The sequence below is a fragment of the Herbidospora yilanensis genome, assembly GCF_001570565.1.
GTDB lineage: Bacteria > Actinomycetota > Actinomycetes > Streptosporangiales > Streptosporangiaceae > Herbidospora > Herbidospora yilanensis.
In genome coordinates this window covers 120,278-177,948 of the sequence record NZ_BBXE01000024.1, presented here as the reverse complement: position 1 = coordinate 177,948, position 57,671 = coordinate 120,278, and the positions used below count along the sequence as shown (strand labels likewise).

The window sequence follows — 57,671 nt, the reverse complement described above, 5'->3', positions numbered from 1 at the left end:
ATCGGTGGCTTCGAGTGTTCGGTGGCTTCAGGTCGTCTCGGACGGGCGCAGCAGCGCCGGATGGAGCTGGGTCGCGCCGCCCCACCGGTAGAGCCGGGCGCGGGGGCCCCCACGTTCTCCCCCGCGCTCGGTGGTGCGGCCGGTCTCCTCGACGTAGCCGTCGACCGACATCACCTTCCGGTGGAAGTTGCCGGGGTGGAGCTGCTCGCCCCACACGACCTCGTAGACGTTGCGCAGTTCGGAGATGGTGAACTCCGGCCCGACGAACGAGGTGGCGAGCGAGCTGTACTCCAGCTTGTTGCGGGCCCGTTCGACGCCCTCGGCCAGGATCGCGGCGTGGTCGAAGGCGAGCTTCATGTTCCTGGTGGCAGCCAGGGACATCCACGCGGCGTTCTCGGCGTCGGTTCCGGCGACGGGCTCGGGCACCTGGGGCGCGAAGGCCAGGTAGGCCACGGTGAACACGCGCAGGGGGCGCGGGTCGCGGCCGGGCTTGCCGAAGGTCTTCAACTGCTCCAGGTAGACGCGGTCGAGGTCGGTCTGCCGAAGGCCTGTCTCCTCCTTCAGCTCGCGGGCGGCGGCCTCGTGCAGGTCCTCGTCAGGCTGGACGAACCCGCCCGGGAGCGCCCACTCGCCCTTGAACGGCGGCTCGCCGCGTTCGACGAGCAGGACGTGGAGCTCCTTGTCGCGGATCGTCAGGATGACGAGGTCGACCGTCACACCCACAGGCGGGTAGTCACGCGGCTCATAGGTGTTCAGCCATTCCGCCTCTTCCATCGCACCGTCTTTCTCAAACTGAGTATTTCTAATGTTGAGCATAACCCTGTGTCCCGGTGCGCACAAGCCGTGTTCCTGAACGTTTCACCACACTCCGTACGCCGCCCCACGTCGGCAGACCCCGCCTCGTCACGTTCCCGAAACACTCTGTACGCCGGGCGGAAACGCGCCCACATTGAGAGCCGCCCACCCCCCCGCCCTGGAGACGACCTGCTCATGAGACCCCCACCCAGACCCCGGCCGCGGTCGTGGCGGTTCCGCGCCACGGCCGTGTTCGCCGCAGTGGCGGCGGCCGTCGCGCTCGCCACGTTCCCCACCCTCCCCGCCAACGCCGCCATCGCGTGCCAGGTGACCTACGCCAAGCAGTGGGACAACGGCTCCGGCTTCGGCGCCAACATCTCGATCCAGAACCTCGGCGACCCGGTCAGCCCGTGGCGGCTGACCTACACGTGGCCGGGCAACCAGACCGTGCAGCAGGGCTGGAACGGCACCTGGTCGCAGTCGGGCGCGAACGTGACCGTCGTCGCGCCGTCGTGGGCGCAGAACCTGGCCTCCGGTGCGAACGTCGGCATCGGCTTCAACGGCCAGTACAGCGGCACCAACACCAACCCGACCTCGTTCTCGCTGAACGGGACGGTCTGCAACGGCCCGAACCCGTCGCCGTCCCCCTCCCCCTCGCCCACCCCGCAGGCGCTCCTGGTGACGCCGACCACGGTGAGCGTGCCCGAGGGCGGCACCGCCACCTACTCGGTCCGGCTCCAGGCGCAGCCCACCTCGAACGTCACGGTGACCTCGACGGCCGGTTCGGGTGACACCAACCTCACCGTGAGCTCGGGCGCCAGCCTGACGTTCACCTCGTCGAACTGGGCCACCCCGCAGAACGTGACGCTGGCCGCCGCGCAGGACGCCGACAGCGTCAACGGCTCGCGCACGATCACGGTCGCCTCCAGCGGCCTGGCCGGCGTGAACGTCACCGCGAACGAGGCCGACGACGACCCGGGCACCACCCAGTCGCTGGTCGTCTCGCCGACCGCGCTGACGGTCCCCGAGGGCAACACCGCCATCTTCGGCGTACGGCTGGCCATCGCGCCGACCTCGAACGTCACCGTGACCACCTCGGCCGGATCGGGTGACGGCGACCTGACCGTGACCGGCGGCGCGTCGCTGACGTTCACCCCGTCGAACTACGCGACCGTCCAGAACGTGACGCTGAGCGCGGCGCAGGACGCCGACAGCGCCAACGGCTCGCGCACCTTCACCGTGGCGTCCACCGGCCTGACCTCGGTGGCGGTCACGGCGACCGAGGCCGACGACGAGAGCACGACCAACGCGTACATCACCGAGTTCCAGACGCAGTACAACAAGCTCAAGGCGAGCGCCTCGGGCTACCTGTCGCCCGAGGGCATCCCCTACCACTCGGTGGAGACGCTGCTCGTCGAGGCGCCCGACCACGGGCACGAGACCACGTCGGAGGCGTTCTCCTACCTGATCTGGCTGGAGGCGCAGTACGGCCGCATCACCGGCAACTGGGCGCCGTTCAACGCCTCGTGGGCGCTGATGGAGCAGTACATCATCCCGTCGGCGGCCGGGCAGCCGGGCGGGCAGACGGCGTACAACCCCAGCGACCCGGCCGACTACGCGCCCGAGTTCAACCAGCCGAACCAGTACCCGTCGCCGCTCTCGACGAGCGTCGTCGCGGGTCAGGACCCGCTGGCCGCCGAGCTCCAGTCGACCTACGGCAACCGCACCATGTACGCCATGCACTGGCTGATCGACGTCGACGACGTCTACGGCTACGGCACCGGCCGCGGCAGCAGCCTGAGCGAGTGCGGCGACAACACCAAGCGCGTCACCTACATCAACACCTACCAGCGCGGCCCGCAGGAGTCGGTCTGGGAGACCATCCCGCACCCCTCGTGCGAGACCCAGCGCTACGGCCAGACCGGCGGCGGCTACCAGCCGCTGTTCATCCAGGGCACCGCGGCTCCGCAGTGGCGCTACACCAACGCGCCCGACGCCGACGCCCGCGCCGTCCAGGCCGCCTACTGGGCGCTCCAGTGGGCGACCGAGCAGGGCAACCAGTCGCAGATCGCGGCCACCATCACCAAGGCCGCCAAGCTCGGCGACTACCTGCGCTACGCGATGTACGACAAGTACTTCAAGAACCCCGGCTGCGCGTCCCCGACGTGCACCGCCGGCTCCGGCAAGAGCAGCTCGGCCTACCTGCTGAGCTGGTACTTCGCCTGGGGCGGCGCCATGGACGGCACGTGGGCGTGGCGGATCGGCTCCAGCCACAACCACGGCGGCTACCAGAACCCGCTGGCGGCCTGGGTGCTCAGCCCGTCGGGCCCGACCGCGCTGCGCCCGCAGTCGCCGACGGCCGCGACCGACTGGAACACCTCGCTCACCCGCCAGGTGCAGTTCTACAAGTGGCTCCAGTCGGCCGAGGGCGGCATCGCCGGTGGCGCGACCAACTCGTGGGACGGCGCCTACGCCTCCCGGCCGAGCAACCTGCCGCAGTTCTTCGGCCAGACCTACGACGTCGACCCCGTCTACCACGACCCGCCCTCCAACCAGTGGTTCGGCTTCCAGGCCTGGGGCATGCAGCGCCTGGCGGAGCTCTACTACGTGACCGGCAACACCACGGCCAAGTCGGTGCTCGACAAGTGGGTGCCGTGGGCCATCTCCAACACCACCCTGGGCAGCGGCGCGACCTTCGCCATCCCGAACGAGATGGACTGGTCGGGCGCCCCGTCGGCCAGCTTCAACTGCTCGACCTGCACGCCGGCCGACAACCCCGGCCTGCACGTCACGATCCGCAACACCGGCACCGACGTCGGCGTCGCGGCCTCGCTGGCCAGAACGCTGATCTGGTACGCGGCCAAGGAGAACGGCTCGACCCTGGGCAACCAGGCCAAGGCCACGGCCAAGGGCCTGATCGACCGCCTCGCGCTGTCGAAGACCAGCAAGGGCATCGCGATCCCCGAGCCGCGCGCCGACTACAACCGCTTCGACGACGTCTACAACGCCTCGACCGGCCAGGGGGTCTACATCCCCTCGGGCTACAGCGGCGTGATGCCCAACGGCGACACGATCGTCCCGGGCAAGTCGTTCCTCGGCATCCGGTCCTTCTACCTGCAGGACCCCGAATGGCCCAAGGTCCAGGCCTACCTGGACGGCGGCGCCGTGCCGACCTTCACCTACCACCGGTTCTGGGCCCAGGCGGACATCGCCATGGCCTTCGCCGACTACGGCACGCTGTTCCCGGCGGGCTGACGATCTGAAGTGAGTCCCCGGTGCGTGTTCGGCCAGAACACGCACCGGGGCTTTGGAGTACTCCGTGACAGTTATCGCCGAATTCGCCGGAGCCCGGTCGGGGCGGGCGCGGCTGGCCTGGGGGCAGCGCGCCATCTGGGACGCGATCCAGCAGGCCGGGCCGGCCAACGCCCACTTCTTCAACATCGCCCGGCTGATCGCCTTCGCCCGAGGGCGCGGCCCCTTCCCGCTGGAGGACGTGGTCGCCGCCGTGGCCGCGCTGATCCTCCGGCACGAGGCCCTCAGGGCCAGGACCCACGTCGACGAGGACGGCGAGCCCTACCAGGTCGTGCACGGCGAGGGCACGCTGCCGATCCGGCTGGCCGAGTGTGCCGACGACGAGGCCGACGAGGTCGCCGAGGTGCTGCTGGCCGAGCTGGCCCGCACGGCGTTCGCGCCCGGCGACGAGTGGCCGGCCCGGTTCGGCCTGGTCGTCGTCGGGGGCCGGGTCCGGCACGTGGTGTTCGTGTTGTGCCATCTGGCCGCCGACGACTACGCCGCCGACCTGGTGGCCCGCGAGCTGCGCCACCTGCTGCTGCGCGGCGCCTTCCCCGTGCAGCCGTCGCAGCAGTTGCTCGACCTGGTCACCGAGGAGGAGTCGGGCGTCGGCCGCTACCGCTCGGAGGCGGCGCTGGCCCACTGGGAGAAGGGCTACCGGCGCATCCCGCCCACGATGTTCCCCACCGTGGTCGGCCCGCCGGCCGAGCCGCGCTGGAGCCGGGCCGTCCTGGAGTCGCACGCCCTGGAGGACGCGGTCGCGGTCGTGGCCGCCCGCCACCACGTCAGCACCGCGACGGTGCTGATGACCGCGGTGACCGTGCTGCTGGGCCCGCTGCTCGGGCACGACGTCTGCGCGATCACCCCGATCGTGCACAACCGCTACCGGCCCGCCACCCGCAACCTGGTCGCCACGCTCACCCAGCTCGGCCTGTTCACGCTGCGGAACGACCCCCTCGCGCCGCTGGCCAAGACGCTGGAGCAGTCCCACTCCGACGCGATGCGCTCCTACCGCCACGCCCAGTACGACCAGCGGGCCTGGGACGCGATGGTGGAGAAGGTGAGCGCCGACCGGAACGTGCGGGTCTACCCGTCGTGCTGCTTCAACGACGTCCGGCCGGTCGAGCAGCGGACGGCCACGCAGGTGGCGCCCGACGGCCCGTGCCCGGCCGACGTGGAGTGGCTGCCCGGCGTGGAGCACTTCAACTGCGACTTCTGCTTCGTGGTCACCCGGCAGGCCGGGACGCTCGCGATCGGCCTGACGGCCGACACGTGCCGGTTCCCGCGCGACCGGATGGTGACGCTGATGCGCGGGGTCGAGGAACTCGTCGTCGAGTCGTCCTACCGGGACACCCGGCCGGTGGATCTGCGGGTGTTGCGGTGACTTCACGGCGGACGGGCGGTGAACTGGGGTTTATGTCCGCCTTGTCCCCAGCGCGTCTCCACGAAGAGGGGTGCCGCCGGTAGTCAAAGCATGATATTTCAGGATTTTGTCAGCGATGTGAGAGTCAGCCTTGACAAGGTTCACAACCTCTCAAGGAGCCCCCCGTGCGGCGTGCCCTCTCCTTAGGCGTGGCCTCGATCGCCACCCTCGCCCTGCTCGCCACCCCCGCCTCCGCCACCCCTCCCGGCATCCCCTCCTACTCCACCGCCGTCAGCCAGCTCAACGCGCTGACCGTGGCCGCCGAGGCCAACTCCGGGTCGTACAACCGCGACCTGTTCCCGCACTGGAGCACCGTCTCCGGGGCGTGCAACACCCGGGAGGAGGTGCTCAAGCGCGACGGCACCGGCGTCGTGGTCAACTCCTCCTGCGCCGCGACCTCCGGTAGCTGGTATTCGCCCTACGACGGCGCCACCTGGACCGCCGCATCCGACGTCGACATCGACCACATGGTGCCGCTCTCGGAGGCGTGGAAGTCGGGCGCGCACGCCTGGACCACCAGCCGCCGCGAGCAGTTCGCCAACGACCTGTCGAGCCCGCAGCTCTGGGCCGTGACCGACAACGTCAACCAGTCGAAGGGCGACAAGGACCCGGCGGCGTGGAAGCCGTCCAGGACCGCCTTCTACTGCACCTACGCCAAGTCGTGGATCGCCGTGAAGTACAAGTACTCCCTGAAGCTCCAGTCGGCGGAGAAGACGGCCCTGAACTCGATGCTCGGCTACTGCTGACCGCTGGCCGCGAGGGGGCCGGTCCGTCCGGCCCCCTTCAGCATCTCCTGGCCGATGAGGTCGTCGGGGAGCGCGTCGGGGACCCGGTCGTCGAAGTACCAGAGCCCTCTGATGAACCGGGCCACCAGGACGGCCGTCGCCATGACGAGCGCGAACAGCACGTACATGAGCGCGATCCCGCGCCCCTCCCCGGTGCCGATGACGAGCCCGGCCGATCCGGCCAGCAGGCCGCCCTCGACCATGAGCGGCTCGAAGAGGGCGGTGCCGTAGGGGGCGACCAGGCCGTAGCCGATCGGCAGGGTGGAGAAGGCGACGAGCTGGTTCAGCGCGAAGACCCGGCCGTGGAACCGCTGCGGGACCTTGACCTGGATGATCGTGTTGTAGATGCCGTTCAGGACGGTCAGCGAGAAGAACATGCCGAACACCCCGGCGGCGATCACGACCAGGTTCTCCTGCGCCCCGACCACGACCGCGCCCGCCGACAGCGCCACCGTCGACCAGAGCTGACCCCGCAGGCGGCGACGCCTCGGGCCGCCCCAGATGGTCATGAGCAGGCCGCCGACGAACACGCCGAGGCCGCCGGCGAAGGTGACCCGGCCGACGTCCTGGAGGTCGCCGAAGCTGAGCACGAGCGGCGAGACGAGCAGGAACAGCGGCGACATGAACAGGTTCACCACGGCGAAGAACAGCAGCATGCTCCGGATGCCGCGGTTGCCCCACGTGAACTTCAGCCCGTTGACCAGTTCGGTGAGCAGCGGTTCCCGACGCCGCCAGCCCATCGTCTTGGGGAACCTCACGACCAGCACCGTGATGATCGCCACGGTGTAGCTGACGACGTCGATGACCAGGATGCCGCCGAGCCCGACGACCGACATGAGCCCGGCCGCCGCCAGCGGCGGCACCAGGTTGGCCAGGCCGCCGACCATGCCCATGAGCCCGTTGGCGTGCCCGAGGAACCGTTTCGGCACGATCTGCGGCACCGCCGCGGCCCAGGCGACCCGCTGGAAGGTGAGCGCCAGCGAGAGCACCACCAGCAGCGGGTAGACGTGCCAGACCAGCAGGTTCCCGGTCCACACGAGCACGCCGAGGGCGAGCTGGGTGCCGCCCGCGGCGATGTCGCTGGCGAGGATGACCTTGCGCCGGTCGAACCGGTCGACGACGGTTCCGGCCAGCGGCGCGGCGAGCATTCCCGGCACCAGCGCCAGCACGGAGAACAGCGCGAAGTTCACCAGCGAGCCGGTGGTCATGTAGATCCACAACGGCAGCGCGAACTCGGTGAGCGCCGTCCCGGTGATGGACACGAGCTGCCCGGCGGCCAGCGCGGCGAAGCGCTTCATGCCCGGCTTCGGCCCCACGTGGACCTCAGGCCGAGGCCGGTCGCCCTCGGGCGCGCCGACGACCGACAGGCCCTCCAGCCACCAGGTCTCCGCGCCGGTCGTCCTCTCCAGCGTCCCGGTGGTGCCCTCGGCGATGGCCCGGTGGGTGTGGGTGACGATCGTGGCCAGCTCTTCGTTGCGGTACTTCACGAAGTAGTGGGCGGCCTCGTCGAGCACGACGCAGGCGGTGGTGTCGGCCACGCAGTGCCATTCGCGGAACCGCTCCTGGTAGTACTCCATCGCGGGGTCGCGCTCCCCCACCACCGCGATGACCGGGGCCGACAGCGGCGGCAGCTCCTTCTCGAAGACCTCGGTGAAGTACTCCTCGGCCTCCCGGGTGCCGGTCCTGCGGTTGGCCACGATGAGCTTGAGCTCCTCCTGGTCGAACTCGGCGACGTCCAGGCCGGCGGCGCTGAGGGCGTTGATGCGGCCCTGGTCGCCGCCCAGCTCCTCCAGCCAGACGCCGATCCGGGAGAACGGGCCCTTCGGGCGGGCGAACGGGAAGGCGCCGCCCAGGTAGACGGCCTCGGGGGCGCGCCCGGCCGCTTCCAGGTGGCGGGCGGCCTCGATGCTGATCATGCCGCCGAGCCCGCAGTGGCCGTACAGGACGATCGGGCCCTTGACCTTGGCGAGGATCTCGTCGGCGTACTCCTTGGCGACCTCGTTCATGGGGCGCGGCTCTTCGCCGAGTTCGTTGCCCGGCACGGCCAGGGAGAACAGGGCCCAGTCGTCGGGCAGGGCGTCGGCCAGCGGCTTGTAGATGACGGCGCTGCCGCCGCCGTAGGGGGCGCAGACGACCGTGGCGCGGGCGGGCCGCGACGGGGTCAGCCGGTGCAGCAGGCCGCCCGGCGCCTTCTCGGTCGACGGGTCGAGGAGGTGCGCCAGGTCGCGGACGGTCGGGTGCTTGAACAGGTCGAGCAGGGTGGCGACGTGCCCGGCCTTGCGCAGCCGGGCGACGACCTGCATGGCCAGCAGCGAGTGGCCGCCGAGGTCGAAGAAGTCGTCGGTCACGCTGACCCGCTCCAGGCCCAGCACGGCGGCCCAGATCCCGGCGACGAGCTCCTCCAGCTCGGTCTCCGGGTCGGTGAACGCGGCCGTCGGCTCGGCCACCGCCGCCGGGTCGGGCAGCGCCGCCCGGTCGACCTTGCCGTGCGACTTCAGCGGGAGGCGGTCGAGCCAGACGTACCGGGCCGGGACCATGTAGTCGGGCAGGCGGTCCTTCAGCCAGGCGCGCAGCGCGGCGGTGTCGCCGACGCCGGCCAGGTAGGCCACCAGGCGCTGGTCGCGGAGTTCGACCACGGCCTGGGCGACGCCGTCGTAGGCGCCCAGGAGCGTCTCGATCTCGCCGAGCTCCACCCGGTAGCCGCGCACCTTGACCTGGAGGTCGCGGCGGCCCAGGAACTGGAGCTCGCCCGACTCCAGCCAGCGGCCGAGGTCGCCGGTCCGGTAGAGGCGGGCTCCCGGGGGGCCGTACGGGTCGGGGACGAACTTCTCGGCGGTCAGCGCCGGGCGCCCGAGGTAGCCGCGCGCCAGGCGTGCGCCGCCGAGGTGGATCTCCCCGGGCATGCCGATCGGGACCGGACGGCCGTTGGCGTCGAGCAACCGCACCGTCGCGCCCGGAAGCGGGCGGCCGATGGGCAGCAGGCCCTTCTCGGCGCCGACCTCGTGGGTGGTGACGCCGACGGTGGCCTCGGTGGGCCCGTAGTGGTTGACGACCCGGACCCTTTTCGCCAGCTCGGCGGCCCATTCGGCCGGGGCCGCCTCGCCGCCGAGGACCAGGAGCCTGCGGGGCAGCAGCTCGGCCGGGTCGGCCTCGGCCAGCAGCGCGGCCAGATGCGAGGGCGTGATCTTGAGGTAGTCGGGCGGGTAGAGCCGGAAGTACGCCGCGAGATCGGGCGCGGCCGTCTTCGGCGGCAGCAGGTGCAGGCAGCCGCCCGTCATCAGCGACAGGTAGAAGACGGTGATGCCGAAGTCGAAGGCGAGCGACTGGAGCAGCGCGAACTCCGAGCCGGGCTCGACCGCGAACCGCTCGTGCACCCCGGCCAGATAGACCAGCACCTCCCGGTGCTGCACCGCGACGCCCTTCGGCCGCCCGGTCGTCCCGGACGTGTAGATGACGTAGGCCAGGTCATCGGGCGCGACGTCGACCTCGGGAGGGGTGTCGGCCACCCCGCCGTCGAGGAGGACCCCGGTGACCCCGCCGGGCCGCAGCTCGGGGGTGGTCACCGCGAGGGCGATCCCGGCGTCCTCGATCATGTACGCCATGCGCGCCGCCGGCAGCTCGGGGTCGACCGGCACGTAGGCGGCCCCCGACTTCAGCACGCCCAGGATCGCCACGGCGATGTCGACCGACTGCTCCAGGCAGACCGCGACCCGCTCGCCGGGCCGCACACCGTGCCCGACGAGCCGCCGGGCCAGGTGGTTGGCCCGCCGGTCGAGCTCCCGGTAGGTGAGGGTGTCGTCGCCGAACACCACGGCCGGGGCGTCGGACACCCGCACCGTGTGGTGCAGCAGGGTGGCGTCGAGCGGCTGCGGCCCGGCCGACTCCCCGAACGCCAGGGTCGTGGCCGCCTCGTGCGCGGGCAGCAGATCGAGCGTGGAGATCCGGGCCGACGGGTCGGCCGCGATCGACCGCAGCAGCGTCTGGAACGACTCGGCCAGCCTCCGCACGGTCGACGGCTGGAACAGGTCGGTGCAGTAGATGAACGAGGCGCCCATGCCCTGCGGGCCCTCGTACAGGTAGAGCGCCAGGTCGAACCGGGCGGCGGTCACCTCGGCCGAGAAGCCGGTGACCTTGATGACGTCGGCGCCCGCCGGTCCGGTCTGGTAGTTCTGCAACGCGAACAGCACCTGGAAGATCGGCGTGCGGCTGACGTCGCGTTCGACGTTGAGCTCGTTGACGAGCTGGTCGAACGGAAGCTCCTGGTGGGAGAAGGCGTCGAGCGCGCCCTCCTTCACGCGGTCGAGCAGGTCGGTGAAGGCCGGGTCGCCGTCGAGGTCGGCCCGCATGGCGAGGGTGTTGACGAACATGCCGACCAGCCCGTCGAGCTCGGGCTGGCCGCGCCCGCTGACCGGGGTGCCGACGGCGAAGTCGTCCTGTCCCGACCAGCGGCCGAGGAGGACCTGCAGCGCGGCCAGGAAGGTCATGTACGGCGTCGCCCCGCGCGTGTTCCCCATCTCGGTCAGCGCGGCGACGAGTTCCCCGTCGAGCTGGAAGCCGTGCTCGGCCCCCCTGGCGCTCTGCTCCGGCGGGCGGGGCAGGTCGGCGGGCAGGTCGAGCGGCGGCAGGTGGGCCAGCCGGTCGCGCCAGTAGTCGATGTCCGACTGGAAGACCCGGCCCCGCTGCCAGAGGGCGTAGTCGCCGTACTGCACCGGCAGCGGCGCCGGTTCCCTCCCGGCGAGCAGGGTCAGGATGTCGCCCAGCAGCACGTCGCCCGACCAGCCGTCGGTGACGGCGTGGTGGGCGGCGAGCTGGAGCACGTGCTGGTCGTCCGAGATCCGGACGAGCGTGGCCCGTAGCAGCGGCCCGGTCGCCAGGTCGAACGGCCGGGCGAGGTCGGCCGAGATCAGCCGCCGGGCCTCCTCGGCGTCGGCGGCCTCGCGCACGGTCAGGTCGACGACCGGTTCGTCGACGACGACGAGTTCCGGCCGGCCGTCGTCGGTGGTGGTGAAGCGGGTGCGCAGCGTCTCGTGCCGGGCGGTGACCTGGGTCAGCGCGTCGCGCAGGGCGTCGGCGGAGAGCTCGCCCTCCAGCCAGACCGCGAACGGGACCGTGTAGGCGGTCGTGCCGGGCCGGTACTGCTCCAGGAACCACAACCGTTCCTGCGCGTGCGACAGCGGCGGCACCACACCCGGTTCGCGGGGGGTGATGACGGCCTTGGCGGTGCGGCGGCGGAGCCGCTGCTGGATCAGGGCCCGCTTGGCGGCGGAGATGTCCTGGGTCATGACTCCTCCAGCAGGGCGAGCGCCTCTTCGTCGGACAGGTCGCCGAGCTCGGCCAGCAGCAGGTCCTCGACCGCCTGGCCGAGGGTCTCGACGGTGGTGTGCGTGAACAGGGTCCGGATCGGCACCGTGACGCCGACCGTGCTCTCCATGCGCGCCGCGACCCGTACGGCCAGCAGCGAGTGCCCGCCGAGCTGGAAGAAGTCGTCGAACGCGCCGATGCCCTCGACGCCCAGCAGTTCGCTCCAGACGTCGGCGACCAGCGCCTCGGCGTCGGACCGGGGGGCGACGAACGTCTCCTGCCGCCGCGGTTCGGGTTCGGGCAGCGCGAGCCGGTCGAGCTTGCCGTTCGGGGTGAGCGGCAGCGCGTCGAGCGGGACGAACACGTTGGGCACGTAACCGGCCGGCAGCCGCTCGACCAGCCGTTCCCGCAGGCCCGCGGTGTCTCCCACGACGTAGGCGACCAGCACGTCGCCCCTGACCGCCACGGCGGCCCGGGAGACGCCGTCGAGCCCTTCGAGCGCCGACTCGACCTCGCCGAGCTCGATCCGGTGCCCGCGCAGCTTGACCTGGTCGTCGTTGCGGCCCAGGAACTCCAGCGTGCCGTCCCAGTTCCAGCGGACCAGGTCACCGGTGCGGTAGACCCCGCCGACGAACCGCTCGGCGGTCAGCTCGGGACGCCGCAGATAACCGTCGGCCAGCCCGAGCCCGCCGATGACGAGCTCCCCCGGGGCGCGCGGCGGCACCGGGTTCAGCCCGGCGTCGACGACGGCGACGGTGGTGTTGCCGATGGGCCGCCCGATCGATATCTCCCCCGGATCGTCGGGCACCTCCCAGGCGGTCGACCAGATGGTGGTCTCGGTCGGGCCGTAGACGTTCACGACCCTGCCCGCCCTGGCCTTCAGCTCCTTCGCCAGCCCGGGAGGCAGCGCCTCGCCGCCGACGAGGGCCGTCACCCGCGGGAGGTCCCCTTCGAGCAGCACCCGCCAGCCGGAGGGGGTGGCCTGGACGTGCGTGACCCCGCCTTCGGCGATCCGCCGCGCGAGCGCCGGCCCGTCGAGCGCGATGTCGGGATCGGCGACGACGATCCGGCCGCCGGTGACGAGCGGCAGGTAGAGCTCCAGGCCGGAGATGTCGAACGAGAGCGAGGTGAGCGCCAGCCAGACGTCATCGGGCGTCGACCCGAGCAGCTCCCGCATGGAGACGAGGAAGTTGAGCAGCGCCCGATGGGGAACCACGACCCCCTTCGGCTTTCCGGTCGAACCCGAGGTGTAGAGGACGTAGGCGGGATCTTCGGGCCGCGGCCCACCCGACACTTCCGGACTTGGAGAGCCGGACCACTCACCGACGGCGGCGGTCACATCCCCCTCTACCGGCACGCCGCCCGAAATTTCGTGACTCGGCAGGGTGGCAAGGTTCCGCTGGGCGGAATTCCCGCCATCCTCCGCGCCGCCCGAAACCTCGGCACTTGGCAGGGCGGCAAGGTCCCGCGCGGCGGAATTCCCGTCATCGTTCGCGCCGCCCGAAATTTCGGCACTTGGCAGGGCGGCAAGGTCCCGCGCGGCGGAATTCCCGTCATCGTTCGCGCCGCACGAAATTTCGGGACTTCGGAGGGAGCCGGTCGCCGGGGTGTCGAGGCGGATGACCGGGAGGTCTCCGGTTCCCCGCGGTTCCCGATCGGCGAGGAGGACCTTCGGCCGGGCGTCGTCCAGGACGAAGGAGATGCGCGCCTCCGGATAGGCCGGGTCGAGCGGCAGGTAGGCCGCGCCCGCCTTCATGACCGCCAGCATGCCCGTCAACGCCCGGGTGGAGCGTTCGGCGAGGATGGCGACGACGTCGCCGCGCCCGACGCCGAGCGCGGTCAACCGCGCGGCCAGCGTGTCGGCCGCCGTCAGCAGGTCGCGGTAGGTGAGGTCGTCGACCGCGATCCGGTCGCCGGGGGCGATCAGGTCGAGGAGGGTGCCCTCGGGGAGGGGGAGGTCCGGTCCGCCGCCCCACTCCGCCAGGGCCGTCTCGTCCTCGGGGGTGCGCATCGTCAGGGACGACAGAGGGGCGGTCGGGTCGGCGGCGATCTCGTGCAGGCAGGACAGGAGGCGGGCGGCGAAGCGCTCGACCGTCGAGGTGTCGAAGAGGGCCAGGTCGTAGTCGAAGACGAGGTTGAGGCCCTCGGCGACCGGCCAGACCGTGAGGGTCAGGTCGAAGGCCGTCTTGATGGCGCCGGCGTCGTAGGGCTCGTGGCGGAGGCCGCCGAAGGTCTCCGGGAGGTTGCCCTCCGAGGTGTGGCTGTGCAGGATCAGCATGGTCTGGAAGAGGGCCGACTGGCCGAGGTCGCGGCGCACGCCCAGCACCGACTTGAGGCGTTCGACCGGGACGTCCTGGTGGGCCAGCGCGTCGACGAGGGTGGCCCACGTCCGGCGGAGCAGTTCGTCGAAGCCGGGGTCGCCGCTCAGGTCGGCCCGCAGGACCAGCGTGTGGGCCAGGTAGCCGATCACCGACTCCAGCTCGACGCGTTCGCGGGCGGCCGTCGGGGAGCCGACCGCGAAGTCGTGCTGGCCGGTGTGCCGTGACAGCACCGCCTGGTAGGCGGCGAGCAGCACCATGAACAACGTCGTGCCGCTGTCGCGGCCGATCGCCTCCAGCCGGGCGACGAGGTCGGCGGGGGCCTGGACGCTCAGCTCCGCGCCGACCCGGGCGCCGTCGAGGGGGCGCGGGTGGTCGAGGGGCAGTTCCAGGGCCGGTACGCCGGCCAGTTTCTCCTTCCAGTGCGCCAGCGCCGCCGCGCCTTCGTCGAGGGCCTCCCGCCGGAGTTGCCACAACGACACGTCGCCGGCCTGGACCGGGAGCGGGGGGAGGTCGGCGCCGTCGTACAGGGCGGCGAGTTCGGTGATCATCACGTTGACCGAGTAGCCGTCGGCGATGATGTGGTGCATCGCGACGCAGAGCACGTGGTCGTCGGGGCTGATCTGCACCAGCGTGGCCCTGACGGGAGGAGCCGCCGCCAGGTCGAACGGGGTGTTGACGAGTTCGGCGCAGAAGTCGGCGACGGCGTCCTCGGGGAGGGCGATCCACTCGATCGTGCCGCCGCCGGGCGGATCGATGACCAGCGTGGGCCTGCCGTCGTCGGCCGGGAAGCGGGTGCGCAGCGACTCGTGCCGGTCGACCAGGGCGCGGTAGGCGTCGGCGAACCGGGCCAGGTCGAGGGGGCCGTGGAGGCGGCGGGCCAGGTACATGTTGCCGGAGGCGTCGCCGGGGTCGAAGTGGTCCATGAACCACAGGCGTTCCTGCGCCGCCGACAGCGGCACGGGGGTGCCGGGCTCGCGGGGTTCCAGCGGGACGACGCCGGGGTCGGCGCCGATGGCGGCGGCCAGCCCGGCGACGGTCGGGTGGGCGAACAGCGCCCGCACCGGGACCGGCACGCCGAACGCCTTCGACAACAACGCCGCCGCGCGGGGGGCCAGCAGCGACCGGCCGCCGAGGGCGAAGAAGTCGTCGTCGGCCCCGACGTCGCCGACGCCGACGACCTCGCCGAAGACGCGGGCGATGCGGCGTTCGGCGGGGGTCTCGGGGGCCCGGTGGGTGCGGACGGCCGGGACGGCCTCGACCCGGGGAGCGGTCGCCAGCCCCTCGGCCCGCCAGGCCGCCCCGCCCAGGGTGACGCCGGGGAACAGCAGGTCGGACAGCGGCCGGTCGGGGGTCTGCACGACGGCCGCCAGCAGGGTGGTGAAGCGGGCGGCCAGCGCCTCGATCCGGGCCGCGTCGAACAGGGCCGAGTCGTAGGTGAGGTCGAGCGCCAGGGTGTCGCCGGAGCGCCAGGCGTCGACCGTGAGGTCGTAGCGGGCCGGGACGTGGTCGAGCGGGAACACCTCGCCGAACGTCTCGGGCAGGGTGTCCGGGAGGGTGTCGAGGTTGAGCACGGTCTGGAAGAGCGGCGCCTGACCGAGGTCGCGGCCGAGGTCGAGTTCGGCGAGCAGGCGTTCGACCGGCACCTCCTCGTCGGCCATCGCGGCCAGCACGGTCGCCCGCGCCCGCGCCAGCAGCCCGGCGAACGTCGGGTCGCCCGACAGGTCGGCGCGCAGCACCAGCACGTTGCCGAGGCGGCCGAACACCGGCTCCAGCTCGACCCGGCCGCGCCCGGCGGTCGGGGCGCCGACGGCGAAGTCGTGCAGGCCGGTCTCGGCCGACAACACGGCCTGGTAGGCGGCCAGGAGCACGGTGAACAGGGTGGTGCCCTGCCCCTGGGCGAGGGCTTCGAGCGGGGGAACCGCCAGCTCGGTCCGTACGACGGCGCCTCTGCGCGCCGCGACGGCGGGGCGGGGGCGGTCGGCGGGCAGGTTGAGCACCGGCAGGCCTTCCAGCCGCTCGCGCCAGCGGGCGAGCGCGCCGGCGCCGAGCCCGGCCGCCTCCCGGCCGCGCTGCCAGGCCACGACGTCGCCGTGCTGGATCCTGACCGGCTCGCGGTCAGCGGTGAGCTCGCCGGCGAGGACGTCGAGCGACCACTCGTCCCCGGCGATGCCGTGGAAGACCACGCAGAGCACGTGCTCGCCGCCGACCCGCACCAGCGCGGCCCGCACGGGCGGCGCGGCGGCCAGGTCGAACGGGGCGTTGACCCGCGCCGACAGCAGCGCCCTGGCCTCCTCCTCGGTCTCGGCGGCCAGCCGTTCGAGCGGGAGCGGGAAGTGGTCTTCGACGACCGCGACCGGCCGCCCGTCGGCGTCGGGGAAGCGGGTGCGCAGCGCCTCGTGCCGGTCGACGGCCCGCTGGAGGGCGTGTTCGAGCGCGTCGGCGTCGAGCGGGCCGCGCAGGCGGCGGGTCAGGTGCAGGTTCCACGACGCGTCGCCGGGGTCGAAGCGGTGCAGGAACCAGAGCCGTTCCTGCGCGGGCGACAGCAGCACCGGCGACCCGGCGGGCCGGGGCTCCAGCGGCACCGACACCGTGTCGAGCCCGTCGAGCACCGCCGCCAGCGCCTCGACCGTCGGCGCCCCGAACAGCTCCCGGACGGGGATCTCCACCCCGAGCCGCCGCGTCAGCCGCGCGGTGACCTTGGTCGCCAGCAGGGAGTGCCCGCCGACGGCGAAGAAGTCGGCCTCCGCGCCGACCCGGTCGAGCCCGAGCACCTCGGCGAACGCCTCGGCGACGACCCGCTCGGTCGCGGTACGGGGGACGATCTCCCCCGCGCTCTTCGCCGGGGCCGGCAGGGCCAGCCGGTCGACCTTGCCGTTGGGGGTGAGCGGCAGCGCGTCGAGGGAGATCACGGTCGACGGGACCATGTACGCCGGCAAACGCTCTCTCAGCGCGCTCAAAAGGTCGCCGTGGTTCCCGACGACGTAGGCCACCAGGACCTCGTCGTGCACCGCCACCACCGCCTGCGCGACGCCGTCGAGCTCCTCCAGCACGGTCTCGATCTCGCCCAGCTCGATGCGGTGGCCGCGGAGCTTGACCTGGGTGTCGGCGCGGCCGAGGAAGTCGAGGCCGCCGTCGGCGCGGCGGCGGACCAGGTCGCCGGTCCGGTAGAGGCGCTCGCCCCCGGCGGCCGGCAGGAAGCGCTCGGCGGTCAGCGCGGGCCGGCCGAGGTAGCCGTCGGCGACGCCGAGGCCCCCGATGTAGAGCTCGCCCTCCTCCACCGGCCGTCCGTCGTCGTCGAGGACGTGCACGGTCGTGTTCAGGATCGGGGTGCCGATGCTGACGTGGGCGGGGTTCTTCGGCACGTCCCACGCGGTCGACCAGATGGTCGTCTCGGTCGGGCCGTAGACGTTGACCAGCCGGGCGCACCGGTCGGCGAGCCGGCGGGCCAGCCCGAGCGGCAGCGCCTCACCGCCGACCAGGCCGGTGACGTTCCCGGCGAACCCGGCGTCGAGGAGGACCCGCCAGCCCGAGGGGGTCGCCTGGACGTGCGTGACACCCTCCCGCTCGACGAGGTCGCGCAGGCGCGCGCCGTCGCGGGCGGTCTCGGCGTCGGCGATCACCATCCGGCCGCCGGTCACCAGGGGCAGGTAGAGCTCCAGCCCGGAGATGTCGAACGAGAGCGACGTGAGGGCCAGCCACACGTCGTCCGGTCCGGCGTCGAGGAGCTCGCGCATGCCGGTCAGGAAGTTGAGCAGGGCCCGGTGGGAGATGACGACGCCCTTGGGCCGGCCGGTCGAGCCGGAGGTGTAGAGCACGTAGGCGCGGGCGTCCCGGCGTCCGCCGGCGTCGCCGGTCGCGCCGTCGACGTCGACGACCGGCCCCCGGAAGCCGGGGAGACTGTCGCGGAGATGCGGCCTGGTCAAGGCGGCCGCAGCCCCGGAGTCCTCCAGGACCATCGCGATCCGGGCGGCGGGGTAGCCCGGATCGAGGGGTAAGTAGGCCGCTCCGGCTTTCAGGACGCCGAGTAACGCGACGACCATCTCCGCCGATCTGTCGACATAGAGGGCGACGAGGTCGCCGGGCCCGACTCCGGCGTCGGCGAGGCGGCGGGCCACCCCTCGGGCGGCGGCGTCCAGGTCGCCGTAGGTCAGCGTGCGGTCCCCGCACACCACCGCGACCCGGCCGGGCGACGCTTCCGCGTGGGCCTCGAAGAGGTCCAGGAAGGCCGGGACGTTCGTCAGGGTGGTTTCGATCATGCAGCCATCTCCCAGGGATGAAACAGGACTTCTCCGCGATCAAGGACTTCGGCGACAATCGCGGGATGACAGTGCCCGAACAGGCCGACAAGCGCCGCGCTCTGGTGGCCAAGCTGCTGGCGCGCAAGGCCGCCCCGCAGGGGGTCACCCCGGTTCCGCGGGACGGCGGCCCGCTCCCGTGCTCCCACGAGCAGCGCCGCATCTGGCTCGCCCAGCAGTCCGACCCGGCCGCCGCGCCCAACGTGACGCTGGGCGTGGCCCTCTCCGGGCGGCTCGACCTCGCCCGGCTGGCCGAGGCGTTCGCCGCGCTGATCCGACGGCACGAGGTGTTCCGGACGACGTACACGGAGACCCCGGAGCAGGTGGTTCACGGCGCGCTGCCCGCTCCCCTGGAGTATCTCGACGTCGGCGACATGCCCCGGCCCGAACACGCGGCCTTGGACCTGGCCCTCGCGCGGAGCGGCGAACGCTTCCCGGTCGGGCACGGCCCGCTGCTGCGCCTGACCGTGTTCCGGGTGGCTCCCGAGGAGCACCGGCTGTTCCTGGTCTGCCACCACATCGCCGCCGACGGCGGCTCGCTGGGCGTCGTCGCCGACGACCTCGCCGCCCTCTATTCGGGCCTGCCCCGGCCGGACCTCCCGATCCAGTACGCCGACTACGCGGCCTGGTCGACCCAGCGCGCCGAGACGAGGATCGCCGAACGCCTCCCCTACTGGCACGACCTCCTGAGCGGCGCCCCGGCCCCGCTCTTCGAGGGCCTGACCGCTGGGGAGACCGCTTCCGCCAGGGGCCGCCGGGCGGGGGCGACCGCCGCGATCAGGGTCGGCCGGGAGACCGTCGACCGGCTGCGGCGGCTGGGCGACGGGCCGACGACGCCGTTCGTGGCCCTCTGCGCGGCCTATCTCACGCTGCTGCAGCGGATGACCGGCCGGCGCGATCTGGTCACCGGCATCGTCTCGGCCTCGCGCACCCGCCGCGAGCTCGAACCGGTCGTCGGCACGTTCGTGAACATGTTGCCGCTGCGCGTCGCGCTGCCCGCCGGGCAGGGGTTCCCCGCGCTGCTCACCAGGGTCAGGGAGGCCGCGGCGGGGGCGCTGGCCAACGAGATCCCCTTCGACACCCTGGTCTCGCGGGCGGGCGTGGCCCGGATCCCGGGCGTGCATCCGGTGTTCCAGACCTCGTTCATCCACCGCGACGACCCGAAGCCCCCGGCCACGTGGGAAGGCCTGGAGGCCCGCGTCTGGGACCACGAGGTCGACGACGCCGCGCTCGACCTGATGCTGACCGCGACCCCCCGGGGCGACGAGTACGAGCTCGCCTTCACGGGCAAGCTTGACCGATTCTCCGCAGGTCAGGTCAAGGAGCTGCCGGTCGTCTTCCGGGAGTTGCTCGAAGAACTTCGATGACGGGCCCGGCACCCGCGCATTGGATCACGCCGGGCGGGGGCGGCGGTAGCGCCGTCTCACTTACCGGCACAGTCTTCAAAGCCTGAATGACGTGCGGGCGGGTGGGGGCCGGTGGGAATGGCGCACCGGCCCCCACGCCGTCGCCCGGATCGTGGTGGCGCGGGCGCGCGCCGCCCGTGGTCACCGTACGGTCCGGGACGGGGGTGCGGAGGGCCGGCGGTCAGGTCACCGGCGCCCCGCGTGGTCCCTACTTCTCCTGGTGCTCGGCGCGGTCGCCGCTCCAGTCGGTGTGGTAGACCCCTTCGCGGTCCACACGGTGGTAGGTGTGGGCGCCGAAGTAGTCGCGCAGGCCCTGGATCAGGGCCGCCGGCAGACGGTCGCGGCGGAGGCCGTCGTAGTAGGCCAGCGCCGACGAGAACCCGGGCGTCGGGACCCCGATCGAGGCGGCCGTGGAGACGACCCGGCGCCAGGCGCCCTGCGCCTCGGCCAGCGCCTCGCTGAAGGACGGCGAGGCCAGCAGCGTCGGCAGCCCCGGGTCCTTGGCGTAGGCGTCGCGGATCCGGTCGAGGAAGCGGGCCCGGATGATGCAGCCGCCCCGCCAGATCGTCGCCATGTCACCGAGGTTGATGTTCCAGCCGAACTCCTTGGAGGCCGCGGCCATCTGGTCGAAGCCCTGGGCGTACGCCACGATCTTCGACGCGAGCAGGGCCTGCCGGACGTCGTCGACCAGGGAGTAGTTCGGCGCCGAACCGATCGGGCCCTCCAGGTCGCGGGCGGCCTGGCGACGGGTGACGTCACCCGACAGGCCGCGCGCGAACACCGCCTCGGCGATGCCGGTGACCGGCACGCCGAGTTCGAGGGCGTTCTGGACCGTCCAGCGGCCGGTGCCCTTCTGCTCGGCGCGGTCGGCGACGACGTCCACGAACGGACGGCCGGTCTTGGCGTCGACGTGGCCGAGCACCTCGGCGGTGATCTCGATCAGGTAGGACTCGAGGTCGCCCCGGTTCCACTCGGTGAAGATCTCCGCCAGCTCGCCCGGGGAGCGGCCGAGGGCCTGCCGGAGCAGGTCGTAGGCCTCCGCGATGAGCTGCATGTCGGAGTATTCGATGCCGTTGTGGACCATCTTCACGAAGTGGCCCGCGCCGTCGGCGCCGACGTGGGTGCAGCAGGGCACCCCGTCGACCTTGGCCGAGATGTCCTCCAGGATCGGCCCGAGGGACTTGTAGGCCTCCGGCGAGCCGCCCGGCATGATGCTGGGCCCGTTGAGCGCGCCCTCCTCACCGCCGGAGATGCCGGTCCCGACGAACAGGATCCCGCGCTCCTTCAGCGCCGCCTCGCGGCGACGGGTGTCGGAGAACAGGGCGTTCCCGCCGTCGACGATCATGTCGCCCGGCTCCATGTGGGCCGCCAGGTCCTCGATCACGGCGTCGGTGGACGGACCGGCCTTCACCATGATGATCGCCTTGCGGGGTTTCGTGAGCGACGCCACGAACTCCGCCGTCGTGCCCGTCGCCACGAACGCGCCCTCTCCGGCGTGGTTCTCGACGAGCTCCTGGGTCTTGCTCTCGGTGCGGTTGTGCACCGCGACGACGTATCCGTGGTGGGCCAGGTTCCTCGCGAGGTTCCGGCCCATCACCGCAAGGCCGGTCACCCCGATGTCAGCCGTGCCCAAAACGTTCTTGTCCATGCGCCGCTCCTATCCTTCCGGGCAGCTCAGTAACCGTACATGCCGCCCGCTGACGACGTCGGCGTGGTGGCCGCCGACGGCTTGGGCGTCGCCGGCGCCGACACCGAGGGCGCCGGCGTCGACGCCGCGCCGGGCAGCGGCCCGGCGTCAGACGGCCTCAGCACGCCCAGGAGGCCGTGCTGCGCCTTGTCGATACCCGCCGCGAACCATACAGAGTTCTCTCCGCCGTTCGTCGCAGTGCCCGGCTCCAGATCCCACAGACCTTCGAGCTGGATCGCCTGTCCGTTGGTCTGCCGGAGCGGCCCGAGGTACCGGCCGGTGCGGGCGTTATAGGCGTTGACCAGCCCATCTCCGAAGTTACCCACCAGGACGGCCCCGGCCAAGGCGCCGAATCCACGCGGCGCCCGGATCATCGCCCAGGGCGCGTTCAGCGCGCCGCGGTTGGCGAAGCGGCCGAGGAAGCGGCCGTTGGCCGAGAACCGGGAGACGAACCCGTTGCCCCGGCCGGGCACGGCCTTGCCGGTGACGGCGTCGCGCTTGGCGTACGCGACCATGATCACGTTGCCGACGACCTCGACGTTGAAGGGGGCGTAGTCACCGGGCATGCGCGGGTCGCGGAACTGCGAGCGGGACAACCGCACGCGGTCGAACTCCGAGTCGTACACGTGGATCTTGCCGTGCGAGAATGACGGGGCCAGCAGGAAGGCGCCCCGGTTGGTGTTCATCACCGCCAGGCCCTTGTAGTCGGCGTTCTTCGTGAACGCCGCGATGACCGCGTTCTTGGGGTTGACCTCGGCGTTCCAGGCCGTGATCGCCCCCGAGGGGCTGGCGAAGATGAAGGTCGCGGGCTTGTCCTTGATCAGGAACTCGTCCTGCGACGTGTTGACGACCTGGCCGGTCGGCGTGCCGCCCGGAATGGCGACCTCGGTCTGCTCCTTCTTGGCGTTGCCGGAGTAGACGGTCGCGACACCGGTGCCGGCGCCCGAGACCCACAACGTCTTGCCCATCGCCAGACCCCAGGGGTTGACCAGCTTGGGATCGGTGACGGGGGCCTTGCCGGGCACGTCGGAAACCAGGTTGACCTGGGCGAACCGGTTGGTCGACGTGGTCGTCCCGGTAACCTTGACGGTGGCGGGCTTGGCCTGTGGGGCCGTCTGGGCGCTTGCGGGAATGCTCAGGGGGGTGCTCAGAACGAGCGTCCCGGCGGTGAGCACGGCGACGCGTGAACGCATCTGGTGGTCTCCTTCGAGGGCCTTCTCGGTTCATGACCTAAGGTGCGGAGGTTCGCGAAGCTCCCTTACGGGCGGAGATACGCGGCGCTTCCCGAGAGGGTTCACCGGCCCGAAAACCTAGTAAAAGGGTAGGGTTTGTCGAATCAACGAGCCGGCAAAGCCCCTTTGACCCCTCCACCTCGCTGTCTATCGTCGACGTGTGATCCTTGGAGACTCCGGAATGTTCCTCCCCCAGCCTCAGCGCTCCGTCGTGGCGATTCCCCCGCCGGGAGACGGCCCCGGCTTCTGGGCCGGCGCGCCGAGCGCCGTGGCGACGCCCGACGGCACGATCTACCTGGCCTACCGGCTGCGCCGTCCCATCGGCGAAGGCCGCGGCTACGCGATCCAGATCGCCCGCTCCGCCGACGGCGAGCGTTACGAGCCGGTGCTGACGATCACCAAAGACCAGATGCGGACCGAGTCGCTGGAGCGCCCGACGCTCGTGCTCACCCCCGAGGGCGACTGGCGCCTCTACCTGAGCTGCGCGACCTACGGCACCAAGCACTGGCGGGTGGAGCTGCTGGAGGCCTCCCGCCCCGAGGACTTCGACCCCGAGACCGCCCGCGTGGTGCTGCCCGGCGACCTCAAGACGGGCGTGAAGGACCCGGTGATCGTCCACCACGGCGGCCAGTGGCACCTGTGGGCGTCCTGCCACCCGCTGGAGATCCCCGACGAGGCCGACCAGATGGTCACCGACTACGCGACCAGCCCCGACGGCCGCGAGTGGTCCTGGCACGGCACCGCCCTCGACCGCCGCCCCGGCGCCTGGGACTCGCGCGGCGTGCGCGTCTCGGCGGTCCGGTTCACCGACGACGGGGTGCTGGCCTACTACGACGGCCGGGCCAGCGCGGCCGAGAACTACGAGGAGCGCACCGGCGTCGCGACCGGCCCCGACCCGTCGACCCTGACGGCCGTGGGCGACCACCCCCACGCCCAGTCGCCCCACGGCGGCCTGCGGTATCTGGACATCCTCGACCTGCCGGGCGGCGGGCAGCGCGTCTTCTACGAGTGGACCCGCCCCGACGGCGCCCACGACCTCCGCACAGAACTCATCTGACGGAACCCGCGCCGTCACCTCATCGGCCACCGGCGCGGGTCAAAGCTCCTTCTCCGTTACGGCTCCGCCCGCCCCGGCACCGACGCCCGCCCCGCCCAGGCACCGCACCCGGCGCCGGCCACCGCTCCACCGACCCGCCGCGACGAGGCGACCATCCGCGACCACCCCTTCCGGCCCGGCCGCCCCGGTCAGGCGGCTATCTGGGCCGTCCGTTGCGCGCCTGGCCCTGGCCGTCCGGGCGGTGGCCGACCTGGCCGCCCGAGCGGTCGCGGGGCCGGATCCAGTCGGAGAAGTCCTCCCCCGTCACCTCTTCGAGCAGCTTGATGTCGTCGGTGAAATACGGGATGAGCTCCTGCCGCTGCTCCCACGTCAGGGGCCGCCGGGCCCTGCCGTCGCGCTGGAGCACCCGGGCGAGCGGCGCCGTCAGCGTCTGGCCGCCCAGCCGGTCGCCCACCCGCACCACCTGTGACAACACCTGGTGCAGGACCGTCTCCGGGGGGTGCACGGTCACGTTCTCCCGGGGCACCTCGGAGATCAGCCCGGTGCGCACGCCGAGATGCCCGCAGATGCGGTCGAGGGTCTCGGCCGGCCGGTCGAGCAGGTCGCGGTAGCGGAAGACCAGCACCTGCTCCTCGGTGAACAGGTCGTAGAGGTCGCGGAGCTGCTCGCCGTACCGGCCCAGGCCGACGTAGTGCCAGAACGGGGCCCACCCGGCCCTGATCCGCTCGGACTCGCAGGCGCAGGCCTCGACGACGTCGCCGACGGGCTCCAGCCCGGCCGACCACAAGTGGGTCCAGTTCGAGTGGGCCCGCTCGACCGGGTCGCGCACGACCACGATGAGCCGGACCTCGGGGATCAGAGCCTTGATGCGCCGGTGGGCGGCCCGGTCGTACAGGTAGAACGGGGTCGACTCGCCGTTCAGGTAGCCCGGCCGGAACAGGGCCTCGTAGTCGTCGCGGCGCCACACGTGCTCGCGGTAGGTCTCGGCGTCGCCGGGCCCGCCCCTGTCGGGCGGCGGGCCGTCGGAGAGGAAGAACTTCGGCTCCTTCACCGCGGACAGGTACAGGTCCGGGTGGGCGCTGAGCGCGGCGTGCAGGGCGGTCGTGGCGGCCTTCGGAGCCCCGATGACCAGGAAGCCGGGCAGAGTCACACTAACCTCCACTTTTCCTACAAAATTAGTATGGAATCGCTCCTCCTTCAACGTCCCGGCACTTCCCACGCTACGTGGAGCTCACCGGCGGTTGGCAACCAGATCTGCGCCAAGGTATTCACAATAAGTAATCATGCGATTACTCTTGGTAGTAACAGCAGGTCAAAAGCCTGCCTGGTACGTAAGGAGTGAGATCATGGATCTCGTCAAGCCCGCCGTCCTCGCCACAGCGACCGTGTTCTGCCTGGCCCTCCCGGCCGGCGCGAGCACCGCGCTCCCCGCCGCGTCCTCCGGCTTGGCCGTGACCGCCGCCCCCTCCACCGTCCACGCCGGGCAGACCGTCCGGCTCCGCACCAAGGCGTGCCCCAACCGGCCGGGATACGCCTACTCGCCGGCGTGGGGCCGCAGCGTCACCCTGCTGCCCAACGGCGTGCGGGCCACCGGGCGGGCCACCGTCTGGTCGGGCACGAAGCCGGGCACCTACTCGGTCTCCGTCGCCTGCCAGGGCCACACCTACCCGACCGCGTTCGGCTACCTGACGGTCGTGGCCGCCGGGACCTCGGTGAAGTACCGGGTCCAGCACGTCCGCAGGGGCAGCCACCTCAACGTCCGGTCGGGGCCGGGCCTGGGCCATGGGGTGGTCGGCAAGCTGAAGTGGAAGGCCACCGTCCAGGGGTCCCCGGTCCGTGAGAGGGGCTGGGTCAAGGTGACCACGAAGAAGGGCACGACCGGCTGGTCGTACGGCTACTACCTGCGCCGCGCCTAACCGGTAACCAGGTCGTGGGCCCGTTCGGGCACGTCCCCGGCCGAACGGGCCCGCCTCCTGCAGGTCATTGCGGCCAGCGCCGTCGTGATCGGCACCGCCGCCACCAGCCCGATCGTGCCCACGATGCTCCGGACCAGCTCCTGGGCCACCACCGGCCCGGCCAGCACCTCGCCCAGGGGCTCGTTCCCGACGCTGATGAGCAGCAGCAGCGGGAGCGACGCGCCGGCGTACGCGAGCACGATCGTGTTGATGACCGAGGCGATGTGCGCCCGCCCGACCCGGGTGGCGGCCCGGTAGAGCTGCCGGGCCGTGTATCCCGGGTTGGCGTGGGCGAGTTCGGCGACCGTGGCGGCCTGGGTGACCGTGACGTCGTCGAGCACCCCCAGCGAGCCGATGATGATGCCGGCCAGCAGCAGGCCCTGGGTGTTGATCTGGTGGCTGGTCCCCAGGAGCCAGCTGCTGTCGTCGCTCACGCCGGTCAGGTGGACCCAGTCGATGGCCAGCAGCGACAGCAGGCCCGTCAGGGCCAGGCTGACCAGGGTGCCGATCACGGCCACCGACGTGGGCACGGAGACGCCGTGGGTGACGTACAGGACGATCAGCATGATCGCCGCCGCGCCGACGACGGCGACCAGCAACGGCGACCGCCCGGCCAGGATGGCCGGGAGCACGAACGTGAGCAGCAGCCCGAAGGTGATCGCGAGCCCGGCCAGGGCGGTGATCCCCTTCCACCGCCCGAAGGCGATCACCGTCAGCGCGAACGCCGCCCCGAACAACCACAACGGCGAGGAGCGGTCGTGGTCGGACACGGCGTAGGTGCCGTCCTGCAGGTCGAGCACGACGACCTTGTCGCCCTCGGCGAACGTCGCCGACCCCGGCGCGGTCGGCAACATCGCGGTCACCTGGTGGTACACCGAGAACTCGACGGTCGCCTTCTCGCCGGAGACCGACGTGATCACCCCGGCGAGCTCGGGAAGCCGGGGCTCGTCCGCCTTCTTCACCTCACCGGGCCATAAGAAGACCAGCGCCACGAGCGTCGCGGCCGCCAGCGGCAGGATCACGGCCAGCACGGCCAGGACGGTTGTGCGGTCGGCGGGCGCGACCGGCCCGTGCGAGTGCCCCATGGCGAGGAACAGTAGCTCAGGCCGACATGATCGCGACCCCCAGGCACATCTCGTCGGCGGTCCCCTCGCCCCACACGACGTAGCGGGCCGGTTCCTTCTCGAACTGCGGCAACATGCTCCGCAGCTTGGCGTCGTGGGTGCAGGTCACCCGCACCACGTCGCCCTCGCTCACCTTCACCGGCGCGGGCAGCGGGCGCAGCGCCTGGTCGTCGAAGTCGTACTCGGGCACGTCGAGAAGGGTCCGCGCGCCGGGTGTGCCGGGGTTGAGCTCGATCTTGATCGACCGTCCGAGCAGGTGCATGTGCCCGGCCAGGGCGTGCAGGAGCCCTCCTTCCCGCACCGGGAGGTCGCAGTGCTGGGTGGGTCCCGGCTTCGCCGGGCCGCACATCTCGGTCAGGAACCCCGGCGTGCGCGCCGACTCGGCCCCGAAGCGGCGGCCGATGTCCTCGACGGCGGCCTCGCGGTCGCAGAGCGGCCCCGACTCCTCGGGGGTGCAGGGCAGTTCGACGGCCCCCGGGAACAGGGCGGTGCCGAGAGGTTCGAGCCGCCTGTCGCTGACCCGCAGCCGGATGGCCGACTGGTCGGCGCCGGCGCCCGCCCGGGTGTTGTAGTGGACCTGCATGACGAGCTTGCTGCCCGCCGGGATGGGGTGGCCGTACTTCGGATCGAGCAGCGTCTCGCGGTCGCCCGGCGCCCAGTGGGCCACCCATCCGGCCTCCCTGACCCCCGCGTCGGCGAAGCAGGTCCAGCCCTGGCCGGGGGCGGCGGCGTCCATCCTCTCGGCCTCGGCCACCTGGTCAGGGGCCAGCCGGAAGAAGATCGCGTGGTGGACGATGGCCAGGTTGAGCGGCTGGAACTGGGCTCCGGTCAGGAAGCCGGTGCCCTGCGCGCCGGGGTCGATGAGGAAACACCGGTAGTCGTCGGACCCGCCGCCCGGTCCTTTGGGGGTGTACGGCTCCGGCATCGTCAGCGTGACGAACCGCTCGCCGTCGCGCAGCGGCGCCGCCGGCGCCTTGCTCGCCGCGTGACCGTGCTTGGGGGCGGCGGCGGGCGGCGCCGCCGCCTCCTGCGTTCCACAGGCCGCCGTCACCACCAGGACCAGGAGCGCGGCCAGACTTCCCCGAGCTCCGCGGAATCGATTCATGTGTTCAACGCTGACGCACCCGGCGTGCCGCGGCCATCCTCCTTTGGGAGGGACGGATCGTCCGTTCGGAGGGGCAGCCGTCATCCGCCGGTCGCCAGCGCCTTCAACCCGGGGAACTCCCCGGTTCCGCTGAGGCTGCCGTTGTGGATCGGCGGACGGCAGCCCACCCGCACCGACACCCCCACGCCGGGGCCCTCCGCGTAGCGGAACTGAAGCTGGTAGGTCTCCGTGGGCGTGCCGGTGCACGAGCCCCCGCCCGGCCGGGCCGGGATCGTGTTCAGCTCGCCGGCGAGCGCGAGGGCCACGTCACGGCCGTGATCGCGCTTGGAGTCGTCCCCGCAGACCAGCACCCCGACGGGCCGGCCGGGCACCATGTCGAACTCCTGGCCGCGCCGCCCGAGCGACCGGTGGCAGGGGTCCGCACGCCGGGGGGTCGTCCACTTACCGGTCCGGTACGCGGCGGTCATCGCCTCCCCCAGGTAGGCGCCCGTCTTGAACGACCCGTTCGCGGTGTCCGTGCAGTGGTTGACCTCCTCTCCCGTGGTGAGCCAGAGGCGTTCCCCGCCCGCGTAGTCGACCCGTACCAGATAGTTGGTCTCGGGCCCGCCCGCCAGGGTGCAGGCGCCGGACCCCGGTCCGGCGGGGAGGTGGTTCAGGTCCCGCGCCATCCGCGCCGTCTCGTCCGGCGACAGGTTCCGCTGTCCGCCCAGCGCCTCGCCCTCGGTCATGTTGTCCCCGGGATAGGCGCACATCAGCGCCCCGGCGAGGGTGCCCGGTACCAGCATGTCGGCCGCCCCGCCGACGGTCGTCTCCTCCGGCGCCTGCCCGGTCCACGTCTCCGGGCAGGGCGCGGGGGCGGTGAGGGGAGCGGACGTGCAGGCCGCGACCAGCAGGAGGGCCGCCGGCGGCATCCATCGCTTCATGGTCACATGACGCCTGACACCGGCCCGGGGTTCAAAACGAATACGGCCCCCGCCTGGGCGGGGGCCGTACCGGAAAAGCGGGGATCTAGAGAGCCGCCACGGGCTCCTCCTTGCTGAGCTCCTCCGGCCCGCCCCGGAGCGGGACCTCCTTGATGAAGGCCGCCAGGATCGGGACCGCGACCGCGAAGACGATCGCCCAGAGGAAGACGCCGCTGATCGCGCCCGCCAGCGACTCCAGGAAACCGGTCTTGATCTGCGGGGGGAGCTGTGCCAGGGCCGCCGGGCTCATCTGGCCGCCCGAGGCGACCATGTCGGCCGACTGCTCGCCGAACTTCTCGCGCAGGCCGTCGGCCAGGTGGTTGTTGAACACCGCGCCGAACAGGGCCACGCCGAACGAGCCGCCGATCGAGCGGAAGAAGGTCGAGGCGCTGGAGGCGACGCCCAGGTCCTTCTGCTCCACGCTGTTCTGCGCGATCAGCATGGTGGTCTGCATCAGGAAGCCCATGCCGAGGCCGAGCACGGCGATGAACACGCCGGTCTGCCAGAGCGGGGTGCTGACGTCCATGAGTGTGAGCAGGCCCATGCCGATGGCCATGACGACGCCGCCGATGACCGGGAACGCCTTGTACTTGCCGGTCGCGGTGATGCGCTTGCCGACGTAGAGCGAGACGACCATCGAGGCCGCCATCATCGGCAGCAGGAGGAGGCCGGAGTTGGTCGCGGACGCCCCCTGGACGAGCTGCTGGAACAGCGGCAGGAACGAGATCGCGCCGAACATGGCGAAGCCGAGCAGGAAGCCGATCCACGAGATCAGGTTGAAGTTGCGGTCCCTGAACACGTGCAGGGGCATGATCGGCTCGGCGGCGCGCCGCTCAACCGGGATGAAGGCCGCGAACGACACGACGGCCAGCACGCCCAGCCCGATGATCTGCCACGACCCCCACGGGTAGCCGTGGCTCTGGCCTCCCCACGAGGTGATCAGGACCAAAGCGGTGATCCCGACCGTAAGGATGATCGCGCCGAACCAGTCGATGCGGTGTTCGGTGCGCTTCTTGGGCAGGTCGAGCTTGAGCCACAACCACACCAGCGAGACGCCGCCGAGCGGCAGATTCACGTAGAAGGCCCAGCGCCAGTCGAGGTGGTCGGTGATGAAGCCGCCGGCGAGGGGGCCGGCGATCATCGCGAGCGACATGATGGCGGCCATGATGCCCTGGTACTGACCACGCTCACGCGGCGGCACCAGGTCGCCGATGATGGCCATCACGCCGACGATGAGGCCGCCGGCGCCCAGGCCCTGGATCGCGCGGAAGGCGATCAGCTCGGTCATGCCGTTGTCGACGCCGCCCAAGAACGACGAGCCGGCCATGCCGCACAGGGCCGAGCCGACCAGGAAGATGACGATCGAGGTGAGGAAGACGGTCTTGCGGCCGTAGAGGTCGCCCAGCTTGCCCCAGATGGGGGTGGACACCGTCGTGCCCAGGATGTAGGCGGTGGTGACCCACGTGAAGTATTCGAGACCGTTCAGCTCGCCGACGATGCGGGGCATCGCGGTGCCGACGATCATGTTGTCGAGGAAGGCGAGCATCATCGCCAGGAGCAACCCCGGCAGGATGAGCATGACTTCTCTGGACCGCGCCGGAGGTGGACTGGCGGCGGTTTCCGACATTGCGGGGCCCCCTTGTTAACCCGTGTACTTACTTGCCGACCGGCAAGTGGCCGGAGTTAAGGTAAGGTCCGTACTAGCCGCCCGTCAAGTTGAATTAAAAGGACGACCAAACACCATGAGCGAACGTGTGTTCGCCCCTCGGGAGACCCGAGACACCCGTGCGCGCATCCAGGAGATCGCGCTCGAACTGTTCACCGAGCAGGGCTATGAGGCGACCTCGCTCCGCGAGATCGCCGAGGCGCTGGGAGTGACCAAGGCGGCCCTCTATTACCACTTCAAGACCAAGGAAGACATCGTCGCGGGCATGATCATCGATCGCATCGCGACGCTCGACGTGATCATCGGCGAGCTGCGCGCCCACGACGCCGTCACGCCCGAGGTCCGCCGCGCGGCGATCGTCCGCTACGCCGAGGGCGCCTACGAGGGCCGCGCGATCACCCGCTTCATGGAGCGCAATCCGACCGCGATGAAGCACCACCCGGTGATGCTGCGGATGCGCGAGAAGGTGATCGAGCTCAGCGAGCTCCTGATCGACCACGACCAGCCGCTGACGCTCCGGCTCAAGCACGGCCTGGCCCTGTTCGCCATCCACGCGGTCGGGTTCATACTGCCCGATCCGAAGATCGACGAGAACGAGAGGTATGAGGCCTCACTGAAGGTTGCCCTGGAATTGATCGAGGCGACCGGGAGTTGATCCGCCCGAAAGGGTAGGTGAAACGCATGCTTTTCGGTAAGGAACACGTCGAGCGTTATCAGGCCACCGACGGCGCCGAGGGTCACGAGTGGCAGGGCACGACGGCGGCCCTGCTCACCACGAAGGGCCGCCGCACCGGCAAGGAACACACGACCCCGCTGATCTACCAGAAGTACGGCGACGACTATCTGCTGGTCGCCTCCAAGGGCGGTGCGGACGCCCCGCCCGAGTGGTATCTGAACCTCCAGGCCAACCCCGAGGTGGGGTTCCAGGTCTTGGGCGACCGGTTCCGCGCCCGCGCCCGGACCGCCACCCCGGAGGAGAAGCCCGACATGTGGCGGGTGATGGTGGCCGCCTGGCCCGACTACGACGAGTACACGAAGAAGACCGACCGCGAGATCCCGGTCGTCGTCATCGAACGCCTCTAACTACCAGGCGACCACGCCCTCCTCGTTGACGAACGTGCCCGTCGGGCCGTCGTCGCCGAGCAGGGCCATCGACACCGACACGGCCGCGCCCTGGGCGGCCGTCCGGTCTCCCTGGAAGCCGTTGAGGTCGGTGGCGCAGTAGCCGGGCGAGATCGCGTTCACCTTGATCGCGGTGCCGGCCAGCTCCTTGGCGTACAGGGCGGTGACCATGTTGAGGGCCGTCTTGGACGACTGGTAGGCCAGGCTGTTCAGGTCGCCCCACGGGTTGGCCGGGTCGGTGGTGACCGTCAGGCTGCCGACCTCGCTCGACACCATGACGATCCGGCCGGCGGGCGACTTGCGCAGGAGCGGGACCATGGCGTTGGTGACCGCGACGACGCCGAAGACGTTCACCTCGTAGAGGCCGCGCATCAGGTCGAGCGGGGTCTCGGTGGGCGGGCCGCCCCGGGCGATCCCGGCGTTGTTCACCAGGACGTCCAGAGAGCCGAAACGTTCCTCCAGGACCGCCGCGGCGGCCGTGATCGTCGTGGGAGAGGTCACGTCGAGCTCGACCCAGCCGACGCCCAGGCGCGCGGCCGCCTCCTCTCCCCTGCCGGGATCCCGGGCGCCGATGACCACGTCCACGCCCCGCTCCGCCAGGAGGCGGGCCGTCTCGAAGCCGATTCCCTTGTTCGCGCCGGTGATGAGTGCTGTCGTCATGACGTCAAGAGTGGGCGGGGCCGTACCGGAGGACGAGAGACCGGCTGAGGCTGGGATCGGCGGTACCACCCACGCGCCCCCGATAAGAGGAAAAATCGGCTCATGGACAGGAACGGGCTGGCCGACTTCCTCCGCACCCGCCGCGCCCGGCTGAAGCCCCGCGACGTCGGGTTGCCCGACGGCGCGCGGCGGCGGATCACGGGGCTGCGCCGGCAGGAGGTCGCCGAACTGGCCGGGATGTCGGTCGACTACTACATCCGGCTGGAGCAGGGGCGCGGCCCCCACCCCTCACGGCAGATCCTCAACGCGCTGGCCAGGGCCCTGATGCTCACCGCCGACGAGCGTGCCCACCTCTACCACCTGGCCGGGGAGACGCCCGCCCGGGGCGGCGTCTCGGCCACGGTGCCGCAGGGCGTGGTGGAGCTCCTGGCGACTCTCACCGACGTCCCGGCCTACGTCCTCGACGATGGGTTCGACGTGCTGGCCGCCAACCCGATGGCCCTGCACCTGATCCCCTACCTGACGGTCGGCGGGAACGAGATGCGCGGCATCTTCGCCGGTCCGGTGCACCGCGAGGTCTGCCGCCACGCCGAGTCGTTCGCCGCGGCGGCGGTCCGCGAGCTCAGGGCGGCGTCGGCGACCCGGCCGGAGCTGACGGACCTGGTCGCCGAACTGGCCGCCGGCAGCCCCCTGTTCCGCGGCCTGTGGGCCGCCCATGACGTGGAGATCCGTCGTGAGCTGCGCAAACGGCTCCTGCACGAGGTCGTCGGCGAGATCGACGTACGGAGGCAGATCCTGGCCATCCCCGACTCGGGCCAGCGGCTGATCATGTACGTCCCGATCCCCGGCACCGGCGCGCAGGAGGCCCTCAGGAGGGTTCGGGAACTGTTGGAGCGACCGGGATACGCGCGGTCAGGGTGAACCCCCCGGCGGCGGCGCCCGCCTGGAGCGTGCCGCCGACCAGCATGACGCGTTCCCGCAGGCCCGCCAGCCCGTAGCCCGACTCGCCGAAGACCCGCCCGCGCGGCGGCCCGGCGGCGTTGTGCACGACGATGACGAGCTCGTCGCCGGAGATCCGCCCGGTGACGGTGACCGCGGCCCGGGGCGCGTGCTTGCGGGCGTTGTTCAGCCCTTCCTGGACGACCCGGTAGGCGGCGTGCTCGACGCTGCGCGACAGGCGCACCCCGTCGACCTCGAAGTCCAGGTCGACCCGCTGCCCGGTCGTGTTGCTGTCGGCCACGAGCCTGGGGATGGCGTCGATCCCCTGGGCCGACTCGGGCAGGTCCTCGGCCCGCAACACGGTGAGCAGCTCGCGGAGCTCGGTGAGGGCGCGGACCCCCTGATCTTCGATGTCCCTGGCCAGCGCCGGGTTGTCCTCCTGGTCGGTGTCCTCCTGAATCATCCCGGCCTTGAGCACCATCACGGTCACGGCGTGGGTCACGGTGTCGTGGAGCTCGGCCGCGATCCGCCTGCGCTCACGCGCGGCGGCGTTCTCCTCCCGCAGGGACGCGTCCTCCTTCAGCGTCTGGATCAGGTCCCGGTACCCGCGCACCCAGGTGCCGAGCACGGCCGCCACGTAGACGAGCATGACCGCGCGCACCGCGCTGACCACGGCGTTGGGCTCGACGTGGGGCTGGACGAAGTCGCCGATGGCGTACACGACGGTCAGCACCGCCGCCACGGCCTGCCACCACCGCACCGTCCGGTGCGCCGTCATCGAGTAGGCCGCGATCGAGACCGGCATGCCCTGCCCGGTGAAGAAGAAGCAGACCATGCCCAGGATCAGGGGCGGCCACCCCCAGCCACGGCGGACCATCATGCTCGCCGAGACGGCGATGGCGCTGGCCACCGACCATCCCATGGGCACGTCGATGCCCGCCTGGGCCGGCTCCAGGAAGGCCGGCGGCAGGGTGTAGACGAGGATCGAGGCCGCGAGGGCGACGTCGGTGACCTCGCCCCGGCGGTCCGGGCTCAGCGCGTCCCACCGCGCGCGCCACCGGTCGATCGTCTCCCGCATTCCGCCAATCTCGGCCCTACGGGCCCGCCGGCGGCCCTCTGACACGCGGACTTTCCCGATCTTGTACGAACACGCGTTTCCGCTCTCCCCGTGCTTCGGGGCAGGATAGAGCGGTGAGCCTGATCGAGCGCCTGCCGCAGACCCCCGACCCGGATTCCCTCTTCGAGGCGTTCGCCGCCTGGAACGAGGAGCGTGGCCTGACGCTCTATCCGGCGCAGGAGGAGGCGCTGATGGAGGTGGTGACGGGCGGCAACCTGATCCTGTCGACCCCCACCGGCTCGGGCAAGTCGCTCGTGGCGGCCGGGGCCCACTTCGCGGCCCTCGCCAACGACCAGGTCTCCTTCTACACGGCCCCCATCAAGGCGCTGGTCTCGGAGAAGTTCTTCGACCTGTGCGCGATCTTCGGCACCGAGAACGTCGGCATGATGACCGGCGACGCCTCGGTCAACGCCGACGCCCCGATCATCTGCTGCACCGCCGAGATCCTCGCCCAGGTCGCGCTGGCCGAGGGCCGCCAGGCCGACGTCGGCATGGTGATCATGGACGAGTTCCACTTCTACGCCGAGCCCGACCGGGGCTGGGCCTGGCAGGTCCCGCTGCTGGAGCTCCCGCAGGCCCAGTTCGTGCTGATGTCGGCGACCCTGGGCGACGTCACCCGCTTCGAGAAGGACCTCACGCGACGCACCGGCCGTCCGACGGCCGTGGTCAAACACTCCGAACGCCCGGTGCCGCTGGTCTACTCGTACCGGATGACCCCGCTGCACGAGACGCTGGAGGAGTTCCTGTCGACCGGGCAGGCCCCCGTCTACGTGGTCCACTTCACCCAGGCCGCCGCGATGGAGCGCGCCCAGGCGCTGATGAGCATCAACATGTGCAGCAAGGCCGAGAAGGAGGCCATCGCGGCCCTGATCGGCAACTTCCGCTTCACGACCAAGTTCGGCCGCGCCCTCTCCCGGCTGGTACGCCACGGGATCGGCGTCCACCACGCGGGCATGCTGCCCAAATACCGCCGGCTCGTCGAGAAGCTCGCCCAGGCCGGCCTCCTGAAGGTCATCTGCGGCACCGACACCCTCGGCGTCGGCGTCAACGTCCCGATCCGCACGGTGCTGTTCACCGCGCTCACCAAGTACGACGGCAACCGCGTCCGCCGCCTGCGCGCCCGCGAGTTCCACCAGATCGCCGGCCGCGCCGGCCGGGCCGGCTTCGACACCATCGGCTACGTCTCCTGCCAGGCCCCCGACCACGTGATCGAGAACGAACGTGCTTTGGCGAAGATCGGCGACGACCCCAAGCGCCGGCGCGGCTACGCCCGCAAGAAGCCCCCGGAGGGCTTCGTCAACTGGAACGAGGAGACCTTCGAGAAGCTCCAGACGGCCGAACCCGAGCCGCTGACCAGCCGGTTCAAGGTCTCCAACGCGATGCTGCTGGCGGTCATCAACCGCCCCGGCAACTGCTTCCAGGCGATGAAGAGCCTGCTGACCGACAACCACGAGGAGCGCAAGAACCAGCGCCGCCACATCAGCCACGCCATCGCGATCTACCGATCGCTGCTCGCGGGCGGCATCGTCGAGACCCTGAAGGAGCCCGACGACCAGGGCCGCTACGCCCGCCTGACGGTCGACCTCCAGCAGGACTTCGCCCTCAACCAGGCCCTGTCGACCTTCGCCCTGGCCACCTTCGAACTCCTGGCCCCCGACAGCCCCACCTACGCCCTCGACGTCGTCAGCGTCGTCGAGTCGACCCTCGACGACCCGAGGCAGATCCTGCACGCCCAGCTCAACAAGGCGCGCGGCGAGGCGGTCGCCCAGATGAAGGCCGACGGCATCGAATACGAGGAGCGCATGGAGCTCCTCCAGGAGGTCACCTACCCGATGCCGCTGGAGGCCCTGCTCTTCGGCGCCTACGAGACCTACCGCCAGGGCCACCCCTGGGTCGGCGACCACACGGTCAGCCCGAAGTCCATCATCCGCGACATGTACGAACGGGCGATGACCTTCACCGACTACATCCAGTTCTACGAACTGGCCCGGTCGGAGGGCACCGTCCTGCGCTACCTGGCCGACGCCTACCGCGCCCTGTCACGCACGGTCCCCGAACACATGAAGACCGACGATCTGATCGACCTGATCGAGTGGCTCGGCGAACTGATCCGCCAGGTCGACTCCAGCCTGATCGACGAGTGGGAGAAGCTGGCCAACCCGTCGGAGGCCCTGGAACACCGCGACGAGCTGGAGTCGAAGCTCCGCCCGGTGACCGCGAACACCCGCGCCTTCCGCGTGCTGGTCCGCAACGCGATGTTCCGGATGGTGGAGCTGGCCGCGCTCGACCAGCAGGAGGAGCTGGAGGAGCTGTACCCCGACGTCGACTGGGCGGCGGGGCTCGACGCCTACTACGAGGAGCACGACACGATCGGCACCGGGCCTTCGGCGCGCGGGCCGGCGTTCCTGCGGATCGAGGAGGAGCCGGGGGTGTGGCGAGTGCGGCAGGTCATCGAAGACCCGAACGGGGACGGCGACTGGGGGGTGTCGGCGGATGTGGATCTGGCGGCGTCCGACGAGGAGGGCACGGCGGTGCTCCACGTGGTGGGCATCAACCGCCTCTAGCCACCGACCTTGGCGAGGTCGACGACGACGTGCCTGCCGTCCTGCCGGTAGCTCAGCAACCGGTCGTCGGAGGCCGGCACCGGGATCGCGACCCCGCCCGCCTGCACCCCCGTGGCGGGTAGCGGCTTCACCCCCAGGTCGGCCACCTGCCCCGAGACGAGGTCGTGGAGCCCCGCCCAGATCTCCCCCGGCCCCGCCATCGTGCTGGAGGTGACGAACCGGTCGCGCGCGGGCCGGGACACCGGCGGGTCGGTCAGTTTGGTCGCCCGCAGCCCGGCCCCCGACCGCGCCGAGGCCAGCCGGTCGGCCGACACGCACAGGTTCACCCCGCACAACGAGCCGGGACGGGTCTCCCGCCGCTCGCCCGTCTCGGCGTTGACGGCCGTGGTGAAGGCGCGGGCGGGCGAGCCCACCCACGGCCACCTCAGCACGTGTTGCCCCTGCGTGCCGGGCACCTCGGCAGGCCTGCCGCCCGCGTAGGGCACCCGCCACACACCCCCGGCGTCGGTCGACCACACGACCCCCTGCGGGGTCAGTTCAAGGCCGGTGACCGTGCCGGTCAGCGCGAAGGCGGCGATGGCGACCGGGTCGCCGCCGGTGAGCGGCACCGCCCAGATCTCGCCGACGCGTCCGGCGCCGTCGCGGCGGGCCGTCCACCACGCGATGTGGCCCGACCCGGCGGCCACGCCCGAGGGGTGGACGACGGTCCGGGGCGGCAGGGGCAGCTCGGCCAGCTCGGTGGTCTCCCCGTTCGTCAGCCGGTACGACACCAGCGCCTCCGACCGCTCGAAGCCCTTGGCCGCGGTCGCGAGAAGGGTGTCGTCGTCGAGGAACAGGCGCGGGGTGATCGTCCGGCCGTCGGCCAGCACGGCGGGGATGACGTGGACGGCCTGCGGCCAGAGGTTCTGCACGAGCGGGGGGCGTTCGACGAGGGCGGTGCCGTTCAGGGTGCCGTTCAGGGTGCCGGTCAGGGTGCCGGTCAGGGTGCCGGTCAGTGCGAGGGCGGCGAGCAGGACGCGCAAGGTCAGCCTCCCACCGCGCCGCAGTCGGACACGAAGGAGCCCCGCTGACGGCAGGTCTGGAGAGTCACGTCGGCGGCCTTGAGATAGTGCCTGACGACGGTCCCCGCGCCGCCGGTGTTCTCGTCGTAGCCCTGGCCGACGCCGCCGACGCCGACGTAGGTCCGGACCGCCCGGCCGTCGGCCTCGGTGTCCCACACGTCGAGCACGCCCTGCCCGTAGGTCGCCTGCCCGCCGTACGGGGTCAGGGTGGTCACCGGGCCGCCCGCCGCCGCGCTCGCGGGCGCCGCGAACAGGACCACCGTGAAGACGGCGGCGACAGCCGATCTGCGACGCATGCAAGCACGATAAGTCACGAATCCATAAAGCGGGCGTCAACCGCCGGAAAGCGCGTCTTCGGCCTCGGGCACGGCGAAGTCGTCGGGGTCGTCGAGCCAGCCGTGCGGCAGCAGCACCTTCTGCCGTTCGCCACTCTTCCCGCGCGGGCCGTCGGCCGCCTCGCCGGGCCACGGCTGGTCGAGGTCGAGGCCCGACAGGCGCTCGCGCAGCTCGTCGAGCGAGGCGGCCTGGGCGGTGAGCCGCCGGGTCTCGGCGCCGACGGAGAAGGCCTTCAGATACCACCCGACGTGCTTGCGGAAGTCGGAGACGCCGTGCTTCTCGTCGCCCATCACCTCGACCAGGAGCTCGGCGTGGCGCAGCAACATGGTGACCACCTCGCCGAGGCGGGGCTCGGCGCGCTCGGGCGACCCGTTGAACGCGTTCTCCAGGTCGCGGAACAACCACGGCCGGCCGAGGCAGCCGCGCCCGATCACCACGCCGTCGCACCCGGTCTGGGCGACCATGCGCAGGGCGTCGTCGGCCGTCCAGATGTCGCCGTTGCCCAGGACCGGCACGTCGCCGGGCACCGCGTCGCGCAGGCGGGCCACGGCGTCCCAGTCGGCGAAGCCGCCGTAGTGCTGGATGGCGGTGCGCGCGTGGAGGGCCACCGCCTGCACGCCCTCTTCCGCGGCGATCAGGCCGGCGTCGAGGTAGGTCAGGTGGTCGTCGTCGATGCCCTTGCGCATCTTCACGGTCACCGGCAGGGGGCCCGCGTTGGCCACCACCTCGCGGATGATCGCCCGGAGCAGCCGCCGCTTGTAGGGCACCGCCGCGCCCCCGCCCCGGCGGGTCACCTTGGGCACGGGGCAGCCGAAGTTGAGGTCGATGTGGTCGGCCAGGTCCTCGTCGGCGATGATCCTGGCCGCGCGGCCCATGATCACCGGGTCGACCCCGTAGAGCTGGATGCTGCGCGGCGACTCCGTGGGGCCGAAGCGGATCATCTCGTAGGTCAGCGGGTTGCGTTCGACCAGCGCCCGCGAGGTGATCATCTCGCACACGAACAGGCCGCCGCCCTGTTCGCGGCAGAGCGTGCGGTAGGCGCGGTTGGTGATGCCGGCCATCGGGGCGAGCACCACGGGGGGCCAGACGTCGAGCGACCCGATTTTCATCCACTCATTGTCGTCCACGACCGGGAGTGACCGGTGCACTAGCCTGGACGCATGCTGCTGCGGCTGCGGATCGCGCTGCCCGACCGTCCCGGCGCCCTGGGCGCCGTCACGCAGGCCCTCGGTGTCGCGGGGGCCGACATCATCCAGGTGGTCGTGCTCGACCGGGGCGAGGAGCGCGCGGTCGACGACTTCACCGTCTCGTGGCCCGACGCCGCGCCACGCGAGCATCTCCTCCGGGCCCTCGACGAGATACCCGACATCAAGGTCGAGGGCGCCTGGGCCACCCGGGAGGCGCCGGGCACCTACCCGGAGCTGGAGGTGCTCAAGTTCCTGACCACCGCCGGAGACCGCGCGCTGGCGACCCTCGTCGACGCGATGCCGGTGATCTTCAGCGCCGACTGGGCCGCCTGCGCGGCCGACGGCAGCCACGACGTGGTCTGCGCGAGCTGGCGGGCGCCCGAGTCGGTCAGGTTCCCCGACCTCGTGCCGGCCCGGCCGGTGGCCGCGACGCTGGAGTCGGGCGTCCACGTCGTCAACGCGCCGCTGCCGCCGCTGGCGCTGACGCTGGTGCTGGCCCGGGTCGAGGGGCCCGCCTTCCACCGGATCGAGGTGGCCCGGCTGACCCGGATCCTCGACATCTTCCTGCTGCTGCCGGCGATCGAGCAGAGCGCGGAGAAGGCCTTCCGGTCGGCCTCTCAGCCCACGTGATCGCGCCAGGAGTGCCGGGGATCGTAGCCCAGCACCTTCCTGGCCTTGTCGATCGACAACAGCGTGCCGAACTCGCCCACGTCGTGGGTCAGCTCGACGCCCGGGAACTCCTCGCGCAGGAGGTCGGCCGAGGGCCGGTTCATGATGGTGTCGGCCGCCGCGATCACGAAGCTCTCGGCCCCGGTGACCTCGGCGGTCAGGCCCAGGCGGCAACTCTGGGCGACGTCGCGCACGTCGACGTAGCCCCACAGGTTCCAGCGCCGCGAGGCGGCGTCGGCCCAGTAGGACGGGACGTTCGCGTAGTCCTCGGGCAGGTGGATGTTGGACAGGCGCAGGGCCACGAACGGGATGCCCGACCAGGCGGCGACGTGCTCGGCGGTCGTCTCGGTCACGACCTTCGACAGGGCGTAGGTCGAGGTCGGCACGGGGTAGTGGGCCTCGTCGACGGGGGCGTAGCGGGGGGCGTCGTCGAAGGGCAGGCCGAGGGTGGTCTCGCTGGAGGCCCAGACGACGCGGCGCAGCTTCAGGGTCGCCGCCGCCAGGAACACGTTGGCGTTCATGGTCACGTTGCGCTGGAAGGTGACGGCCGGGGTGGCCATGCCGGGGGCCGGGATGTTGGCCAGGTGGACGACGGCCGAGCAACCTTCGAGGACCTCGACCGCCTGGCCGTGGTCGGTCAGGTCGGCGGCCAGCACGCCGGGGCCGGCGAGATCGGTGGCGACCACGTCGTAGCCGTGTTCGCGCAGGTCGGCGACGACCGCCCGGCCGGCCTTCCCGGCGGCGCCGGTGACACAGATGCGTTCCATGCCACGGAAGCCTTTCACATCCGGGCGAGCCGGTTGATACCGGTCGCATACAGGATCTTCGGGGCTTTCACTCCGCGCGCGAGGGCGAGCATGGCCTGGCCGATCGCCTCGGTGGTGGTCACCAGCCGGGGGAACAGCCGGCTGAAGACCGGCCAGATCGGCGTGCCGATCATGTAGATCACCCGGTAGGACCGGGTCTTGCTGGTCGCGCCGTGCATGGGACGGATGAAGCCGGGGCGCATCGCGAAGGCCCGGTCGAACCGCTCGAACAGCGCGTTCTCGGTCTCGCCCTTCACCCGGGCCCACATCCGGCGCCCCTCGGCGTCGGCGCCCTGGCCCGAGACGTACACGAACGTCACGTCGCGCCGCAGCGTCTGGGCGACGTCCATGGTCATCGTGTACGTCACCCGCCGGTAGTCGGCCTCCGTCATCCCGGCCGAGCCGACCCCGACGCAGAAGAAGCACGCGTCGAAGCCCTGCAGGAACGCCGCGTACTCGGCCGGTTGCGCCAGGTCGGCGATCACTTCGGTGAGTTTGGGGTCGGTGACGCCGGTGGGCGTGCGCCCGACGACGAGCACCTCGGACACGTCGGGGGCGAGCAGGCACTCCCGCAGGACCCCCTGGCCGACCATTCCGGTCGCCCCGAACACGATCACGCGCACATAACCGACATTACGCCTGCACGACCACAGAGGTGACGACGAGCCCGCCCTCCGCCGCCCAGCGGCCCTCGAACACCGGTAACGGCGAGTCGACGAGGATCCGGGCGCTGAACACCCCGTCCCCGAAGGTCACATGGGCGTCCTCGAACCCCAGCCAGCGCCCGGTGATCGGGAACCACGCCTTGTACACCGACTCCTTGGCCGAGAACAGCAGCCGGTCCCAGGCCACCACGGGACGGTCGGCCAGCAGCCGCCCGACCGCCATCTGCTCCTCGGGCGAGGCGACCGCGCCGAGCACCCCGTCGGGCACGGGCTGGTCGGGCTCGGCGTCGATGCCGATCGAGACCACCACGTCGTCGGCGGCCACGGCGGCGGCCCGGTAGCCCTCGCAGTGGGTCATGCTCCCCACGATCCCCTTGGGCCACAGGGGTTCGCGCTTGGGGCCGGAGAGGATGGGCGTGTCGGCGTACCCGAAGGACGACAGGGCCTGGCGGGCGCACCAGCGGGCGGTGGCGAACTCGGCCCGGCGGCGCGGCACGGCGCGGGCGACCAGAGACTCCTCCTCGGGGAGGGGCCGCACCCCGGGAGGGTCGCCGAAGCTCTCGTGCCACACGACGCCCGAGGGAAGCACCGATCCCAGCATGAAACGCCCCCTTTCCGGCTGGACCTTACCGCGTGAACGGAAACGGTAAAGTGACAGCCCAGGAGGTCCGATGTCTGACAGCACACCCGATTCCGCCGTCGAGGCGGAGCCGACCGACGAGTCGATCGACGGGGTCGCCGACGGGGCGAACGCGGAAGACGAGCTCAAGCGGAAGTTCCGCGAGGCTCTCGACCGTAAGCGCCAGGCGCAGTCCGACCGCAACGGGAAGGGTGCCCGGGGGTCGTCGAAGATCCACGGCACGCATGAGGCCGCCGGCGGCAAACGTTCGTTTCGCCGCAAGAGCGGGGGCTGACATCCGCTGAAAGGGGCCGCCATCGGAGGGGGGCCTTCCGATCCGCGTGATCCGGGCGCACTATGGAAAGTGACATCCTGGGCGAAATCGCATGGAGCGGCTGTGCAAGGTCACCTTCCGGCGGCGGTCCCGCTGCTGTCCCGAGGCAAGCACCGCAACCCGCGCAAGGGTGCGTGTTTCATGGAGTTCGCGTCCTATCTGGCCGGTGAGCGCTGGAGCGACCACCCGGCCTGCACCCACCCGCTGCTGGCGGCGATGGCGCGGCTTGTCAACGACTACACGACCGACACCAACCGGCAGCGGCTCGCGCCGCTGATCCCGTCGGTGATCGGACTCACCACGAACGATCCACGGGCCGACGTCCGGATCGCGCTGCGCGCGGCCACGACGGCGCTGCCGGTGGTCGCGGCCGAACGGCAACTGGCCCTCGCGGTCTCGGTGCTGGCGGCCGAGCACGTCCTGGCCGACCTCGAAGGCCGGGAACCCGGCCTCGAACCGGCCAGCCAGGAGGCGCTCGACCTGGTGCCCGACGCCGCCCGCTGGGCCTACGGCTTCCGCAGCGGGGTCAAGGTGTCCCGCCGGGGCTTCCGCCGCTACGCGGCCCCGAACACGGTCCAGCTCGCCGTACGCGGCGTCTCACAGGCGTGCGTCGACGATCCCGACCTGATCCTGCGGGAACTGCTGACCACGGCCATCGACGAGGTCAGGGCCATGGTCGGCCCCGATCAGGTGGAGACCCGGCCGGTGGCCTTCAGAGCGGGCCGATAGAGGGCGCCACCGGCGAGGATCGCCACACAGGCCGCGCCGAGCATGAAGCCCCAGCTCACGTCGGTCAGGTGGTGCATGCCCCGATAGAGGCGCGAGGCGGCGATGGCGAGGGGCACGCCCAGGCCGATCGCGAGCAGCACCCACCGCAGGATCGCGTGCCGGTGCAGGTGCAGGGTGAGCACGGCGGCGACGCCGAAGTAGAAGGCGACCCCGGCGCTGGTGTGCCCCGAGGGCCAGCTCGACGTCGGCGGCGCCGGGTCGAGGTGGGCGACCTCGGGCCGGGGCCGCTGCGACACGACCGTGGAGGCCAGGAAGATCAGCGACTGCGACCACACGGCGAAGATCAGGAAGACCGACTCGCGCCAGCGTTTGTAGGCGATCCGGAAGCCGATCGCGAAGATCGCCGTGGCGACGACGATCACCGGCGTGTCCGAGAACGACGAAACGACGTCGGTGACCCCGTTCCAGAACGGCGACCGCTCCCCCGCGACCTCCCGGCTGACCGCCTCGTCCCGCTCGATGAGCCAGCTGTCCCCGAGCACGTTGACCAGCAGCAGCCCGGTGCCGAGCGTGGCGATCAGCAGGGCCAGCAGCGGCAGTAACACGCGCCGCCCGACCTCCTTGTAGTCGACCCGCTGCCAGGGCCGCTGACGGCCGCGGGCGGCCATGGGGGTCTCGGCGGGACTCGTCGTCACCATTGGGGGCTCCAATCTCGGGCTTTCATCGAAGCCGTCATCGGGGTTCGCTGTTGCCGTTCGGAGCGGCGAACTCGGGTTCGACGCCCTCGATGTGGGGTTCGACCGGCCGCCGGCCCATGCGCCGCCGCCACGCCTCGAATCCGGCCGCCGTGGCGGCCACCACCGCCAGCGCGAGGATCACCCCGGCCACGACGTCACTGACCCAGTGCACGCCGAGGGCGACCCGGGTGAAGGCGACCGTCAGCGAGACCAGCGCGGCCAGCACCCAGGCCACCACGCGCCAGAGGCCGTGCAGCACCGGCAGCAGCAGGAGGACCAGCGTGACCGCCCCCAGCGCCGCGTTGAGGGCGTGGCCCGAGGGGAACGACCAGCCGGGCGCCCAGGAGACCGGGTCGGGCAACATCGGCCGGGCCCGCTCCACGGCGACCTTCACCGCCAGCCCGATCAGCCCGCCCGCGACCACGGTCGTGATCGCCCAGATGGCCAGCCGGGGCGCGCCGCGCAGCAGCGTGTAGACGGCCGCGGCGCCGACCAGCACCCGCCACGTCTCGGGGGCGAGCGCGTTCGTGATGAACTCCATCGCGCGGGCGAACCCGGGGTGGCTCAGCGCGTAGGAATGCAGATCGGCGGCCACGCCCTGGTCGAACCGGTTCAGGGGCGTGAAGGCGCTCTTCACGAGGATCAGCAGCAACATGAACGGGACCATGAGGATCGTCGCCGCCAGGATCGCGGCGGTCAGCCGCGCGCCCAGGGCGCCATCGGGTCCCAGCAACCATCGGCGCATCTCCGTCATGCGCCGCCGTGCTACCCCGGGGAGGGCGTGCCGAACATCAACAGCCGGTGCGCAGCGGCACCTTCGCCGACCACCGGCCGGAGGTCACGTCCTGGGCGCGGGCGTAGGCGTCGGCGGCGCCGGAGCAGTGGGGCAGGCCGGTCTTCTTGCCCCAGCTCCCGCCCGGGTAGCCGGGGAACTCGGCGGCGGCGATCACGCCGCTCCAGACCAGGTCGCCGCCGGAGCGGCGGACGTACAGCCTGACCTGGCCGACGTTGTAGTGCGAGCCGTTCAGCTTGACGACGTGGCCCTCGGTGGTGATCCACAGTTTCGCGAGCATGCGGCGCGAGTCGGCCGCCGCGTTGTCGGCCTTCGCCTGGGCACGCACCGAGGGGATGACGCAGACGTCGTCCTCGTGGAAGGCCTCGCGCCAGACGTAGCCGTCGACGCAGGCGTGCGTGCCGTCCACCCAGCGGGTGGCCTTGAGCGTGTTGTCGGCCAGGGTGCGGGCCCGCGTCGCCGGGGTCACGCAGACCTTGTCGGCGGGGCGGGCGGCGCGGAAGACGAAGCCCTCACGGCAGGGCTGCGGGGCGGCGGAGGCGGGGGCGGCCGTGGCGCCGAGCAGGAGGGCAGCGGCCGTGAGGGTACGCAGGATCATCGGTGGTGCTCCAGAAGGGCGTGGGTGTTGCCCTCCCTTATGCACCGAGGCGCCTGCAGAACGCTTGCAAGGCGAGACGTGGCTCCCCGCGAAAGAGCGGCGAGGACGCTTCCCCTTATTTGACATTTGGTCACAAAAAGGATACAGGTCGACGTTTTCTCACTTTTTGTAGCGATAGAAGCCCTTTACACCTTCCTTATCGTCAGGCGCGATCACGCTGTCGATTCTCGCCGAGCGCCGGGTGGACTGACCAGTGGAAACGCGCCGGGCCGTGGTCATGAAAAAAGACGACGGGCGTTCGCGAGGGCTGCGGACATTCGTTTTCGGTCGCCACATAAGACCACTCAGAATTTCTCGCTTTACGTGACAGCGGAGTCGTGAAACCTTTCTGAGTGGTCGAGTGAGGTCGGCCCGGAAAGCAGGGGGTCACGTGACACGTGACGGGGAAGATCGGCCGGGAATCCCGCGAGAACACCCGGTGGCCGGACACAACCACACCAAGAATCGCGCGACGCGGAACCGCCCGTGAGCATGCCCGCCTACCGGCTCGACGGTTTCTTCTTCGAGTTGTGCGACTGCTACACGATCTGCCCATGCTGGATCGGCCGTTCCCCCGACGACAACCGGTGCACGGGGGCGTTCTGCTGGTCGATCGAGAGCGGCACGATCGGGGACGTCGACGTCTCCGGGCGATCGGTGGTGAGCGTCTCCTTCCACACCGGGCATCGTGACACCGGCGGGCAGGAGGTCACGCTCTTCGTCGACGACGGCGCCGACGACGCCCAGTTCGCCGCGCTCGCCACGACGTTCACCGGGGGCAACGGCGGGCCGCTCGGCGAGCTCGGCCGCCTGATGGGAGCCCTGCGTGAGGCGAGCCGCGCCCCGATCAGCCTCACCACCCAGGACGACCACCTCTCGGTCACGGTCGGGCGCATGGTGAGCGGTGCCGGAACGGTCGTGCGCGGCGGCGACGGCGCGATCACCGAACTGCGCAGCGGGCGGCTCAGCGAGGTGCTCGGCCCGCGCGCCGAAGTGGGCAACACCTCGGCCTTCCGCGTCGACCTGGGCGGGCAGGCCGCCTCGGTGCAGGTGACCGGCCGGGCGGCGATGCGCGGCCCGTTCCGGTACGAGAGCCGGGGTGAGCCGTGACCGGCCCGGCGGCGAGCTCACGCACCACGATCGCGATCGCGGCCGTCGCGGTGGCCGGGACGGCCGGGCTGCTGGCGTGGCAGCTCTCCCCGGCGCGGTCGCTGCTCGAACACGACCTCGCCGCGGGCTGGGCGGGGGTCGGCTGGTTCACCCTGAGCTGGTCGCTGATGACGGTCGCCACCATGCTGCCCACCTCGTTGCCGCTGCTGCGGGCGTTCGCCCGGATGCTCGCCCACCGGCGCGACGCCGACCGGCTGATCGCCACCGTGGTCGCCGGCTACCTGGCCACCTGGGCGGTGGCCGGGCTCGCGTTCGCCGCGCTCGACGCCCTCGTGCGCGCGGTCGTCGCCGGCACCCCCTACGTGTGGGCGGTGCCGTCCCTCTCCCTGCTGGTCGCCGGGGCCTACCAGCTCTCCGGTACGGCGGCCCGGTGCCTGACCGCCTGCCGCACGCCGTTCGGGATCCTCGCCCGGCGCTGGGCGGGACGTCGGCCGCACACGGAGGCGGCTCTGATCGGCCTCGACCACGGGCTCTACTGCCTGGGCTGCTGTGCGGGGCTGATGGTGGTGATGTTCGCGGCCGGGATGGCGAACCCGGTGTTGATGATCGCGCTGGGCGGCGTGGCGGCGCTGCACAAGCACGCGCCGTGGGGCGCCTCGCTGGCACGGGTCACGGGTGTCGTGATGATCGTCGCGGCGGTCGCGATCGGCGTGGCGCACCTCACCGGTGCCGCCGGACATGGAGGTCACTGATGTCGGCGGACAAGGGCGCCTGGTCGCCGCCCCGGCCCGTGCCGCACCTGCCGGGCGTGCTGCGCGACAAGAACGGGCAGAATCCGGTCCCCGACGATCGTGGTCTGTTCGTCATCCACGCGGTGCTCCTGCACACCGGGAAGGTGCTCTGGTTCTGCGGGCACGCGGAATACCTCGACTATCCGCTTGAGGCGTACGTGTTCGATCCCCGCAATCCGGGCGCGCCAGCGGTCCGCAAGCCGTTCCTCAACGGCGCGGATCTGTTCTGCTGCTTCTGCGTGCAACTGCAGGACGGCAGGATCCTGGTGGTCGGCGGTTCCCAGCTCGACCACTTCGTCACCGGTGGAACGTTCAACCCCCGGACCGACTACCGGGGCAGCGCCGGATCCTCCACGATCCACATCTTCGATCCGCGCATGGGGAAGAAGGGCGGCGAGTGGGTGAAGCCCGCCTCGGGGCCCAAGCTGCTCCAGGGCCGCTGGTATCCGACGGCGGTCGTGCTCGGCGACGGCAGCGTGCTCGTGATCTCGGGCCGACGCGAGGAGGCGGACTTCCGGCCCGCGCCGGCCGGGTGGCCGGTGCCCAAGCTGGCCGAATGGGTCACCAACCGCGGCATCGCCCAGGTCGTCGAGCACCTCAAGCCGCCGGACTACCAGCCGAAGGCGGTGACCGGCGCCGACCGCATGATTCCCATCTACCCGGGCATCCACCTCGCCCCCGACGACCGGCTCTACACCACCCACACCACGTGGGGCCAGGAGATCGACGAGCCGCCGCCCCACGTGCCGCCGACCCTGTCGCTGACCGTCCGGCCGGCGGGCGGCACCCTCACCGGGGCCTGGACCGAGTACGTGCTGCCGACCGCCAGGGCCACCCAGCCCGAGCGGGAGGAGGGCATGAGCGTGATGCTGCCGGTGGTGCTCAATCCGGCGACCAAGCAGCGCGATCCCACGTCGGTCGGCAAGTTCCTCGTGGTGGGCGGCGGAAAGGCCGTCGACGCCACCGGCGCGTCGCTGGTGCGCCGTCCCATCGCCACCCCGGTCCCGCCGTGGACGATCACCCGGGCCCGCGGGCTCGGGCCACTGGCCTTCCGCAGGCAGAGCATCACCACCCGGCAGCCGGTCGAGATCCTCGACACCTCCATCTTCCGGTCGCCCCGGTGGTCGGCGGTGCCGGGGTTGAACCGCCCGCCGCGGATCAACTGTCACTGCGTGCTGCTCCCGGACGCCACCGTGCTCATCCTGGGCGGCCACGACGCGTACAAGTGGCATGCCAAGGCGAACAGTACGGAGGCCGACGCGAAGGGCGTGCCCAAGACCACGCCGACGCTGGAGGTGGAGATCTTCACGCCGGGCGGAGGGTTCCACCTCGGGGCGCCGATGCGTCACCCGCGGATGTACCACTCGATCGCGATGCTGCTCCCCGACGGCTCTGTGATCGTCGCCGGTGGCGCCGATCCCAACGAGCACGAACCCTCGCTCCGCTTTCCGTCCTCCTTCAACGGGCGGGTCTACCCCGGCACATCACGCCTGCTGGCCCCGGCACCCGCCCATGCCACTGTTCTTGAGGTGGACATGCGCACACCGGTCTACCCCCTGCCCTTCGCGTCCCTCCCGCCCCAGACGACAGTGATCATCGATCGCGGCCCCAACGAGATCAGGACCACCCTCGTCATGCTCGAACCGGTGCCGGCCACGTCGGTGTTGCGCTACCTCCGGATCGCCACCCCGCTTCCCCGCGGCATCGCCGCCGGGACCCGCGTCGACTTCGAGCCGGGGTCCACGGGCGCCCCGATCCCCCGAGTCAACGAGTGGTTGTCAAGCGTGACCCCGCCGCGGAGCGAGCGCTTCGACTTCTCGACGCCGCTCAACCGCAAGGACTACGAGATCTACCAGCCGCCCTACTTCTTCAAGCCCGGCACCCGGCCGGTGCTCCCGCCACTGAAACCGGGCGAAGTCATGGTCCGGTACGGTTCGACGTTCACGGTCCGGACCCCCGACGCGGCCCGGATCACCCGGGTGGCGATCATGCGCCCGGCCGCGGTCACCCACCACACCGACACCGAGCAGCGGTTCATCGAGCTGCCGTTCACCACCAGCGGCACCACCTCCCTGAAGGTCACGATGGTGCCCGGCGCCGACAGCTCGCTGGTGCCACCCGGCTACTACATGTTGTGGATTCTCGACGGGGCGCTGCCCTGCGTGGAGGCCCGCTTCATCATGATCACCGGGGCGCCTCCGCTGCGTTCACCCTCGGTGCCGACCGAGGCGCCGCCGCCGTTGCCGCCGTTCGCCCCGAACCAGGCCGGCGAAGGGAGCGACCGTGGCTGATCCCGGCACCGCGGAACGCCTGGCGCTGATGCTCGGCTCGGCCCTCGCCGATCTCGGCGCCGAGTTCGCCGACGACCCGCTGGGCGTGCTCACCGATCTCGGCCTGTGGATCCCTCCCGATCTGGTGTCGCCGCGGCTGCGCAGCGCCATCGCGGCCTGCGCGGCCTCGGCGCAGGAACTGCCCGGCCTGGTCGGCGAACTGGCCGAGGCCGTCGAGGCCGACGCCGGCGCGCTCGAACTGGCCGCGAAGGCCGCCCCGCTCGTCGTCGAGGTGACCGCCGTGATCAGGTCGTTCGACACGATCGCCGACGAGATCGGTGACCTCGACCTCGGCGAACTCGCCGGCAGCGTGGAACAGTTCGCCCGCGAGTTGCCCAAGCGCCTGCTCGATCGCGTCGTCGCCCGCTACCTGATCGACGGCCGGCCGATCCTCTCCGGCGTGCTGACCGGGCTCGGTGTCCTCGGCACCACGGTCGTGAACGCCGGTTCCACCGAGCCGGCGCTGCCGGAGACGAGGGTACGCGTCGTCGACTTCGCCAGGATCGGCGTGTTCTTCTCCTCACCCGAGACGGCGTTCGGCTCGCTGTTCGGCTGGGGCACCCCGCAGTTCGACGGCGCCGCCCTCATCGACCTGCTCTACGAGCTGCTGACCTTCCTCGGTGTGCCGGTCGCCGCAGGCGTCGACCCCGGGCCGCCCGAGCGCCCGTTCATCGAGTTCTTCCTCGCGGCGCTGATCCCCACCGAGCCCTCCGTCACCCCACCCGGCCTCGACCTCATCGCCAAGACGGGGCTGGCCGACGGGATCGATCTGACGGTGCCCGTCGGCGGCGGTTTCGTCCTCGCCCTCGGCGCCGGCGGGGAGATCCAGGCCTCGACCGGCATCCGGATCCAGCCACCGGCCGACGTCTCGGTGATCCCGCCCCAGGGCACGGTGCAGGGCACACTCTCGGCCGGGCTCGACAGGGTGCCCGCGCCGGGCCGGGACAGGGTAGTCCTGCTGGGCGTCGCCGGTGGGACGGAGCTCAGCGCGAAGCGGATCAGGATCCGCCTCACCACCTCCTTCGCGTGGGACGTCGCCGCCGGACGGGCCACCGGCGACGTCGGAATCGAAGGCGCCGTCGAGGGCGGCCGGCTGGTCATCTCGCTCGCCGGGGCCGACGGGTTCGTCGCCGGCGTCATGTCGGGCTTCGCCCTGGAGGCCGGCTTCGACCTCGGGTTCGGCTGGCGGGCCGGATCGGGGGTGTTCTTCACCGGCAGCGGCGGGCTCGACGTACGGATACCGACGCACATCCAGCTCGGCCCGATCGAGATCGACGCCCTCGCGGTCCGGGCGGGCATCGAACCGGCCGGGTTCCCGATCGACCTGACGGCCACGATCACGGCCTCCCTCGGGCCGCTCCGCGCGGTCATCGAGAACCTCGGCGCCCGCGCCCTCCTCGGGCTCCCGCCCGGTCACGACGGCAACCTGGGCCCGTTCGACCTCGAATTCGGGTTCAAGCCGCCCACCGGCGTCGGCCTCTCGCTCGACGTCGGCGTCGTCAAGGGCGGCGGCTACCTGTACGTCGACGCCGAGCGCGGCGACTACGCGGGCGCCCTGGAGTTCGTCATCGCCGACTTCCTGACGGTGTCGGCGATCGGCCTGATCACCACCCGCAACCCGGACGGCTCCCCCGGGTTCTCGATGCTGATCGTCATCACCGCCGAGTTCCCCGGCGGGGTCCAGCTCGGTTTCGGCTTCGTGCTGCTGGGCGTCGGCGGGCTCCTCGGCATCGGCCGGACGATGAACCTGCGGGCGCTGATGGAGGGCGTGCGCACCGGCTCGGTGGAGCGGGTGATGTTCCCCCGCGACGTCGTGGCCAACGCGCCGCGCATCCTCAGCGACCTGCGCGCCTTCTTCCCGGCCAAACGGGACACCTTCCTGGTCGGTCCGATGGTCAGGATCGGCTGGGGCAGCCCGGCGCTGATCACGGCCTCGGTCGGGGTGATCGTCGAGATCCCCGGCAACATCGCCGTCGTCGGCGTGCTGAAGGTGGTGCTGCCCACCCCCGACGAGCCGCTGATCCGGCTTCAGGTCAACTTCGCGGGCGCGGTCGAGTTCGACCGCAAGCGGGTCTACTTCTTCGCCTCCCTGTACGACTCCCGGATCCTGTTCATGTCCGTCACCGGAGAGATGGGCCTGCTGGTCGCCTGGGGCGAGGAGCCCGAGTTCGTGGTCAGCGTCGGCGGCTTCCACCCCGCCTTCGACCCGCCTCCGCTGCCGTTCCCGGTGCCCAGGCGGATCACGGTCGGCATCCTCGACGAGGACTGGGGCCGGATCCGGATCACCAACTACTTCGCCGTCACCGCCAACACGGTGCAGTTCGGCGCGGCGGCGGAGTTGTTCTTCAAGTTCAGCGCGATCAGCATCCAGGGGCACGTCGGGTTCGACGCGCTGTTCCGGTTCTCGCCGTTCCACTTCGTCGTCGACATCTCCGCGTCGGTGTCGCTCAAGGTCTTCGGCGTCGGCGTCTTCGGCATCCACCTGCAGTTCGCGCTGGAGGGCACGTCGCCGTGGCGGGCCCGCGGCCACGGCTCGATCTCGTTCTTCTTCTTCACGGTGTCGGCCGAGTTCGACGAGACCTGGGGTGAGCCGAAGCACACCGAGCTGGATCCGGTGAACGTGTTGCCGATGCTCCGGGCCGAGCTGGAGAAACCCGAGTCGTGGCGGGCGCTCTCGCCGGGCGCCCATCTGTTCGTGTCGCTGCGCGACCTGCCCGACTCGGGACCGGGGTCGCTGGTGCTGCACCCGGTCGGCTCCCTGGAGATTCGGCAGCGAGCCGTGCCACTCGACATCGGCATCACCAAGGTCGGCGCCAGACGGGCAGCCGACGCGACCCGCTTCGCGATCACGGTTCAGGGCGCCGCGTTGCGCAAGCGCGCCGACGTCACCGAACCGTTCGCCATGGCGCAGTTCCAGGAGATGGACGACGCGGCCAAACTCTCCCGCGCCTCCTTCGAGCGGCAGCGTGCGGGGATCGAGGTGGTGCCGACCGGTGCGGGCGCCCAGTCCGCCCGCATGGTCCAGCGGGCCGTGCGATTCGAGGAGGTCGTCGTCGACGACCGGTTCCGTCGCCGGCGGCGCCGGTTCCAGCCGATCGCCGGCGGCTTGTTCGGCCATTTCGTCGCGGGTGCGAGCATCGCCGGCTCGCCGGTCTCGGCCGCCTCCGGCCGGCTGCTCGATCCCCACCAGGACGGTGTGCGGGTCGCGGAGGCCGGATTCGTGGTCGCCTCCACGGTCGACAACCGCGCCACCTCGCAGGTCTTCGGAAGCGAGTCGGCGGCGCGGGATTGGCTGAACGACCGGGTCGCCGGCAACCCGAACCAGGCCGGCCTGATCCACGTCATCCCCACCTACGAGGCGGCGAGCGCATGACCGACATCGGCACCTACTCCTTCCTGCCGTGGTTGCGGCGGGGGGTGGCCACCCTGATGTCCGCCGCTCCCGGCGGGACGACCCGGGCCCGCGTCGGCGTCGACCTGACGGTCACCGGCCGGACCGCGGGCGGCGGCACGATCTCGGCGCCCGTTCACCGGGACGTCGAGTTGTACGGCCCCGGCGACGTGACCGGCCTGGACTCCCGGTCGATCGTGCGCACCGAGCCGTGGCCCGGGATCACCGACTTCGAGCCCAATCACCTGCCGTTCGTCGAGTTCTACGACGAGGACCTGCCGTGGCGCTACACCCCGGCGCCGCCGGACGGGTCCAAGCGCCTGCGACCGTGGCTGGCCCTGGTCGTGCTGGCGGAGGACGAGTTCACCGAGGGCGCCGCGGGAGACCGGCCCGCGCCCTTCGTCATCGTCCCGGACCCGGGCGTGTTCCCCTCGGCCGACGAGTCGTGGGCCTGGGCGCACGTCCACGTCAACGGCGGACTGGGCGCGGCCGGGACGGTGCTGTCCGACGACATGTCAGCGGTGCTGCCGCGGCTCGACACGGTGGTCGGGGCCGACCCGGACCACGGGCTGGCCCGCCTGCTCTGCCCGCGCCGCCTCAGCCAGGACACCGTCTACCACGCCTTCGTGATGCCCTCCTTCGAGAGCGGCCGGCTGGCCGGGCTCGGTCTCGACCCTGACGCCTCGCCGACCGCCACGCACTCGTCCTGGGGCGACTACCCCGGCAGGGCGGAGCCCGCCGCCCACTGCTACTACCACCGCTGGACCTTCCGCACCGGCACGGTCGGCGACTTCGAGTATCTGGTCCGGCTGCTCAAGCCCCGCCGGATGGATCCGCGTGTCGGCCGTCGCGACATGGACGTCCGCGCGCCGCTGCCCGGTCTGCCCGGCATCGACGTTCCCGGGCTCGGCGGCCTGCTCCGCCTGGGCGGGGCGCTGCGGATCCCGGAGATCAACCTCGACCCGACGGCACGCGAGGAGGCCGAACGGTACGAGAACTGGGACGTCCCCTTCCCGCACCCGTTCCAGACGGCGCTGGCCGATTTCATCGAGCTGAGCGACGACTACGCGACCGGCGACGCGGCCGACCCCGACCCGGTGGTCACCCCGCCCCTGTACGGCCGCTGGCACGCCCGGACCAGCCGTCTGCTGGAGGCCTCGGAACCGGAGCTGACCGGCAACTGGGTGCACGAGCTCAACCTCGACCCTCGGTTCCGGGTGGCCGCCGGCTTCGGCACCGCGATCGTGCAGGACAACCAGGAGACCTATCTGGCCGCCGCCTGGCAGCAGATCGGCGAGGTGCTGGAGGCGAACAGGCGGATCCGCCTCGGGCAGCTCACCCGGGAGGTGGCGGGCGGCCTGTACCACCGCCATCTGGCCGCGCAGACGGCCGCCGACCCCGGGCGGGTCCTGGCGATCACCGGTCCGGCGCATCCGCGCATCGTCCACGACGGGGTCACCGTCGCCCATGGCCTGGCCGCGAGCGTGGCAGGGAAGGGTCCGCTCACCCCGGCGATGCGCCGGATCAGCCGTCCGGGGTCGGCCGTGGTGCGGGCGCTGGCCCGCTACGGCGACCCGCCCCGCCGGCTGCTGGCCGCCATCGCCGGGCAACGGGCCACCGCGGCCCGGCCGAAGGCCGCCCCACCGGGCGTGCCCACCTCGGCGAAGCTCGTGGCGGGCCTCGACCATCACCGTGACCGGGCCTCCGTCCAGCTCGCCCGGGACGACCGCAAGCCCGAACTCGTCGCCGACCTGCCCCGGTGTGGCGGCTTCACCGTGACGGAGCCCGGCCGGGAGGTCCCCGATCTGGAACCGACGTCGAGCGACAGCCCGGACGGCATCCGGATCAAGGACGCTGTCGAGGGCAACGCCGAGGTGATCCGCGCCTCGGCGGAGGCCGGCGCCGAACCGGCCCGGCCCGGCATCGACGTCGGCGAACTGGCCCAGTCCGTGCTGGACCTGCTCGACCCGGAGGTGACCGTGCCGCGCCAGGTGTTGTCCGGGATCTCGCTCCCCGGCCGGATGGGCGTGACCGGGTTACGGGAGGTGCTGGCCTACCCGGAGATCGACGTGCCGATGTACCGGCCGCTCGCCGGGAAGTCGTCGGAGCTGTTCCTGCCCAACCTCACCCTGATCCCGCCCGACAGCATCACCCTGCTGGAGACCGACCAGCGGTTCATCGAGGCGTACATGGTGGGTCTGAACCATGAGATGGCGCGCGAGCTGCTGTGGCGGGAGTATCCGACCGACCAGCGGGGCAGCTGCTTCCGGCAGTTCTGGGACCCGACGCACCAGCTCCCGGTTCCCGGCGAGAGCGCCGCGCACCGCCGGGAGCGGCTGCGGGACATCCCGCCGCTGCACACCTGGGCGCTCACCTCGCCGCTGGGCGGCCACGACCCGCGCGACCAGGACGACGGGCCCGCCGCGGAAGAGGTGGTCCTGGTGATCAGAGGGGAGTTGCTCCGGCGCTACCCCACGGCGGTGATCTACGCGCAGCGGGCGAAGTGGCGCCGGGCCCAGGACGGCACCATCGACCCCTCCGCCGAACGAGAGCTCGACGACCTCACCCTGGCCGAACAGCAGAACCCACCACCGGCCAAGCTGCGCGCGCCCCTGTTCGGCGCCAAGATCGAACCGGACATCACCTTCCTCGGCTTCGACCTCACCGCGGCCGAGGCCCTCGGTCAGGACCCCGCCGAACCCGACGCCGATCCCGGCTGGTTCTTCGTGTTGCGCGAGCGGCCCGGGGAGCCCCGCTTCGGGCTCGACGTCGAGCGTACGGGCGACCTCAACGTGTGGAACGACCTGGCCTGGGACGACGTCGCGCCCGGCCTGCCGTTCATCCCGGTCGGCCCGGCCGCGCCGGTCCACCACCTGACCGAGCCGGTCGGCCCCGACGCGGAGAAGCACGACCAGTGGGCCGACGACCGGTTCCTCCACTGGGGGGCCGACCTCAACTCCTCCGAGGTGGCCTACATCCTCTACCAGGCTCCGGTCCTGGTGGCCGTACACGCCGGGGAGCTGCTCGGTGACGTCTGACATCCACTCCCGCCACCGCCGCGTACGCGCACTCGCCGCGGAGGCCGCCGGTCTGCGCACCGGCATCGCCGACGCCGACGCCCGGCTGACCCGCCTGCGGCGCGCCCGCGACGCCGAGGCCCGCCGGACCGACCCCAGGCTCTCCGGGCCGCCGCGACCACTGGCCGGGCTCGGCGACGACATCGCCGCCGCCGAGACGAGGCTGGCCAGGCTGCGGGAGGCGCTCCGCCGGGTGGAGGCGGGCCTCGCCGAGGAGCTGCGGGGTTTCGCCGAGGTGTCCGACCCCCGCGACGCCGTCACCGGCCTCGACGGCGGGACGCCGCTGTTGCTGATGCCGCTGCGGATCGAGACCCGGTTCACCCCCACGGAACTGTGGGTGCGGATCTATCCGGACCAGTGGGCGGTCGACGGCTTCGAAGAGCGGCTCAGCGACACCGAGGTGGTCAACGCGACCCGGTTCTGGGCCGGGGTCTTCCGGGCCGGGGGCGACGAGGGCATGCGCCGGGCCGCGTGGCGGGCCCTGGTGGCCGCGTGCGGCAGCGGCCGCGCCGGCTGGGTCGTCGACCGGTTCGCCCCGCTGACCCCCACCGCCGAGCCGGTACGGACCTCGCCCGACGAGGTGATCCTGGTCGTCGCCGGCGACCTGACGCTCACCGCCGCGGAGCGCGACGCCGCCGCGCGGTACTGGGAGCTGGTGTGGCGGGCGAACGGCGACCCCGGCGGCGCCTTCGCGGCCGAACTGCGCGGCGCGGTGGGTGACGCGCGGGCCGACACCGTGCTCGGCCTGCCGCCGCACGCGTTCGAGGAACGGCCCGAGGGCGTCGATCCGGAGCAGGCGCAGGTCACGGTCGTTTTCTGCGAGCTGCCTTCGCCCGCCGACACCAAGCTCTCCGCCTGGACCCTGGCCTCACGCGCCGGGCTGCTGCCGGACCGGATCGTGCTGATCGGCCGCGAGTCCGGACAGACCGTGCTGGAGTTCACCGGCGAACCCATCCCGCCGGCCCTGGCGGTCGGCCCCGATCCGTCGGCCGGTCCCGGTGACCAGTTCCGGATCGAGAACGGCGAGCTGGTGATGCCCGACGACCTGCGCTGGATGGTCGACTTCGACGCGGCGGTCGGCGTGGGCATGGCCATGCGGGTGCCGCTGGAACCCCGCATGGAGAACGGGTTCGACCGGCTCTTCGCGGTCGGGATCCGGGCGGGCGCCGGCCCCGGCGACGACCAGAAGGACCTGGAGGAGCTGCTCACCCATCACCATCGCAGCCGGTCCGGGATGTCGATCCCGGCCCAGGGCACTCCGACCAACAACACCGAGGGTGTTCCCTCCGGGTTCAGCCGGCTCGACGACCCCGACCTCAGCTACGACCGCTACCTGGGCACCGGATCGCGGCTGGTGGACGAGCCGCGGTGGGCGGCCAAGCAGGACGGCCAGTGGCTGGCGGAGTGTCTCGGCGTCGATCCCGCGGTCTTCGGCGCCGTCGCCGGGGCCGCCGGCGGCGATCAGGCGGAGTCGCTCGCGATGAACACCGCCCTGTGGCCGGCCACCTGGGGCTACTTCCTCGAGTCGATGATGTGGCCGCTGTTCGGCGACGACGCCGTGACGCACACGCGGAACTTCTTCCTCGGCCACG

40 protein-coding genes (1 of these 40 cut by a window edge) are annotated in these 57,671 nt (G+C 71.6%); 19 read left to right on the top strand and 21 right to left on the bottom strand.

Annotation, left to right across the window (positions count from 1 at the left end; translation table 11 throughout):
- Positions 1–27 precede the first annotated feature (27 nt).
- Positions 28–774, bottom strand: coding sequence for an NUDIX hydrolase (locus tag AW273_RS19205; RefSeq protein WP_062349707.1), 747 nt, complete (start codon positions 772–774; stop codon positions 28–30).
- A gap of 216 nt (positions 775–990) precedes the next feature.
- On the opposite strand from AW273_RS19205, the gene AW273_RS19200 reads away from it, so the two are divergent.
- From AW273_RS19200 to AW273_RS19190, 3 genes are all read left to right on the top strand, one after another.
- Entirely contained in the window at positions 991–4,050 is a 3,060-nt protein-coding gene (locus tag AW273_RS19200) for a glycoside hydrolase family 48 protein (protein ID WP_062349706.1), read from the top strand.
- A 64-nt stretch (positions 4,051–4,114) separates the two neighbouring features.
- The gene (locus AW273_RS19195) at positions 4,115–5,470 is read left to right on the top strand and encodes a condensation domain-containing protein (RefSeq protein ID WP_062349705.1); all 1,356 of its coding nucleotides are present in this window, start codon (positions 4,115–4,117) and stop codon (positions 5,468–5,470) included.
- A 164-nt stretch (positions 5,471–5,634) separates the two neighbouring features.
- Positions 5,635–6,255, top strand: a complete 621-nt coding sequence (locus tag AW273_RS19190; protein ID WP_062349704.1) for an HNH endonuclease family protein — start codon at positions 5,635–5,637, stop codon at positions 6,253–6,255.
- On the opposite strand, the gene AW273_RS19185 is transcribed toward AW273_RS19190, so the two are convergent.
- Positions 6,246–11,576 carry a non-ribosomal peptide synthetase/MFS transporter gene (locus AW273_RS19185; RefSeq protein WP_062349703.1) on the bottom strand — a complete coding sequence of 1,777 codons (5,331 nt, stop codon included), beginning with the start codon at positions 11,574–11,576 and terminating at the stop codon, positions 6,246–6,248. The two genes, AW273_RS19190 and AW273_RS19185, sit on opposite strands and share 10 nt — an antisense overlap.
- The gene (locus AW273_RS19180) at positions 11,573–18,172 is read right to left on the bottom strand and encodes a non-ribosomal peptide synthetase (protein ID WP_062349702.1); all 6,600 of its coding nucleotides are present in this window, start codon (positions 18,170–18,172) and stop codon (positions 11,573–11,575) included. The genes AW273_RS19185 and AW273_RS19180 overlap by 4 nt, the downstream gene beginning before the upstream one ends.
- Positions 18,173–18,237: 65 nt before the next feature.
- Here AW273_RS19180 and AW273_RS19175 point away from each other — a divergent pair, with 65 nt between their 5' ends.
- Complete coding sequence (locus AW273_RS19175) at positions 18,238–19,578, top strand: condensation domain-containing protein (protein WP_198168235.1); 1,341 nt, start codon at positions 18,238–18,240, stop codon at positions 19,576–19,578.
- Between the two features lie 247 nt (positions 19,579–19,825).
- On the opposite strand, the gene gnd is transcribed toward AW273_RS19175, so the two are convergent.
- Together gnd and AW273_RS19165 are read right to left on the bottom strand one after the other, a co-directional pair.
- Positions 19,826–21,265, bottom strand: coding sequence for an NADP-dependent phosphogluconate dehydrogenase (gnd, locus tag AW273_RS19170; protein WP_062349700.1), 1,440 nt, complete (start codon positions 21,263–21,265; stop codon positions 19,826–19,828).
- A gap of 26 nt (positions 21,266–21,291) precedes the next feature.
- Positions 21,292–22,497 carry a TIGR03118 family protein gene (locus AW273_RS19165; RefSeq protein ID WP_062349699.1) on the bottom strand — a complete coding sequence of 402 codons (1,206 nt, stop codon included), beginning with the start codon at positions 22,495–22,497 and terminating at the stop codon, positions 21,292–21,294.
- Between the two features lie 199 nt (positions 22,498–22,696).
- Between AW273_RS19165 and AW273_RS19160 the strand changes: the two genes are divergently transcribed.
- Positions 22,697–23,593, top strand: coding sequence for a hypothetical protein (locus AW273_RS19160; RefSeq protein ID WP_232327500.1), 897 nt, complete (start codon positions 22,697–22,699; stop codon positions 23,591–23,593).
- 196 nt (positions 23,594–23,789) lie between these two features.
- Here the strand turns inward: AW273_RS19160 and AW273_RS19155 are convergent, their stop codons facing one another.
- Positions 23,790–24,743: a sulfotransferase gene (locus AW273_RS19155; protein ID WP_062349697.1), complete on the bottom strand. Its 954-nt coding sequence runs from the start codon at positions 24,741–24,743 to the stop codon at positions 23,790–23,792.
- Positions 24,744–24,939: 196 nt separating this feature from the next.
- Here AW273_RS19155 and AW273_RS19150 point away from each other — a divergent pair, with 196 nt between their 5' ends.
- Positions 24,940–25,509, top strand: coding sequence for an SH3 domain-containing protein (locus AW273_RS19150; RefSeq protein ID WP_062349696.1), 570 nt, complete (start codon positions 24,940–24,942; stop codon positions 25,507–25,509).
- Here the strand turns inward: AW273_RS19150 and AW273_RS19145 are convergent.
- The 4 genes from AW273_RS19145 to AW273_RS19130 all read right to left on the bottom strand — a co-directional run bounded on the left by AW273_RS19145 (position 25,506) and on the right by AW273_RS19130 (position 30,318).
- Positions 25,506–26,633, bottom strand: a complete 1,128-nt coding sequence (locus AW273_RS19145) for a YibE/F family protein (protein ID WP_062349695.1) — start codon at positions 26,631–26,633, stop codon at positions 25,506–25,508. The genes AW273_RS19150 and AW273_RS19145 overlap by 4 nt on opposite strands.
- 16 nt (positions 26,634–26,649) lie before the next feature.
- Positions 26,650–27,777 carry a monooxygenase gene (locus tag AW273_RS19140; RefSeq protein WP_062349694.1) on the bottom strand — a complete coding sequence of 376 codons (1,128 nt, stop codon included), beginning with the start codon at positions 27,775–27,777 and terminating at the stop codon, positions 26,650–26,652.
- 80 nt (positions 27,778–27,857) lie between these two features.
- On the bottom strand, positions 27,858–28,700 hold the full coding sequence (locus tag AW273_RS19135; RefSeq protein WP_157555933.1) for a hypothetical protein: 843 nt from the start codon (positions 28,698–28,700) through the stop codon (positions 27,858–27,860).
- Positions 28,701–28,785: 85 nt separating this feature from the next.
- The gene (locus AW273_RS19130; protein ID WP_232327499.1) at positions 28,786–30,318 is read right to left on the bottom strand and encodes an MDR family MFS transporter; all 1,533 of its coding nucleotides are present in this window, start codon (positions 30,316–30,318) and stop codon (positions 28,786–28,788) included.
- A 163-nt stretch (positions 30,319–30,481) separates the two neighbouring features.
- On the opposite strand from AW273_RS19130, the gene AW273_RS39125 reads away from it, so the two are divergent.
- Positions 30,482–31,060 (top strand): TetR/AcrR family transcriptional regulator, encoded by a 579-nt coding sequence (locus AW273_RS39125; RefSeq protein WP_062349691.1) that lies wholly within the window; start codon positions 30,482–30,484, stop codon positions 31,058–31,060.
- Positions 31,061–31,086: 26 nt separating this feature from the next.
- Positions 31,087–31,488, top strand: a complete 402-nt coding sequence (locus AW273_RS19120) for a nitroreductase family deazaflavin-dependent oxidoreductase (RefSeq protein ID WP_062349690.1) — start codon at positions 31,087–31,089, stop codon at positions 31,486–31,488.
- Here AW273_RS19120 and AW273_RS19115 read toward each other — a convergent pair whose 3' ends face one another.
- Positions 31,489–32,187, bottom strand: a complete 699-nt coding sequence (locus AW273_RS19115) for an SDR family oxidoreductase (protein ID WP_062349689.1) — start codon at positions 32,185–32,187, stop codon at positions 31,489–31,491. It abuts the gene before it with no gap.
- Between the two features lie 102 nt (positions 32,188–32,289).
- Here AW273_RS19115 and AW273_RS19110 point away from each other — a divergent pair, with 102 nt between their 5' ends.
- Positions 32,290–33,108: a helix-turn-helix transcriptional regulator gene (locus AW273_RS19110; RefSeq protein ID WP_062349688.1), complete on the top strand. Its 819-nt coding sequence runs from the start codon at positions 32,290–32,292 to the stop codon at positions 33,106–33,108.
- Here AW273_RS19110 and AW273_RS19105 read toward each other — a convergent pair.
- Entirely contained in the window at positions 33,056–34,204 is a 1,149-nt protein-coding gene (locus AW273_RS19105; protein WP_062349687.1) for a sensor histidine kinase, read from the bottom strand. The genes AW273_RS19110 and AW273_RS19105 overlap by 53 nt on opposite strands.
- A 113-nt stretch (positions 34,205–34,317) precedes the next feature.
- Here AW273_RS19105 and AW273_RS19100 point away from each other — a divergent pair, with 113 nt between their 5' ends.
- Positions 34,318–36,807 (top strand): DEAD/DEAH box helicase, encoded by a 2,490-nt coding sequence (locus AW273_RS19100; protein ID WP_062349686.1) that lies wholly within the window; start codon positions 34,318–34,320, stop codon positions 36,805–36,807.
- Here the strand turns inward: AW273_RS19100 and AW273_RS19095 are convergent.
- The 3 genes from AW273_RS19095 to dusB are packed head-to-tail and all read right to left on the bottom strand — an operon-like array spanning position 36,804 to position 39,313.
- Positions 36,804–37,829, bottom strand: a complete 1,026-nt coding sequence (locus tag AW273_RS19095; RefSeq protein WP_062349685.1) for a hypothetical protein — start codon at positions 37,827–37,829, stop codon at positions 36,804–36,806. The two genes, AW273_RS19100 and AW273_RS19095, sit on opposite strands and share 4 nt — an antisense overlap.
- Before the next feature lie 2 nt (positions 37,830–37,831).
- On the bottom strand, positions 37,832–38,164 hold the full coding sequence (locus AW273_RS19090; protein ID WP_062349684.1) for a hypothetical protein: 333 nt from the start codon (positions 38,162–38,164) through the stop codon (positions 37,832–37,834).
- Between the two features lie 36 nt (positions 38,165–38,200).
- Positions 38,201–39,313 (bottom strand): tRNA dihydrouridine synthase DusB, encoded by a 1,113-nt coding sequence (dusB, locus tag AW273_RS19085; RefSeq protein WP_062349683.1) that lies wholly within the window; start codon positions 39,311–39,313, stop codon positions 38,201–38,203.
- A gap of 51 nt (positions 39,314–39,364) precedes the next feature.
- Between dusB and AW273_RS19080 the strand changes: the two genes are divergently transcribed.
- Positions 39,365–40,021 carry an ACT domain-containing protein gene (locus AW273_RS19080; RefSeq protein WP_062349682.1) on the top strand — a complete coding sequence of 219 codons (657 nt, stop codon included), beginning with the start codon at positions 39,365–39,367 and terminating at the stop codon, positions 40,019–40,021.
- On the opposite strand, the gene AW273_RS19075 is transcribed toward AW273_RS19080, so the two are convergent.
- The 3 genes from AW273_RS19075 to AW273_RS19065 are packed head-to-tail and all read right to left on the bottom strand — an operon-like array spanning position 40,009 to position 42,132.
- Positions 40,009–40,827: an NAD-dependent epimerase/dehydratase family protein gene (locus AW273_RS19075; protein ID WP_062349681.1), complete on the bottom strand. Its 819-nt coding sequence runs from the start codon at positions 40,825–40,827 to the stop codon at positions 40,009–40,011. The two genes, AW273_RS19080 and AW273_RS19075, sit on opposite strands and share 13 nt — an antisense overlap.
- Positions 40,828–40,841: 14 nt before the next feature.
- Positions 40,842–41,489: an NAD(P)H-binding protein gene (locus AW273_RS19070; RefSeq protein ID WP_062349680.1), complete on the bottom strand. Its 648-nt coding sequence runs from the start codon at positions 41,487–41,489 to the stop codon at positions 40,842–40,844.
- Positions 41,490–41,499: 10 nt separating this feature from the next.
- Complete coding sequence (locus AW273_RS19065; RefSeq protein ID WP_062349679.1) at positions 41,500–42,132, bottom strand: 4'-phosphopantetheinyl transferase family protein; 633 nt, start codon at positions 42,130–42,132, stop codon at positions 41,500–41,502.
- A gap of 70 nt (positions 42,133–42,202) precedes the next feature.
- Between AW273_RS19065 and AW273_RS19060 the strand changes: the two genes are divergently transcribed.
- Together AW273_RS19060 and AW273_RS19055 are read left to right on the top strand one after the other, a co-directional pair.
- Positions 42,203–42,445 (top strand): DUF5302 domain-containing protein, encoded by a 243-nt coding sequence (locus AW273_RS19060; RefSeq protein ID WP_063910016.1) that lies wholly within the window; start codon positions 42,203–42,205, stop codon positions 42,443–42,445.
- Positions 42,446–42,547: 102 nt separating this feature from the next.
- A complete protein-coding gene (locus AW273_RS19055; protein WP_062349678.1) occupies positions 42,548–43,213 on the top strand; it encodes a hypothetical protein in 666 nt (221 codons plus the stop codon).
- On the opposite strand, the gene AW273_RS19050 is transcribed toward AW273_RS19055, so the two are convergent.
- The 3 genes from AW273_RS19050 to AW273_RS19040 are packed head-to-tail and all read right to left on the bottom strand — an operon-like array spanning position 43,171 to position 45,341.
- The gene (locus AW273_RS19050; protein ID WP_062349677.1) at positions 43,171–43,911 is read right to left on the bottom strand and encodes a phosphatase PAP2 family protein; all 741 of its coding nucleotides are present in this window, start codon (positions 43,909–43,911) and stop codon (positions 43,171–43,173) included. The two genes, AW273_RS19055 and AW273_RS19050, sit on opposite strands and share 43 nt — an antisense overlap.
- A 34-nt stretch (positions 43,912–43,945) precedes the next feature.
- Entirely contained in the window at positions 43,946–44,704 is a 759-nt protein-coding gene (locus AW273_RS19045) for a phosphatase PAP2 family protein (RefSeq protein ID WP_232327498.1), read from the bottom strand.
- A gap of 37 nt (positions 44,705–44,741) precedes the next feature.
- Entirely contained in the window at positions 44,742–45,341 is a 600-nt protein-coding gene (locus AW273_RS19040; RefSeq protein ID WP_062349676.1) for a hypothetical protein, read from the bottom strand.
- A gap of 531 nt (positions 45,342–45,872) precedes the next feature.
- Between AW273_RS19040 and AW273_RS19035 the strand changes: the two genes are divergently transcribed.
- The 6 genes in view from AW273_RS19035 to AW273_RS19010 are tightly spaced (each overlapping or abutting the next) and all read left to right on the top strand, a layout consistent with a single transcriptional unit that may run on beyond the window.
- Positions 45,873–46,490 (top strand): DUF1326 domain-containing protein, encoded by a 618-nt coding sequence (locus AW273_RS19035; RefSeq protein ID WP_062349675.1) that lies wholly within the window; start codon positions 45,873–45,875, stop codon positions 46,488–46,490.
- Complete coding sequence (locus tag AW273_RS19030) at positions 46,487–47,242, top strand: DUF2182 domain-containing protein (protein WP_062349674.1); 756 nt, start codon at positions 46,487–46,489, stop codon at positions 47,240–47,242. Before AW273_RS19035 ends, AW273_RS19030 begins: the two co-directional genes overlap by 4 nt.
- Positions 47,242–49,572 carry a DUF1929 domain-containing protein gene (locus tag AW273_RS19025; RefSeq protein ID WP_062349673.1) on the top strand — a complete coding sequence of 777 codons (2,331 nt, stop codon included), beginning with the start codon at positions 47,242–47,244 and terminating at the stop codon, positions 49,570–49,572. Before AW273_RS19030 ends, AW273_RS19025 begins: the two co-directional genes overlap by 1 nt.
- A complete protein-coding gene (locus AW273_RS19020) occupies positions 49,565–52,984 on the top strand; it encodes a DUF6603 domain-containing protein (RefSeq protein ID WP_062349672.1) in 3,420 nt (1,139 codons plus the stop codon). The genes AW273_RS19025 and AW273_RS19020 overlap by 8 nt, the downstream gene beginning before the upstream one ends.
- Positions 52,981–56,040, top strand: a complete 3,060-nt coding sequence (locus tag AW273_RS19015) for a hypothetical protein (protein ID WP_062349671.1) — start codon at positions 52,981–52,983, stop codon at positions 56,038–56,040. Before AW273_RS19020 ends, AW273_RS19015 begins: the two co-directional genes overlap by 4 nt.
- Positions 56,030–57,671: the start of a hypothetical protein gene (locus tag AW273_RS19010; protein WP_062349670.1), read on the top strand. The gene runs 3,815 nt beyond the window's last position; the window shows 1,642 of its 5,457 coding nt (coding positions 1–1,642); its start codon is at positions 56,030–56,032; its stop codon lies beyond the right edge, outside the window. The genes AW273_RS19015 and AW273_RS19010 overlap by 11 nt, the downstream gene beginning before the upstream one ends.

Bases quoted from the DNA above. Each gene is read 5' to 3' on its own strand.
- gnd (WP_062349700.1), bottom strand. From the start codon at position 21,265: ATGGACAAGAACGTTTTGGGCACGGCTGACATCGGGGTGACCGGCCTT.
- AW273_RS19145 (WP_062349695.1), bottom strand. From the start codon at position 26,633: ATGGGGCACTCGCACGGGCCGGTCGCGCCCGCCGACCGCACAACCGTC.
- AW273_RS19175 (WP_198168235.1), top strand. From the start codon at position 18,238: ATGACAGTGCCCGAACAGGCCGACAAGCGCCGCGCTCTGGTGGCCAAG.
- AW273_RS19180 (WP_062349702.1), bottom strand. From the start codon at position 18,172: ATGATCGAAACCACCCTGACGAACGTCCCGGCCTTCCTGGACCTCTTC.
- AW273_RS19150 (WP_062349696.1), top strand. From the start codon at position 24,940: ATGGATCTCGTCAAGCCCGCCGTCCTCGCCACAGCGACCGTGTTCTGC.
- dusB (WP_062349683.1), bottom strand. From the start codon at position 39,313: ATGAAAATCGGGTCGCTCGACGTCTGGCCCCCCGTGGTGCTCGCCCCG.
- AW273_RS19115 (WP_062349689.1), bottom strand. From the start codon at position 32,187: ATGACGACAGCACTCATCACCGGCGCGAACAAGGGAATCGGCTTCGAG.
- AW273_RS19065 (WP_062349679.1), bottom strand. From the start codon at position 42,132: ATGCTGGGATCGGTGCTTCCCTCGGGCGTCGTGTGGCACGAGAGCTTC.
- AW273_RS19080 (WP_062349682.1), top strand. From the start codon at position 39,365: ATGCTGCTGCGGCTGCGGATCGCGCTGCCCGACCGTCCCGGCGCCCTG.
- AW273_RS39125 (WP_062349691.1), top strand. From the start codon at position 30,482: ATGAGCGAACGTGTGTTCGCCCCTCGGGAGACCCGAGACACCCGTGCG.
- AW273_RS19205 (WP_062349707.1), bottom strand. From the start codon at position 774: ATGGAAGAGGCGGAATGGCTGAACACCTATGAGCCGCGTGACTACCCG.
- AW273_RS19200 (WP_062349706.1), top strand. From the start codon at position 991: ATGAGACCCCCACCCAGACCCCGGCCGCGGTCGTGGCGGTTCCGCGCC.
- AW273_RS19050 (WP_062349677.1), bottom strand. From the start codon at position 43,911: ATGGTGACGACGAGTCCCGCCGAGACCCCCATGGCCGCCCGCGGCCGT.
- AW273_RS19045 (WP_232327498.1), bottom strand. From the start codon at position 44,704: ATGACGGAGATGCGCCGATGGTTGCTGGGACCCGATGGCGCCCTGGGC.
- AW273_RS19035 (WP_062349675.1), top strand. From the start codon at position 45,873: ATGCCCGCCTACCGGCTCGACGGTTTCTTCTTCGAGTTGTGCGACTGC.
- AW273_RS19140 (WP_062349694.1), bottom strand. From the start codon at position 27,777: ATGAATCGATTCCGCGGAGCTCGGGGAAGTCTGGCCGCGCTCCTGGTC.
- AW273_RS19105 (WP_062349687.1), bottom strand. From the start codon at position 34,204: ATGCGGGAGACGATCGACCGGTGGCGCGCGCGGTGGGACGCGCTGAGC.
- AW273_RS19135 (WP_157555933.1), bottom strand. From the start codon at position 28,700: ATGAAGCGATGGATGCCGCCGGCGGCCCTCCTGCTGGTCGCGGCCTGC.
- AW273_RS19185 (WP_062349703.1), bottom strand. From the start codon at position 11,576: ATGACCCAGGACATCTCCGCCGCCAAGCGGGCCCTGATCCAGCAGCGG.
- AW273_RS19025 (WP_062349673.1), top strand. From the start codon at position 47,242: ATGTCGGCGGACAAGGGCGCCTGGTCGCCGCCCCGGCCCGTGCCGCAC.
- AW273_RS19110 (WP_062349688.1), top strand. From the start codon at position 32,290: ATGGACAGGAACGGGCTGGCCGACTTCCTCCGCACCCGCCGCGCCCGG.
- AW273_RS19090 (WP_062349684.1), bottom strand. From the start codon at position 38,164: ATGCGTCGCAGATCGGCTGTCGCCGCCGTCTTCACGGTGGTCCTGTTC.
- AW273_RS19015 (WP_062349671.1), top strand. From the start codon at position 52,981: ATGACCGACATCGGCACCTACTCCTTCCTGCCGTGGTTGCGGCGGGGG.
- AW273_RS19120 (WP_062349690.1), top strand. From the start codon at position 31,087: ATGCTTTTCGGTAAGGAACACGTCGAGCGTTATCAGGCCACCGACGGC.
- AW273_RS19075 (WP_062349681.1), bottom strand. From the start codon at position 40,827: ATGGAACGCATCTGTGTCACCGGCGCCGCCGGGAAGGCCGGCCGGGCG.
- AW273_RS19165 (WP_062349699.1), bottom strand. From the start codon at position 22,497: ATGCGTTCACGCGTCGCCGTGCTCACCGCCGGGACGCTCGTTCTGAGC.
- AW273_RS19130 (WP_232327499.1), bottom strand. From the start codon at position 30,318: ATGCTCATCCTGCCGGGGTTGCTCCTGGCGATGATGCTCGCCTTCCTC.
- AW273_RS19060 (WP_063910016.1), top strand. From the start codon at position 42,203: ATGTCTGACAGCACACCCGATTCCGCCGTCGAGGCGGAGCCGACCGAC.
- AW273_RS19040 (WP_062349676.1), bottom strand. From the start codon at position 45,341: ATGATCCTGCGTACCCTCACGGCCGCTGCCCTCCTGCTCGGCGCCACG.